The organism is Sporosarcina sp. YIM B06819, from assembly GCF_033485175.1.
GTDB lineage: Bacteria > Bacillota > Bacilli > Bacillales_A > Planococcaceae > Sporosarcina.
In genome coordinates this window covers 1-56,947 of sequence record NZ_JAWLIQ010000006.1, presented here as the reverse complement: position 1 = coordinate 56,947, position 56,947 = coordinate 1, and the positions used below count along the sequence as shown (strand labels likewise).

The following is a 56,947-nucleotide window of genomic DNA, read 5'->3' as shown; positions in this document are numbered from 1 at the left end:
GGTGAGGCATCGAACAGTGTCACATCACCTACCAAATAGCGGATGAAGGAAATAGCCGTAAATAACGTCACAAATAAAAAGACATAGCGAAAAACTTTACCGATTTTTAATAAACGGAATGCAGCTAATTTTTTTGGTTCATGGATAGCTGCTGTGAAAATTTGGTGAAACTTCATAATAAGTGACCTCCTCCGTCAAATAACATTCTATCATTATCATGACAAGGAGTGGTGAGTAGCAAATTCGACAGAATGATGACAATTTGTAACCCAATTGTTAAGGGAATGTAAAGATTTGCACGTTTCTATTTACAATCAGCAAGTATTATCAGCATAATAGGGTGCTATACATAAAGGATGATGGAGGTTGACTGCGTTATGGAGGTAAACTGGCAGGAAATGCTGTTCCAGTTTTTGGGCGGACTTGGAATATTCTTGTTCGCAATAAAGTACATGGGTGATGGTCTTCAAAAGACAGCGGGTGATCGACTTCGCGCAATTTTAGATCGCTTCACGACAAACCCGTTTATGGGCGTTCTTGTAGGTATTATCGTGACAGTGCTTATTCAATCGAGTTCCGGAACGACTGTCATTACAGTTGGGCTTGTCAGCGCAGGTTTTATGACGCTGCGTCAGGCAATCGGTGTAATTATGGGTGCCAATATTGGGACAACCGTGACGGCATTTATCATTGGGCTTGATGTCGGAGCGTATGCATTGCCAATTATGGCGGTAGGAGCATTTCTTATTTTCTTCATTAAGAAAAGTCAGGTTAAAAATATTGGGGAAGTCATTTTTGGCTTTGGTGGACTGTTCCTAGGACTCGAATTGATGAGCGGGGGAATGAAGCCGCTTAGGGAGTTAGATACGTTTACAGACTTAATGGTTTCAATGAGTGACCAACCGGTGCTAGGAGTAGTTGTAGGAACCATTTTTACGCTGATTGTCCAAAGTTCTAGTGCAACAGTCGGAATTTTACAGGGCCTTTATGCTGAAAATCTTGTTGATTTGAATGGGGCGTTGCCGATTTTGTTCGGTGATAACATCGGCACGACGATTACAGCTGTCCTCGCATCAATTGGTGCATCTATTGCGGCAAAACGGGCAGCGGCGGCACACGTTCTCTTCAATGTCATTGGAACAATCATCTTTATGTTCCTTCTAGTGCCGTTTACAGCCTATGTTGAATGGATATCGGGTATTTTAGCGCTTGAAAATAAAATGCAAATTGCATTTGCGCATGGTTCATTCAACGTTGCCAATACTATTATTCAATTCCCGTTAATCGGAGCGTGGGCATGGCTAGTAACCAAAGTTATCCCAGGTGAAGATGTGACCATTGAATATAAGCCTAAACATTTAGATAGGCATTTCATCGATCAATCACCTGCCGTTGCGATTGGACAAGCGAAAGAAGAAATTGTACGCATGGGTGAATTCGGGGTTCGGGGATTGCAAGAGTCTTTTGAATACTTGAAGACGGGCAATAAAAAGCATGCGGAAACTGCCTATCAGATTGAGGATGCTATTAATAATCTGGATCGTAAAATTACCGATTATTTGATTGAAATTTCGTCTGTGAGTATTTCGCCGCTTGAATCGGCGCGCCATGTCATGCTGATGGATTCAGTGCGTGATATTGAACGCATCGGGGATCATTTTGAAAACATTATCGAACTAATTGACTTCCGAGATGTTAACCGTGTCAAATTAACGGAGGATGCGATGGATGAGCTGTCAGAAATGTTTACCCTGACTATTGAAACGGTGCAAAAAGCCGTTGACTCGCTCAATCTGAATGATATGGAATTGGCGAGAACTGTTGCTGAAAAAGAAGATTTGATCGATAAAATGGAACGCAAACTTAGAAAAACACATATTTTACGACTGAATGAAGGTCGTTGTACCGCGCAATCAGGTATGGTGTTTGTTGATATCGTCTCGAACTTGGAGCGTATTGGTGACCATGCTGTGAATATTGCGGAAGCCATTTTAGGCAATCGAGGATGATGATAAGGGGATGAATCGATGGAATTGATAGGCTGGATTGTTGCAATCGTTATGTTCATCATTGCATTTGCTGGACTTGTGTATCCGGTTATTCCATCGGCTCTCTTTTTAGTAGGTGGATTTCTTCTTTATGGATGGATTCATACGTTTAATGGGATGAATATATTCTTTTGGATGATCCAAATATTGTTCGTTATATTGTTGTTTGGTGCGGACACGTTATCGAATTTGGTAGGGGTCAAGAAATTTGGCGGCTCGAAAGCGGGCATGTGGGGGAGTACAATCGGTCTGCTAGTTGGTCCATTTGTCATCCCGGTTGCTGGAATTTTGATAGGGCCTTTTTTGGGGGCTGTCATCGCGGAACTCATCGTCTCGCGCTCTGATGTCAAACAAGCGTTCAAAACGGGTGTAGGCTCTCTCGTTGGATTTTTTACATCAGTCGTGACAAAAGGCTTTGTGATGGTCGTGATGATTGCTATCTTTTTCTTCTTTGTTCGATAAAAGTTCACAAATAGTACATTTTATTTGAACGCATTTTACAATTTTGATAATGTTGAAGACGTAGGATAATTTTGAAACTCTCTAGGAGGAATAGACAATGGCTTACCAACTACCTGAACTTCCATATGCATACGATGCATTGGAACCACACTTTGACAAAGAAACGATGAACATTCACCACACTAAACACCATAATGCTTATGTAACGAACTTGAACAATGCACTTGCGGGGAACGAAGAACTTCTTAGCAAGTCAATTGAAGAATTAATTGCAAACCTTGACGCTGTTCCAGAGGCGGCACGTACTGCTGTCCGCAATAACGGTGGCGGTCACGCAAACCACTCACTATTCTGGGAGCAACTATCAGCTGATGGTGGTGGACAACCGACTGGTGCGCTTGCCGAAGCGATTGATAAAAAATTCGGTAGTTTTGATGCTTTCAAAGAAGAGTTCGCAAAAGCGGGCGCTACACGTTTTGGCTCAGGCTGGGCTTGGCTGTCATTGAACAATGGCGAGTTGGAAGTAACTTCTACGCCGAACCAAGATTCACCAATCATGGAAGGTAATACACCACTTCTTGGACTTGACGTTTGGGAGCATGCGTATTACCTACACTACCAAAACCGTCGTCCTGACTACATTGCAGCATTCTGGAGTGTTGTAAACTGGGACGTAGTTGCAAAACGTTTCGGTAAATAATTGATTGAAACGACTTCTTGAAGGAACAAAGCACGGACCTTGTACGTCAAGGTCTGTGCTTTTTCTTTTTGGGGTGTTATAATTCAACATGATTGGAGGTGCTGTATGAAAAAGCAAATGCGTAAAGCAGATCAAGCTAAAATACGCCAGAGAAAACATATCGCATTTCGCATGAACTTCCTCTTCTTTTCAATCTTCGTCCTTTTTTCTGTGCTCATTTTAAGGCTTGGCTATTTACAAATCGTCAAAGGAGAAGATTATAGTCTTGCGCTTGAGCGGACAGAAGAAATTGCAGTCAATACAAGCATACCTAGAGGTAGAATATTTGATCGTTTAGGAACTGTTCTGGTGGATAATGAACCACAAAATGCCATCACGTACACAAAAACGACTTCAACAAGTGCAAATGAAATGCATGATATAGCCAAGGAATTAGCTAGTTTGATTGAACAAGATACTAAAAGAGTGACAATCGGTGATAAAAGGGATTTTTGGATTTTGACGCATCCAGAGGAAGCAGAGGCGAAAGTTTCGAAGGAAGAACAAAAAGCTATTGCAGAAGATGGTTCACCATCGCGGACAGAAATTCAACGTAAGATTAATAGGCTGACTAGGGAGCGTGTGACAGAAGAGGAGATTAACTCCTTTACGGAAGAAGAGCTTGAAGTGCTTGCCATTTACAGAGAAATGATGTCTGGTTATGCATATTCTCCGCAAATCGTTAAAAGCGGAAATGTTACGGAAGAAGAGTTTGCGGCCGTCTCAGAACGACTAGGAGAATCACGACTACGAGGTGTCAATACGACAACGGATTGGAATCGTGTGAAAAAATCGACCAATGCCATTCTTGGTACTACGTCGACACCGATTGAAGGGATTCCTAATTCAAGTAAAGACTATTTTCTGGCTAGAGATTATGCAAGAAATGACCGTGTTGGAAAAAGTTATTTTGAGCAATATTATGAAGAGCTATTGAAAGGTCAAAAGACCATTGTGAAAAATATTAAAGATCGTAGCGGTCGAGTTGTCGAAACGAAAACAATCAAAGAAGGAGAGCCTGGCAAGGATCTTGTCTTGACGATTGATAGCGAGTTACAACTAGCGATTGAAGATATTGTAACCGCGAAATTATTGGAATTGAAAGCGGGGCCGAATGCACAGGAATTGGACAGAGCTTTCTTCGTCATGATGAATCCGAATAATGGGGAAATCCTATCGCTTGTGGGTAAACAAGTCGTCAAGAACAAGGATACAGGAAAATTCGAAATATTGGATTATGCGTATGGTACGTTTACTTCGTCTTATGAAGCTGGATCGACAGTGAAGATGGCGACGTTGCTTACTGGCTATCAGGAAGGGGCCGCGCATGTCGGTGAAGTGAAAATAGATGAATGGATGAAAATCGGTAATACCCCCAAAAAATCACTTTTCAATAAAGGCAATCAAAGAATTCCGACTAGTGACATTGAAGCTATTGGTAAATCTTCCAATGCTTATATGTTCAAAATCTCCATCGCCATGGCGAATGCTACCTACAGGTACGGTCAAGCAATGCGTATTGATAAAACGGCATTCGATACGTTTCGACAGACTTTTGCGTCCTTCGGTTTGGGGACGAAAACGGGTATTGATTTACCTGGTGAAGCGACGGGTTACCCTGGTAGAGAAACTAAATCGGGTCTTCTGTTAGACTTTTCAATCGGGCAGTATGATACGTATACCCCTCTCCAGCTAGCACAGTATGTATCTACAATTGCCAACGGTGGGTATCGCATTGCTCCAACCGTATTAAAAGAAATTCGCGAGCCTTCTGTCGATGGTGAGATTTTTGGGCCTTTAATTCAGGAAACAGGGGTTACGATTTTAAATCGCATTAATAATACAACTGCGGAGATTGAACAAGTGAAGCGTGGGATGCAATACGTGTATGGTCCAACAGGGACGGCAAGAAATATGTTTGCTGGCAAAGACTATGACGGGGCTGGGAAAACGGGAACAGCTCAAACATTTAGTGGTGGTCGTTCAACGATTAGTCTAGGTCATGTTGGTTTTGCTCCTTTTGACAATCCAGAAATCGCATACGCATATCTCATTCCGCATGTATCTACCAGTAGCACTCCACAGCTTGGTGCACAAAACGATGTCACTAAACAGGCTGTTGACAAGTATTTTGAATTAAAAGCGCAACGGGCTAAAGAAAATACGACTGCTGTTACACAGCCGATTAAACAAGCACCTGAACAACAAACAGATGAAACAAAAATAGGGAAGCCACAATAGTGGTCTCCCTATTTTTGTTTAACTGTTGTAATTTTTTTAGCGATAGTTTTGAAATCCATTGAAGAATCCAGTCGGTGTTCCCCAACTTGAATCTTTCTGGCCAGACCATTTTCAATAAGATAGGCTTCGAATGCAGCAGCATCTTGAATGATGCCTAAACCTTCCAATGACGAAGCGACGAAAGTGGCATTTGAACCGCGTTTAATCGTCAAAATGGGTATAGTAGTATCGTCTTCTGCTTTTTCATCAACCTTTGAATCCTTTGAAACATTTTTTTCGGTGGATGATGTGGTTTGAGCAATTGCCAATTCCTCTTTTGTTTTAGCAAGCACATCTCGAAGTTCAGCGACTTCATCTTGCAGTTGCTGCACTTCTGTGTTTGGGATATCCTTACTGTTATTTGTAAAATAAAGAATCCCGCCTGCAAGGATACAACCAATTCCTATGGTGCGCAACACATCACGCATCATACCATCACACCTTTCGAACGCAAGACAGTGATGATGTCCTCAGTTGAAAGGGAAGCACGTTTAGCAATCTCATTGACGGAATAGCCTTGGGAATGAAGTGATAGAATTTGATTGATAATGATATCATGAATTGGCTTTGCTTTGGGTTTAGCAAACGTTTTACTTTTGCTTGCTAGAGGAGTCGGGCGGGTTCCAATCATTAGTTCTTCTTCTACAACTTTCACTCTTTTTTTTAAGCTATTTGTTTCTTCGTGGAGACTGATGGATACTTTCTCCAAGTCTTCTGCGTATTTGTTGGAGAAGTTTCCGGCGAAAAATGAAGCGACTATACTTATAAGTCCAATAATAAGAAGGATTATCGGAATGTCCATTGTACCACTCCTTTGGTGAATCAATTTGTATCCATTCTACCATAGCCGACTCATTTAGGAAATTTCAATCTTTCCACTAGACAAATGAGAGTTATGTGGTACACTTGGTAAGTCGTATAAATCATGCTCATAATACATTTTATATTCCTGATGAGTGGGAGGGACAATAATGCGCGTAAATATTACACTTGCTTGCACAGAATGCGGTGAGCGCAACTATATTTCAAAGAAAAACAAGCGTAACAATCCGGAACGTCTTGAAATGAAAAAATACTGCTCACGTGAAAAGAAACAAACTTTGCACCGTGAAACGAAATAATTGCTCAGGCCAAAACCTTTATTGGTTTTGGTTTTTTCATTGCCGAACTATTGTGTTTTAGTGTGGGTGGGTGTCCTACAACTTACGTTTGTCCAAGTTACTGAACCGGAAGGGGAATTGTAATGACTAAAAAAGATGTGAGGAATCAAGTGCTAGATCTATTGAATAGTATGGATCGAGAACATCATAGCAAGATGTCTATGGCGATCATCAATAGGGTACTCTTATCAGATGAGTTCCTTCGTGCTGATATGATTGGCATCACACTTTCTCATTTCCCAGAAGTGGATACACGACCGCTTATTGAAGCAGCGTGGCGGGCTGGAAAGCGTATTGCGGTACCGAAATGCATACAAGCAACACGTGAGATGGATTTTCGAGTCATCACATCGTATACTCATTTAGAAACAGTCTATATGAACTTGTTAGAGCCGATTGTGGAAGAAACAGTTGCAGTTGAAAAAGAAGCCATTGATTTACAAATTGTACCGGGCGTTGTATTTTCAAACGAAGGATACAGAATTGGTTTTGGTGGAGGATATTACGATCGCTACTTAGCTGATTATAATGGACGGATGTTGTCACTAGCATTTGACTGCCAAATGAGTCAAGCGGTTCCTATTGAAGGGCATGATATTCCAGTCCATAAGATTGTTACTGTAGACCGTGTAATTAATTGTAAGGAAAATGAGGTTTGATCATGAAAGATTTTTTGGGGGTACTTCAGCTATTGAAACGCTTCGGCATCTATGTGTATACAGGTGATCGAAAAGTTGATATCGACATGGTACAGTCAGAAGTGAAAGATCTTTACGACAACGGCCTGCTGATGCAGGAAGATTATTTACAAGCGGTGCTCATCTTGCGAAATGAAGCATCGAAGCCATGAAAATAGAACAATTGTAATTATTTATTTTACTTTTTCTTATTTTATATGAAACTTTTTGTCGGTCACGCCGTCTATTATACAGTGCGGTTTAAATTCGTAGTAACTATACTGAAAGGGAGAGATGGAATGAAGAACATCGTATGGCCCAAACATTCCGTACTCATCATTGCAATAATCGCGACTTGGCTTACAACGTATTTCGGCTATTTAACAAGCTTCAATATGAAAATCGATAATCTAATGCAGGAATTTATTCTTTTTTTGAATCCACTTAGTTTCCTGTTATTTGTTTATGGCCTTGCGCTATTCATGAAGAGTACAAAAAGACGCAATATCTATTTAATGACAGTGAGTATAACAACCTCAATTATTATGTTCAGTAACGCAGTGTTTTATAGATTTTTTAGTGATTTCATTACATTGCCAGTGCTATTCCAAACAAGTAACTTTGGAGATTTGTCTTCCTCGGTAACGGCTAATCTACATTTGACGGATATCTTCTTTTTTACAGATGTGTTAATTGTTTACTTAGCGATTCGTTATATTCCGGAAGGTAAACGTAGTGAACAACGTGGGAAAATTGCGCGCAAGCTTTATTTTGTCGTAACAGCTACGGTGATGATGGTGAATCTTGGTCTTGCAGAAATGGAAAGGCCGCAATTGTTAACGCGTAGCTTTGACAGAGAGCTTCTTGTAAAAAATATTGGTACCTATAATTATCATATTTATGATTTGTTTATCCAATCCAAGTCACACGCACAACGTGCATTGGCAGATGGTAGTGAATTAGTAGAAGCAGGGAACTATATTAATGCTAATTATGCTGCACCAGATCCAGACATGTATGGAATTGCGAAAGGCCGCAATATTATTGCCATTTCCCTTGAATCATTACAGTCATTCGTGATTAACGAGGAAATGGATGGGCATGTTATTACACCATTTTTAAATGAATTAACAAAAGACCCAGATACATTTTATTTCACTGATTTTTATCAGCAGACGGGTCTAGGGAAAACGTCGGATTCAGAGTTTATTCTGGAAAATTCGTTGTATCCTCGAAATGGTAGTGCTGTATTTTTCACGCATAGTGGTAACAAATATCAATCTATGGCCGAGAAATTGGGCGAGGAAGGCTATTTCACAAACGTGATGCATGCCAATAATCGAAGCTTCTGGAACCGTGATATTATGTATAATGCGCTTGGAATCGATAAGTTTTACGATTTAGAAAGCTATGAAATCGGCGAAGGAGAGGCCGTTAACTGGGGAATGAAGGATATCCCATTTTTCAATCAATCCGTTGAATTGATGAAAGGCATGGAACAACCATTTTACTCAAGGTTGATCACATTAACGAATCACCATCCATTTGATTTGGATGAAGAAGATAAATTGATTCCAGAATATACTTCAAACTCCAATACGCTAAATAAATACTTTCAGACGGTAAGATATATGGATGAAGCGGTCAAAACCATCTTTGATGATTTGAAAAAGAGTGGTCTGTATGATAATTCCATCATCATCATGTATGGAGACCATTACGGTATTTCAGAGAATCATAACAAAGCAATGGGCATGTATTTGGATAAGGAAATTACGCCTTATGATAATGCGAAATTGCAACGAGTTCCTTTGTATATTCATATCCCTGGTTACGGCAAAGGGAAAACGATTGATGAAGTGGCAGGTCAAATTGACTTGAGACCGACGATGCTTCACTTGATGGGCATTGATACCAAAGACGATATGCAAATGGGTGCGGATATCTTTTCTCCGGATCATGAGTCGTTTGCTATTTTCCGTGACGGACGTTTTGTAACTGATAAAAATGTTTTCGCGCAGGATGTTTGTTACGATAGTGAAACGGGAGAAGAAACGGATCGAGCTGCTTGTGAACCGTTTATCGAACGAGCGTCGACTGAGCTGAACTATTCTGATATGATCATCAATGGAGATTTGCTTCGATTTAAAGACGAACAAGAACAAGAAAAATTTCCAGTGATGACCGGTCAACAGAAAGAATGATAAGGGTCTGCACGGAATTTTCCGTGCAGACTTTTTTACATATGAATTAGGAAATGGGGGTGGCATCGTGAAAAAAAGAGTGGTCACCTTGTGCGTAGCAGTTTTGCTCGTAACAGGTTGTACGGCGAAAACAGATGACAATGTAGAAAAAGCCCCAATAGACAATGAAACTGTTGAGCAGACGGAAGCGCCCGTTGAAGAAGTGATTAAAACGCTAGCTGTAGATCCTGCGAAATTCCATTTTATTGCGGATTGGCTGTCGGATACAAAGATTGTCTATGTTGAAAAAGATGAAGGTTTATATAAAGTGAACAGTTTTGACTTAGATACAGGTGAAACGGATACATTGTATGAAGAAAAATCGATGATCATCGATGTCCTCATCCACCCCTCAAAACAATATTTACTACTACATACGAGCGATAATTCAACCTCCGCAACGGTTAAAATGCTATCTACGGATGGGATTATACAGGATGAAATTGAAGTTGCTTCAACTGAATTGGGGATTGAGTGGAATGATTTAAATCCTTCGCTCATCCTTCTTACTGCATTTTATCAAGATTGGACATTTGATCTTTATCTGTATGACGGAGCGGAATCCGATTTAGTGCTTTTACCCATCGAAGATCCATTCCCGAAATGGTTTGGCGGGCAGCAGATTGCGGTTGGCTATGTAGAAGACCATCCATTAGATGGCGGTGAGATTCGGTTATTTAACCCGACAACAGAGCAGTGGGGGAACTTAGGTGTGGATGGAATTGTCTATTTCGATACGTATGAACATTCATTGTTGACGGTGAAAATGAATGAGGCGGGAGATGCACATTATATGTTGTCGGGATTAGATGGCATAGTGCAGTCAGAGTGGACATTACCTGCGGTTAGTAATTATTCAGAATGGGTAGTTCCTGAAGTGGAATGGGCTTCTGGCAATACTGTATTCCTCCGGGCGCCTATAACAGGTGGTCAATTGGATGAGTTATCCTCTCCGTTTCGTTTAATTCAGGTCAAGGAAGGACAACAGCAAGTGATCAATGAAGACATTGCAACAGGCTTCCTGCGCTGCTCTCCATCTGGCTTAGCTTGCATAACAGGTCCAACGGCAGAAACGATTATTGATATCCAAATGGCAGAAGAAAGAGTCTGGATAGACATTCTGAAATAAAATAAAAAAAGCGCCTAGTTTAGGCGCTTTTACTTTACTTATAGACCTGGTGGATACCCTTGGAAAGCGATTGTCGCGATTGTAAAGCCTCCAAAAACGACTGCAGCTCCAAGATTGAAGACAATACTTAACAAGTTACGTTCTTTGAACGCTTGGACTGTACCAACGACCGCTAAAATTGCGATAAGTCCGAAAATAACCATCAATAAGTTCATTGGGAAGACACTCCTTTCAATAGGAACTTCTGTCCAAATAGCGCACGCGCGTCGCGGGCTATGCAGAAGTCAACACATCTGTGTAAGTCCGAAATTAACAATACTCCTCTTCTATTGTACTGTTTATAATCAATTTTGTCGAGGCAAATTAGTGACGATTGTTTGAAATCGTATTTCATGTTGCGTAATATGAGTTGAAGGAGGTGGGGATATTGTTGAAAATAAGTACATATCCGTTAGGACCCATTCAAACAAATTGTTATATCGTTCGAGATGAGGCAGGGAATTGTCTGATTGTTGATCCGGGCGAAGAAAGTGCCCGTATGATTCGTAAAGTTGTTAGTCAAGAATTGACGCCCATTGCCATTCTGCTAACGCATGCTCATTTTGATCATATTGGAGCTGTTGATAGTATTCGAGATCGATTTGGTATTCCGGTTTATATTCATGAGGAGGAACGGGAGTGGTTGTCGGATCCGAAGTTAAACGGTTCGGCAAAATACCCAGGATTGCCAGCTGTGCACATTCGGAAGGCGGATCATGTGATTTCACAAGAAGGTGTGATGGAAGTCGGACCATTTTCGTTTGAAGTACGGCATACGCCTGGTCATTCCCCGGGGAGTGTCTCTTATATTTTTGAAGCGGCTCGTTTTGCGATTGTTGGAGATACGTTGTTCAAAAGAAGTGTGGGTAGAACCGACCTGCCGGGTGGAAATACGGGAATCTTACTCGATTCTATTCACAACAAGCTTCTGACGCTCGATGATGATTTCATTATCTATCCCGGGCATGATGCTTCAACAACGCCAGGAGATGAAAAAGATTCAAATCCTTTTTTGAATGGATTTTAATACGATGTAGCAACAATAAAACAAAAAAACAGCCCAACTAGTGGCTGTTTTTTTGTATGTACTTTTTAATGCATGCCTTGTACGTGAATGAATGTTGTATAATAGCTGAATCCAACCATGAAAACAGTTAGGTAAGCTCCAAAAATATACATGTACATACGTTCCGAAAGGTTCAAAAACCCAAGTAGTATGAAGAAAACTGTGCTCGCAACAAAAAGAAGCGCAGGAGTTAGCATATCTCCAACGAAAAACATAACCGCGAAAATACCTGTCCACCAGCCCATTAACTTAAACATATTATCCATGTGTGCGTCCCTCCTTAATAAAACAATACAATAAGCTCCTATTCATTATAAAGGATAACGACAGCGGATGTAAACTCCAATCGTTATTTCATTGTGACAAAGAAGTGTATGACAAACAAATTTTTTTGAAATATGAAATTTAGAGTCAAAAACAGGGGTGAAATTGAGATATGCCCTGTTTTTAGCAATACACAATTCGACTTTGAGGGAAAGTATTCCAATTTTTGCTCGCAAGTCGTATACTGTGTCGTAAGATGGGAGGAAGTTCTCCATCTCACAAGACGAAAAGTGGTCTTTCGTCTTCAACTTGAAGATAGAGGGGTGTTCAATGAGTAAAAATGATAATGTCGTCGAGCAGAAGAGTTTTCGGCTTCTAGAAACGGCTATCCAATATGAAGCAAGCGATATCCATCTTGTTCCGATGCGAGAAGGATACGATGTGTTATTCAAAAAGGATGCAAGGCTTGATCGGTCCGGGACATTACCCCCACAGTTAGCCGGCCGTATGATTTCATTTTACAAATTCCTTTCCTCACTTGATATTAGTGATAAACGCAAACCCCAAAGCGGTTCTTTTCATAAACAGATACAAGGAAATAATTATTCTTTCCGTGTTTCGACTATCCCATCCATACAAATGAAGGAAAGTGTGGTCATCCGTCTACAAAGGCATGACCGGATTGTTTCTCTTGATGAGTTATGTATTGAGAAAGAATGGTCGGATAAATTACGACATGCGGTTTCTGAACAACAAGGTCTCATATTATTGACCGGGCCGACCGGATGCGGTAAGACCACAACCATTTATTCGTTAAGTGCTCACTGCGTTAATCAGCTAGAGCGTCATGTCATTACTCTGGAGGATCCTGTTGAAAACAACCATTCACATTTGCTCCAAATTCAAGTCAATGAACAGTCAGGGATGACCTACTCTGCTGGTTTGAAGGCTATTCTGCGCCATTCCCCGGATGTTATTATGATTGGCGAAATCAGAGACTGCGAGACGGCGAAAACAGCTGTTCAAGCGGCATTAACTGGGCACTTAGTCCTGACTAGTGTCCACTCCAAAGACCCTGCAGGTTGTTTTTACAGAATGCTAGACTTTGGAATTTCTGCAGAAGAATTAAGGCAAACGATTATCTGTATTTCAGCTCAGCGTCTTATCCGAACAACTTCTGGAAAGATGGGTGCGGTATTCGAAATTATTGAAGGCGACACGCTCGACCGCATGACTGACTCCATCATGAAGGGGGACAGGGTAGTTGTTCCAGACAGACTTAAAATAGAATCACTCATTCGTAAATATGGTGCAACAAGCGTGATGCAAGATGGTTAAGTGGATAAAGAAGGCCTCGTTTCAGAAAGCAGGTCAGCTTCAAAATAGAGCGGCATTTCTTGATCGGCTGGCAGTTCTACTAACGGAAGGATACACATTTTATAATGGTATTATGCTGCTATTACCGCATCATATGAAGAAGTATGATACAGCGCTAGCAACCATAAATGATGATCTGAAAAAAGGGCTTGGCGTTACGCTTATATTAAGTCGCATTGGATTTTCAACAGGCATGCTTCTTCCTATCGCTATCGCCGAATTAGATGGGCGGCTTGCGTTGGCTTTGAAAGAAATGGCGGCTCGTTTGAGAAAAAAAGAACAGCAGCAAAGGAAGTTGAAAAACCTTTTGGCTTACCCAACTGTTCTATTTGTGTTTATCGGCGCGTTGTTGCTTGCTTTCCGGCGTTTTTTCTTACCTAACATGGAGGCGCTAGCCGTTTCTAGGAACAGTGAAACGACAGGTTTTGCATCTACCTTACCTTCCTTGGTAACTAAAATCCCTGATGTGGTGATAGGGATGGGATTCTTGTCTGCATTGTTAACGGTAACAGCTGTCATTGTTTATAAAAAGTTTGAGCCCAAAACTAAAGTTCGTGTCATGATGTCACTGCCTATTTTAGGAACTTTTTTTGCGATGTACAAGACACGGGATTTTTCGAGTGAAATAGGTAGCTTGTTACAATCAGGGCTTTCCATGCAAGATGCGCTTGATGTTTTGATTGATCAACATCTCGATATTGTATTAAGTGAAATAGCCAGTAGCGTGAAGGAGCTAGTTATTTTCGGGGAGTCCTTCCACATCGCTACAAACATGACAGCAGGTTTGACCGCTCAATTAGCGGCATTTGCTAAGCATGGAGAAGATAGCGGTCACCTCGCGAAAGAGCTATTAATTTACAGCGAGCATCTGAGTGAGTCGATCGATGACAAGTTAACTAAGGGTTTGGCTATGCTTCAGCCAATACTATTTAGTCTAATTGCCATCTGCATTTTAGCCGCTTACCTTGCTTTGTTATTGCCTGTTTACGGCATGATGGATAAATTATGAGGGGTGAAAGTGTGAGAAAATATATTGGAGAACAAGGTTTTACGTTGGTTGAAATGATGATTGTGTTGCTAATTATTTCAGTGCTCCTCTTAATTGCGATTCCTAATGTGACAAAACATTCCAAGTCAATTGATGAAAAGGGGTGTTCCGCTTATGTGAAAATGGTTGAAGGTCAGGTGGAGGCATTTAAAATGGATGAGAAACAGTTGCCCACCAGTCTAGCTGATTTGACGGCTAAGGAATATTTGCCTGAAAATCCACAGTGCCCTGATGGTAGACAGCTATCCATTAACCAGGAAGGAAAAGTGGAAGTAGTAGGCGGATCCACGGGGCCGTGAGACGATGGTGAAGCGGCATAAGGAAAGTGGTTTCACATTTCTTGAAATGCTTCTCGTCTTGTCTATTGTAACGCTTGTGACGGCCATTATTTTACCGATGGGTGATAAATGGATACGCACAGCTTCTGAGGAAGATGGACTTCAAGCATTTGTTGCAGCGATTCATAATTTACAGGCGTATTCGATGGCGAATCATGTCGTGACTAGATTAGACTTCAAAAATTCCGGTACAACGTACATCACATTAATTCCTGGAAAAAGTGAATTCACAAGAACTGTTTTTCCGAAAGGGATGAGGTTAGCAGATTCAAGTCCGATGAAAACAGTTGAATTTCATGCCAACGGAGATATTATAAAGTCTGGTACACTTACGCTCGAAACAAGTTCTGGATTGACCCAAATACGATTTCAATTTCAACGTGGGAGGATGATTATTTATGAATGAAGGAGGTTATTCATGGCCCGAGGCAATACTTACATTGGCCGTTGTTATGGTTATTTTTGGTACGCTACTTCCTTTGGCATCAACAATGACCACGAAGTTACAGATGAAAAAATTACAAATGTATGCGGCAGAAACGGCCCTTCAAGGGGCAATATATTTCAAAGCTTATGGTTGGCTGGAAGGTAATCGTCAAGAAAATGGGATAGATTTTGATTGGACGATTGAAGGGCAAGCTGTTTGTGTGCGCTATAAAATAGTGGATAAGGCTATTGAGAAATGTGTGAATCAATGAAGAAAATGGATGAATATGGCTATACGTTGTTGGAAAGCATCTTTCAACTTGTCATTATGACAGCTTTCATCCATCTTTTTCTGTTGTTTTTCTTTTGGAAAGCCCCGATTGAACAACAATACGTCGATTATTCATCTACGCAGTGGGAATTATTTACCGCTGAATTGCAGCAACTTCTTGCCGATGTGAGTGAAATACAGTTACTGAATGCGGGGAAAGTCGTCTACTTTCGAAATAGTCATGGAACGGTTGCTGTTGAACAAAGTGGCACGGTAATAAGAAAGCGGGTAAATGGTGATGGACATGTTCCGCTATTTACAGGGATACGTTCTGCTACGTTTACCTTCGATAGCGTGACATTAACCGCTGTTGTGACAATGACTGATGGCTCCGTTAAAGTAAGGAGGTTTGCAGTTGGCCGCTTTCCAAAATGAACGTGGTGCTATGCTTGCCGCGGCGATTATTTTATTATTTTTCGTCAGTCTCTTTCTTTTCACCCTCGTTTCGTGGCATGATAGTCTACAAAGAACTTATGATTCGCTTGAGACATTTTATGTCAATGAAACGAAGAAAACAATGAATCGGGGCGAATAGAACTATTCGCCCTGCCAAGTGGGTGATGGAATGAAGAAGGTGTATTTGATTGGCTATATGGGCTGTGGTAAAAGTGCGATTGGTAAACGCTTGAGCTTTGCGACAAAAATGCCTTATTACGATATGGATTCTGAAATCGTGAAGAAAATGGGCATGACCATACCAGAAATTTTTGAAACATATGGAGAAGAGCGATTTCGTGAACTTGAGACAGAATTTTTGAACACGTTCCGTGATGAGTTTTGTATCATCGCGACGGGTGGAGGCGTCCCAATGCGCAAAGAGAATCGGGAAATTATGCGTCGGACAGGCATTGTCTTTTTCCTCAATGCGCCGTTCCGAGATATCTGGAGACGAATTGCTTCGGATCGAAATCGTCCGATTGTTCAACGTTCAACGCGTTTGGATCTTGAAAAGCTATTCAATGAACGAAAACCCCATTATTTGCACACAGCCCATTTTAAAGTCGAAACAGAAAACCGCTCGCTACGTGATATTATGGATTACATCGCATTCCAAATCCGTAGGCTGAGGGGCGAACTCTAAAAAACGCGGAAATCATCTACTGATTTCCGTTTTTTTTACAATGAAGTTGCAGGAGTACAAAATTGAAGAAATTAAACACGAACGATTAATCGTTAAAAGTTATTTTTGTTCGGGAATTCAACTATCAATTAAAAACTATTGCGCTTACAGATATCAAATGTTAAGATATAAGGCGAAAGGGCATGATTGTCCGAATCTTATTCTTATTCATTTTCATTCAGCAAGCTGAATGAAGATGAAGCCTCCGGCGGATGTCATAGATTTTGAAAGGAATCAATGAAGGCAGTCTAAATTCGCGACGTCTAGAACGTGCCTTAATTTCTGCAAAGAACGCAGAAATACGGCAAATCGATCCCTTCGCTGTTCGATTCGCAACGACTGCATGACCTACATCCTGTCGGCCACAAGCTCGATTCAAAATCTAGACGCAATTACGCCGAGGCGTAATTGATACTAAAACCAATTGAATAACGCGAATGATTGTATGGGGAGAGCACGCACTGGCGTCGCCGAAGGAGCAAATAACAGCGGTTATGAATCTCTCAGGTAACAAGACTCATACATGACGCATCTCTGGAGAGTGCCGGGATTGATCGGCCACCAACGAAGAAAGCCGTAAGGTCAAACTTTCAGGTACAAGGACAGGGGTTCTCTTTTAAGGGGGACCTCTGTCTTTTTTTTCAGCGTTTGGCTTCAGCACACTATTCGTCATTCATCACCTAAGGAGGAATCAGTTATGGCAGATGCACTAAAACGTACTGCACTTTTTGACAGTTATGCAGCATACGGCGGAAAAACAATCGATTTTGGCGGTTGGGAACTACCTGTTCAATTTTCAAGCATTAAAAATGAACATGAAGCTGTACGGACAAAAGCGGGTTTGTTTGATGTTTCGCATATGGGCGAGGTTTTTGTTAGTGGGGCAGGAGCACTTGCCTACTTACAAAGATTAGTCACCAATGATGTGTCGAAATTAGCGGATGGTCAAGCTCAATATACGGCAATGTGCTACGAGGATGGCGGAACAATCGATGATCTTCTCATCTACAAACGTGGAGACAACGATTATCTACTCGTCGTCAATGCATCGAATATTGACAAAGATGTTGAGTGGATGAACAGCCATGCAACAGCGGATGTCGTCATTGAAGACAAATCATCTGAATATGGACTTCTTGCTTTGCAAGGACCTGTGGCGCAAGAAGTGCTGCAAAAATTAACGGATGAGCCACTAGCTGATATCAAGTTTTTCCGTTTTAAGGAAAATGTCAATGTCGCTGGTCATTCTGTTCTTGTGTCACGGACAGGCTATACAGGTGAAAACGGTTTTGAAATTTACGGTTCACCAGAGGCGATTGTTGCGCTTTGGCCAGCGATTCTTGAAGCTGGTGAAGCAGAAGGCGTGATTCCAGCTGGTTTGGGCGCACGTGATACACTTCGTTTCGAAGCAGGCTTGCCACTTTATGGTCAGGAGCTGTCAAAAGACATTTCACCACTTGAAACTGGTCTAGGTTTTGTTGTGAAATTGAATAAAGAACAGGATTTCCTCGGTAAAGCAGCACTTGCTGCACAAAAAGAAAACGGCGTACCTCGTAAATTGATCGGTATCGAAATGATTGACAAAGGTATTCCACGTACAGGTTACAAAGTGTTCTTGGGTGACGTGGAAATCGGTGAAGTGACGACGGGTACACAATCGCCAACGCTTAAAAAGAATATAGGCTTTGCTTTACTGAAAAGTGAGCATACTGCTGAAGGCACGGAAGTAGAAGTTGAAATCCGCAATAAACGTTTGAAAGCGGTCATTATTGCAACACCATTTTATAAACGCTAATCAAATGACATGATGAAAAGGGGCTAACTAGACATGAAGCATCGTTACCTTCCAATGACGGAAACCGATCGTGCTGAAATGATGCAGACAATCGGAATTACCTCAGTAGATGAACTATTTGCAGATATTCCTGAAAAAGTTCGTTTTAAAGGCGAATACAATATTAAAAAAGCAAAATCCGAGTCTTCATTGGCAAAAGAACTTGCACAAGTTGCAGCAAAAAATGCGGATGCGCGTACATATGCATCATTCCTTGGCGCAGGCGTCTATGATCATTTCAAGCCGATCATCGTTGACCACGTCATTTCACGTTCAGAGTTTTACACAGCTTACACGCCGTACCAACCAGAAATTTCACAAGGAGAGCTACAAGCTATTTTCGAATTCCAGACAATGATCTGTGAATTAACAGGGATGGATCTTGCAAACTCTTCGATGTATGACGGTGGAACGGCACTTGCAGAGGCAGGAAATCTTGCGGCAGGTCACACACGTCGTAAGAAACTTCTTGTGTCTGAGACAGTTCATCCAGAATCACGTGATGTTGTATTATCCTACGCATCGGGACAATCAATTGAAGTGGTAACAATTCCACAAAAAGATGGCGTAACGGATTTAGCGAAGCTAGAAGAATTGATCGATGAAAATACAGCGGCTGTTCTTGTACAATATCCAAACTTCTTCGGTCAAATCGAAGATATTCAAAAAATCGGTGACATTGCGCATGAAAAAGGCGGATTATTTGTTGTCTCCTCTAACCCACTTGCACTTGGGGTACTGACACCACCAGGTAAGCTTGGTGCTGATATTACGGTTGGTGATGCACAGCCATTCGGTATTCCAGAAGCTTTCGGTGGACCGCATTGTGGTTATTTCGCTGTTACGAAAAAGTTGATGCGTAAAGTTCCAGGACGTCTTGTTGGAGAAACGACAGACGATGAAGGACGTCGTGGCTATGTATTGACATTACAAGCGCGTGAGCAACATATTCGTCGCGATAAAGCGACATCTAATATTTGTTCAAACCAAGCGTTGAACGCACTTGCTGCATCTGTGGCGATGACTGCACTTGGTAAAATGGGCGCGCAGGAAATTGCCTACCAAAATATCGTTAAAACACGTTATGCTAAGGATGCATTTGAAAAAGCTGGTTTTGAAGTATTATTTGGCGGTGCTCATTTCAATGAAATCGTCGTTAACTGTAAAAAATCTGTCAAAGAAGTCAATGCACACCTCTTCACGAAAGGCATTCTCGGCGGTTATGACCTTGGTTTGACATATCCGGCATTTGCAAATCATGCATTGATTGCTGTGACTGAACAACGTACAAAAGAAGAAATCGATGCACTTGTGCAGGAAATGGAGGCCCTTCATGCATAAAGATAATCAGCCGTTAATTTTTGAACTGACGAAAGAAGGCCGAGTAGGCTACAGTCTTCCAGAACTAGATGTACCTGAACTGGACCTGTCAGATTTATTGCCAACAGGATTTGTTCGTGAACAAGCAGCGGAACTTCCAGAAGTGTCTGAGCTTGATATTATGCGCCATTACACGGCGTTGTCTAACCGTAACCACGGTGTAGACACTGGGTTTTACCCGCTTGGATCTTGTACGATGAAATACAATCCAAAAATTAATGAAATGGTTGCGCGTTTCCCAGGATTCGCCAACATTCACCCATTGCAAGATGAGTCGACTGTGCAAGGTGCGCTCGAAATTATTTATGATTTGCAAGAGCATCTTGTTGAAATTACAGGAATGGATGAAGTGACTCTTCAACCAGCTGCTGGCGCACACGGCGAATGGACAGCTTTGATGATGATTCGTGCCTTCCATGAAGCGAACGGTGATTTCAACCGTACAAAAGTACTTGTTCCAGACTCTGCACACGGAACAAACCCGGCATCAGCAACAGTTGCGGGCTTTGAGACGGTTACAGTGAAGTCGAATGAACACGGACTTGTTGACCTTGAAGACTTGAAACGTGTTGTTGGATCGGATACGGCAGCATTGATGCTGACAAATCCAAACACACTTGGACTTTTTGAGGAAGAAATTCTTGAAATGGCTGAAATCGTTCACGCTGTCGGCGGGAAATTGTACTATGACGGTGCTAACTTGAATGCGGTTATGTCCAAAGCGCGCCCTGGCGACATGGGCTTTGACGCGGTTCACTTGAACTTGCACAAAACATTCACAGGTCCTCACGGTGGTGGTGGTCCAGGTTCTGGTCCAGTTGGTGTCAAAGCTGACTTGGCTCCATTCTTGCCAAAACCAGTGCTTGTGAAAAAAGACGATGTCTATACATTTGAATACAATGTGCCACAATCGATTGGCCGCGTGAAGCCATTCTATGGTAACTTCGGTATTTATCTACGTGCGTACACATATATTCGTACTATGGGGCCAGATGGCTTGAAAGCTGTTACGGAATATGCAGTATTGAATGCGAACTATATGATGCGCCGACTCGAGCCTTACTTCGACCTGCCATATAATCGTCATTGTAAGCATGAATTTGTTCTTTCGGGTCGTCGCCAGAAGAAATTGGGCGTTCGTACGCTTGATATGGCGAAACGTCTGCTAGACTTTGGCTATCATCCGCCAACAATCTACTTCCCACTTAACGTTGAGGAAGGCATGATGATTGAGCCGACAGAAACAGAGTCGAAAGAAACACTTGATGCATTTTGTGATGCACTCATTCACATTGCAAAAGAAGTCGAGGAAAACCCTGAAATCGTTCAAAACGCGCCACATACGACGGTCATTAATCGTTTGGATGAAACGAAGGCGGCACGTCAACCTGTATTGCGTTATACAAAATAATAAATTACTTGAAAAAGCACAGCCTTGCGCTGTGCTTTTTTTGTGACGAAACGTACACAACTCATGTATGTTATTGTGATGAAAATCACATTGGATGTACTGAGTTCGTACTATGCTAAACATGTAGTTTCATTCAACGCAATATGACTAGGGGGGGCGTTTTAGATGATACCAGTCAATGAAGAAGTCAATTATGAAGTTAATCCGTTTATTGTAATATGGGAAGTGACGCGGGCTTGTGCGTTGAAATGCTTGCATTGTAGAGCAGAAGCGCAATATAAGGCGGATCCACGTCAATTATCATTTGATGAAGGAAAAAAACTAATTGATGACATTGCAGCCATGGATAATCCGCTGTTTGTTTTTACAGGTGGAGATCCATTGATGCGGCCAGATTTATTTGACCTCGCTAAGTATGCCATAGAGGAGAAGGGGTTCCCGGTTTCGATGACACCGAGTGCGACGCCAAAGGTAACGAAGGAAGCGATTCAGAAAGCAAAAGATGTTGGGTTATCGAGGTGGGCATTCAGTTTAGATGGCTCCAGCGCAGAAATTCATGATCATTTCCGCGGTACGAAAGGATCCTATGATAGGACGATGAAAGGCATTGAGTATTTAAAGGAATTAAATATCCCGATTCAAGTAAATACGACAATTTCAAAGTACAATCTTCATGATTTAGAAGCGATTGCTGAAAAAGTGAAAGAAATGGGGACAGTGCTGTGGAGTACATTCTTCTTGGTACCAACAGGACGCGGCATGGAGAAGGATATGATTAGCCCAGAGGAACATGAAGAAGTGATGAAATGGTTATATCAAATTCAACAAAAAATGCCTTATGGTGTGAAAACGACGGAAGCGCCTCATTATAGACGCGTGTTTCATCAGGAAAAACTGCGCTTAGGTGAAAGTGGAGTATCGAAGCGGTCGGATATATTGGGACGTGCACCGAAGTTTGTCAATGATGGAGACGGTTTTGTCTTTATCAGTCATACAGGCGATGTCTATCCAAGTGGTTTTTTACCAGTTGTTTGTGGCAATGTGCGTGAACAATCGTTGGCGGATATTTATCGGCATTCACCAGTTATGAAGCAATTGCGGGATAAGTCTTTGTTAAAAGGTAAGTGTGGCGTTTGTGAGTTTAAGCATATGTGTGGCGGTTCACGTGCGAGAGCTTACGCGATGACAGGAGATTACTTGGCAAGCGATCCTTCTTGTTCGTATATTCCTGAAGCGTTGCGCTAAACAATGCATCATTCTGAAAGGAGGAAATCCAATGAGGAAAATCATCATTGTTGGCGGTGGCATAACAGGGTTAAGTGCAGCGTTCTATGCAAAAAAATGGTTTGACGAACGACAAATTCCCGTTGAACTGACGCTCATAGAAAAAAGTGATACGTTGGGCGGTAAAATACGGACGTTGCATCGAGAGGGTTTTATCATTGAAAGAGGTCCGGAGTCTTTTTTAGCACGCAAAATGCCTATTATGACATTGGTCAAGGAATTAGGTCTTGAAGATGAATTGACGGCAACGAATCCGCAAGCAAGAACAAATTATATTGTACATAAAGGGAAGTTGCATAACATGCCACCTGGACTGATGCTAGGTATTCCGACAAAATTGACGCCGTTTATGAAAACGAAGCTTATATCACCAGCAGGAAAAATTCGGGCGGCAATGGATTTATGGTTACCTAAAAAGAAAGGAATGGAAGACGAATCATTGGGGAATTTCATCCAACGTCGTTTAGGGAAAGAAGTGTTGGATCATATTACTGAACCGTTGCTAGGGGGCATTTATGCGGGAGATACACATTCGTTAAGCTTACAGGCGACGTTTCCGCATTTTTCGGCAATGGAGAAAACGCACCGTAGTTTGATTGTAGGGATGCTGGCAAACAAGCAACAACCGGCTCCTGGCGTGGCAGGGGTGCCTGAAATTGTGCAAAAAAGTATGTTTTTAACATTTCGTAAAGGAATGATAACGCTAGTTGAACGATTGCAAGAACAATTACAGTCGGTTCAGCTACTCACCGGGCAAGGTGTACAAGAGATCCGACGTGATGGACAGGACTATGAGGTGTGCTTGGATAACGGACAACAGCTGCAAGCGGATGGACTTATAATGGCTTTGCCTACTCATCAAACGGCAAAATTATTAGCGAATCGTTCGTCGTTACACTGGTTGGAGAAAATCAACTATGTGTCTGTTGCGAATATTGCCCTTGCTTTTGATGCAAAAGATTTTACGTATCCATTAAACGGTTCCGGTTTCGTCATACCGCGCAAAGAAGGGCGTATGTTAACAGCTTGCACATGGAGTTCTTCTAAATGGTTGCACACGACACCGAACGGCAAAATATTATTGCGCTGTTATGTCGGACGTGGTGGAGCAGAGGAGTGGGTTCACTTATCTGATGAGCAATTGATAGCGGCTGTGTTAAAAGATTTGAAGGAGATGATGGGCATCCAAGCGAAGCCGTTATTTCATGAAATTACGCGACTTCAACAATCAATGCCACAGTATCCTGTGGGGCATGTAGAAGAGTTAAAGAAGATGAGAGCAGACCTTGCTGTTCGTACACCAGGCGTTTACCTCTGCGGGGCTGGTTATGAAGGCGTTGGGATTCCGGACTGTATTCAGCAAGGGAAAGAGGCCGCTCAGCAGCTAGTGGAGTATTTGGGAGGTAATCCGTTCAAATAACAATAAGGAGAGGCCGAGGGGCCTCTCCTTATTGTTATTTGCTTTTTACTTTACCCGTCCAAAGACGGAAGCCGCCTTGGAGATGGAATAACTGTCCGTAACCTTTTTTCTTTAAAAATAATGCTGCACGTGCGCTTTTTCCGCCATTTTGGTCGTACAAATACACAGGCTTGTCCGGACGAATTTCTTTAAAACGTTGACGGAACTGTGAGTATGGAATATTACGAGCACCCAAAATATGGCCTGCATCAAAATCTTTCGTCTCACGTACATCAATGAGCTGCGCTTTTCGATAACCCTCGATAAACTGATCTTGTGTTAAATTTGTAACGGCTTTACGAAGACGTAGCATCATGATGACCATGTATCCAATCAAAAGAACTGCAGCGACTCCTAAAATAATCAAATTCACAACAACTTACCCCTTTCTCTCTACCTTTCTATTATAAAGATTTGGTGGCACTAGTTCAATGGGAATGATAAAATGAAATTCGTTGTGAAGGGGGAATTCAGATGGAAAAAACGATTTGGCACTTCATTAATTCGGGGAAATGTAGCGCTTCGTTCAATATGGCACTCGATGAGGCATTGTTGGAATGGCATAGTAAAGGGGAAATTGGCCCAGTGCTGCGATTTTATGAATGGCAGCCTGCAACATTATCGATTGGTTATTTCCAAAATGTCGCTAGAGAAATTAATATGGATGCAGTGAACAAACATGGTCTCGGTTTTGTTAGACGTCCGACCGGTGGACGAGGTGTTCTGCACGAGCATGAACTTACATACAGCGTTATTGTATCCGAAAGCTATCCAGAGATGCCCGAAACGGTGACGGAAGCTTACCGAGTGATTTCAGGTGGACTGCTTGAAGGGTTCCGCAATTTAGGGCTAGATGCAGAGTTTTCGGTTCCGAAAACTACTAAGCAAACGAATGACTTGAAAAAGCCGAAAAGTGCTGTGTGCTTTGATGCGCCGAGCTGGTATGAACTGGTTGTTGAAGGAAAGAAAGTTGCGGGTAGCGCGCAGACGAGGCAAAAAGGTGTCATTTTACAGCACGGTGCCATACTTTTAAGTCTTGACGAAGATAAGCTTGTTTCATTATTCAACTTCGCATCGGAAGAGCAGCGTGAACGGATGCGTGCTAGTCTGCCGGAAAAAGCGATTGCAATCGATCGTCTTATGGATCGAACTGTGACAGTGGAAGAGTGTGTTGAGGCGTTTGCCAAAGGATTTGAAGATGCACTAGATATGCAACTAGAGCCGTTGGTATTAACTGCTGAGCAGCTTGAATTTGTAAGGGAAATTGAACAAAAAAAATATGCCAATCATGACTGGACGTTTAGAAAGTAACGTCTATAACTTTGGGGCTATCTTTTGTAATATAGCCAATTGAAATGGCGTGAATAAAGAGATTGACGAAAAATGTAAAAACAGCAAGATTGAAGATTTATTCAATATGTAGTAGATTAAAATGAAGAATCAATACAACATGTTGTATTGATTGGAGAAATATAAAAAGGAGGATGCTTGAATGGTCATCGTTTCAAAGCATCAAGAACCAATGTTAGACAAGGTGCAGCTGAATGCAGATATCGCGAAATTCCCGCAAGTGCATCCCATTACAGAAGATATGAAAATCGAACATAGCGGAGTATCTAGACTCGTTATGATCGACAGATACTCGTTTAAGGATACGGAAAAGAAAACACTTCAAGCTGGTGATTTTGTCGTTTTGACAGTAAAGGAAGATCCAAAGTTCCCTGCGCGTGGACTTGGATTTATCACGGCGATTGATGTTCAGAATGGCAAAGCCGATATTTGGATTGAAAAAGAATTCCGTTCGGCGATTGATAATCCGGAAGAACAAGAAAAGGGAATTATCACACGTCCAATCGACGTGATTGAGAAGCCGCTTGAAGTATTCTATGAGCAAATTGCGAAGCGTAATGCGACGGGGCTAGCATCTGTTGAAACTACGGAAGACAAGCGTCAGGAATCGTTTGGGCGTTTCTATGATCAGCTGTCCCAGTTGAACTTCATCCCAGCAGGACGTGTGCTGTATGGGGCTGGATCGGATACGGAAGTAACGTTCTTCAACTGTTATGTGATGCCGTTTGTAGCGGATTCCCGCGAAGGTATTTCAGATCATCGTAAACAAGTGATGGAGATTATGAGCCGAGGCGGCGGTGTTGGGACAAACGGTTCCACATTACGACCGCGCAACACATTAGCACGCGGCGTGAACGGCAAATCGTCGGGGTCAGTGTCATGGCTGGACGATATTGCGAAATTGACACATCTTGTGGAGCAAGGTGGATCAAGACGTGGTAAATCAGATTTGTGTGCCTCGTCTATAAATAAACCTCGTGAATTGCTGGAAACTCTTTAATGGCTTGTCAGCTACAACGTAACTGGAAACGGTAAGCGTGAATGCTTGAAAATGACAAGTGGATAAAGACAATCAGCAGCCAAGCTCCTGTGAAATGGAGAAGGTTCAACGGCCATCGAAAGCACGCTGAGTTAGCGGAAGCGAGTAGAGTAGGGGTTAAGCAACCCCGAAGCGCGAGGATACTCCTAGTGAGTATAAGATATGGTCTGAACGTCTAAGGTGACTTAGAGAGTTGATGTAGCGAATCAACGTAACAAATCGGCACAAATGATTATGTTGGCGGACTGGCACCCTGACATTTACGAATTTATCATCTCGAAAATGCAGAATCCCCGGATTCTTCGTTACCTTCTGGAACATACAGAAGACGAGCTGATAAAAAAACTTGCTAGTGAAAAACTGAAATTTAAACCGCTAACTGCTCAAGAAGAAGCGATGTATCAAGGCATTTTAAACTATCGGACAATCCCGGGTATGGGTGGCTTCAACGAGGCGATCATGCACGATGCTGAATCGAAATTACGCGATGGTGGGACATATTCCGTGCACAATATGGAATTCCTCACTGGCGCTAATATTTCTGTCACATTGACGGATGACTTCATGAAGGCTGTTGAACAGGATGCAGATTACGAGCTCAGGTTCCCAGCAGTTGAGAAATATTCACAAGAAGAAATGGTCACGTACAATGAAGAGTGGCATAAGGTTGGGGATGTTCGCGAATGGGAGCGTCAAGGATTCGCTGTACGCGTCTACCGGACTATCAAAGCACGCGCACTCTGGGATCTGATTAATATTTGTGCAACGTATTCCGCGGAGCCAGGTATTTTCTTCATCGACAATGCTAACAACGAAACAAATGCAAAAGCATACGGCCAGCAAGTCGTAGCAACAAACCCGTGTGGTGGACTTCGCCTCACGTTAAAAATTGCGGGATGAAGCGGGGAAGCTGAGAAATAGTATGATTAATTTAATGAAATCTTAATTTACGAGGCGCTTATGAAAACAAAAATATGTAAGAATTGTGGACTTTCTAAATCTGTTAATGAATTTGAAAAAAGGAAAGATAGCAGAGATGGTTATAGACAACAATGTAATACATGTAAAAAAATCCGTTCAACTTTTGCTAAAGCAAAGTGGGCTAAAGATGATCATATCTCCTTTTGGAGAGTTAGATCGTATAGTTTCAACAATGCAAAGGCGAGAAGAACAGGAATTGCAGCAAAAGTAATTCTTAATTCTAAACCGATTAATGGAATGGAGCTAAAATTACTTTACGATACAGATCCTTGTTGCTATTACTGTAGGGTATCTCTTGATAGAGAGAATATTGTTTTCGATCATAAGCAGCCACTGTCTAGAGAAGGAAAACATGAAATTAACAATATTGCTATTTCCTGTGAAGATTGTAATAATCTGAAGGGAATTAGAAATGAAACAGAATTTCATAACTTCCTTCTTGATTACGTAGGTCGATTTTTTAATTAATTATACTTGCCAATCCGAACCGAAGGCTAAAGGTAAAGCTTTAGTCAGGGGCAACGCATACCTGGTGATCCTGTTTTCGTTAGTTAGAAAACAGACTATAATCCAGGCACGAGACCGCAACACTGTACAACACAGTGAAAATGTATGCTGAACTTACAGAAAAACGAACTGTAAGAACTAGGGGATAAAAAGCCTTTAGGATAACAATTCATTGGAACAACCATTAGCACCCTATTCGGTTTGTAACCTTGCTGCTGTAAACCTTGCTGAATTTGCAGATAAAGAAACAAAAACGGTGAACTATGAAAAATTGAAGGAAACCGTACGGGTTGGTGTGCGCATGCAGGACAATGTTATCGATGCTACACCTTATTTCCTTGAAGATAATAAAGTACAAGCCCTCGGCGAACGTCGTGTTGGACTTGGTGTGATGGGTCTTGCTGACTTATTGATTTATTGTGAAAAAGAATACGGTTCAGTAGAGGGCAATGAACTCGTTGATCATGTATTTGAGACAATTGCCACAACGGCTTACCGTGAATCTGTCGAGCTTGCGAAAGAAAAAGGAAGTTTCCCGTTCCTTATCGGCAAAACAGACGAAGAAACGACAGCTTTGCGCAATGCATTTATTAATACAGGCTTTATGAAAAAAATGCCGGAAGATATCCGTCAATCGATTTTGGAATATGGAATTCGAAACTCTCATCTCCTAACTGTTGCGCCAACGGGATCCACTGGAACCATGGTTGGCGTCAGTACCGGCTTAGAACCTTATTTCTCTTTCACCTATTACCGCAGTGGACGCCTTGGGAAATTCATCGAGGTCAAAGCGGGCATCGTAGAGGAATATTTACAGCGAAATCCTGAAGCAGATCCGGACAACTTGCCGGAATGGTTTATTTCATCCATGAGCCTTGCACCTGAAGCTCATGCGGATGTTCAGTGTATCATTCAACGCTGGATTGACAGTTCGATTTCCAAGACGGTTAACGCACCACGTGGCTATACGGTCGAGCAGGTCGAAAGCGTCTATGAGCGTCTGTATAAAGGCGGAGCGAAGGGTGGTACTGTCTACGTAGATGGTAGTCGTGATTCGCAGGTGTTAACGCTGAAAGCTGAAGAAAACAACATGGAAACAAATTATGTAGAAGAAGTGATCGAACAGCCGAAAGTTGTGCTGGTCAACACAATTCAAGACTTGCGGTCAACCAACGTCACAATTGGCTCCGAAGTTGGCGATACATGTCCAGTTTGTCGTCAAGGAACCGTCGAAGAAATGGGCGGCTGTAACACTTGTACAAACTGTAATGCACAATTGAAATGCGGTTTATAAGTAATCAAAAAAACGGAAGGCACCTTAATGGGCGCCTTCCGTTTTATTAATTTACAGCAACCGTTTCAGCAGTGGAGTTTGTATCTGCCTTCGCAGTAACTTCCAATACTTCAACGCCATGCTCCTCAATTTCCAATAATTTTTCAAATGAGGCGATAGCCACTTCAACTTGTTTGTCATCGGGTTCTTTTGTCGTTAATAATTGTAGCCATAATCCTGGGTAGCCTAAATATTTCAACACAGGAATCGTACGCATCGCATTGGTTAGCTGCAATACTTCAAAGGAAATGCCAAGCACGACTGGAATCAGAAGAATCCGGTTGACAACACGTAACCAAAGTGGATCAGTCGGAACAAGGAAATAGATAAACATGCCTACGATCACTGTAAACAGTATGAAACTACTACCACAGCGAAAATGTAACCTAGATTGTGCTTGCACATTGGCAACTGTCAGCGGTAAATTATTCTCAAAGGCATTGATAACCTTATGTTCTGCTCCGTGGTATTGAAAGACTCTTTTAATGAGCGGAGTCAACGAAATTAGTGAAATATACGTCAATAATAAAATAAGTTTGAATAGACTTTCCAATAAGATTTGTGCAGGTTTCCCAGGTGCGATAAACTGCAACGCTTGCGCTAAGAAGACGGGAATGAGTGTGAAGACAAATTTTCCGAACAAAAACGACAACACGCCGACCGCGGCCACACCAAGCACCATAGCTATTTTAGACGTTTCTTCAGGCTGTTCTACTTCTTCCCCTGGCATAACATCATAACGCTCATGCGAAAATGTCAAATGACGAGAGCCAATCCCTGCCGATTCAATCAAGGCAACAATTCCTCGTACGAACGGAATTTTCTTTAATTTCATGCGCATCGTATTCTTTTCTTTCGGTAGATGATAATAATCGATTGAATCATCTTTGCGCCTGATGGCCGTCACGGTATGATCTTTACTGGCGAACATAACCCCTTCGACAAGCGCTTGACCTCCGTAAGTAGGAGCTTGTTGTTCTTTTCCCATCGTCATTCCCACACTTTCTTTCGTATCAACTGCAATCTATTTGTCCATTGTACTAAAAAACGGCCAGACACTCCACAATAGATGTTTAAAAAATAGAGAACCATCCGACACTTTGGGGAGGAGGGATTTCTATGATCAATAAAACTTTACTTTGGACTGCATTTTTTAGTGCTTTATTCACTGCATTGTCGCTTAAATTTTTGCATCTTTTCAATTTTATTAGCTGGTCGCCTGTTGGGTGGGTAAAAAAAGGGTCGTTGTTTGGATCGCCTCATATTGTCATCCAATGGGCGCTCTTTTTTATTATATTGACAGTCGTCTTCGCAATTATCTATTTTGCTGTGTCATTTACATCGTCTATTCCGCCATCCGTCACGTCACTGATCATTGCGATTATTGCTGTTTTTGCAATTGAATGGACAATCGGTTCACCTAAAACGCCATTCGATGCGATTAAGTCTGTGTCTATTCCATTTCTCGCAATCATCGCTATGGTTCTACGATTTATCACAGGAACGGCAGTTTTTATGAAGAAATTTTTAGCGGAAAGTGTGAAATGAGTTGCTAGACAACGACGATATGATAAAATGGGAAAGAAACGGTGAGGGGAATGGTGCTGGGTGAAAGTACTGATTCTGAATGGCCCTAATTTAAACAGGCTTGGAAAAAGAGAACCGGGTATTTATGGTGCAGAAACGTTGGAGGATATCGAGCGTAAACTGGACGTCTTTGCAGCACAACAGGGAGTGGAGCTAGCATTCTTCCAATCCAATGTGGAAGGTGCTTTAATCGACAAAATTCATGAAGCAGAAGATAGTGGCCTAGACGGGATTGTCTTCAACCCGGGTGCATTTACGCATTATAGTATTGCATTGCGTGATGCAGTTGCATCAATCCAAGTCCCTGTTATCGAAATTCATATTTCGAACATACATAGCCGAGAACCGTTCAGACAGACGTCAGTCATTGCGCCGGTCTGCGTTGGTCAGTTGTCTGGATTCGGCACAGATGGATACACACTTGCCATCCAAGCCTTACTCCTCCGTGGAAAAGGGGTATAAAATGATGAAACTAACAAATTTGCGTAAGTTGCTACAAGAGCAAGAAATCGATGCATTACTTGTTACAAATCCGTTCAATCGACGATATATGACAGGGTTTACTGGGTCAGCTGGACTGGCGTTAATCTCGTCTGACGATGCTGTTTTCATCACAGATTTCCGGTATACGGAACAAGCGGAAAAGGAAATTGAGGGCTTCCGTATTGTTCAACATACGACAACAATCATTGAAGAAGTTGCTACGCAAGCTGAACAAATGGGCCTTCAAACAATTGGTTTTGAAAAAGATGATTTGACATTTGGCCTATACGAGTTATACAATGCACAAGTTAAAGCTACATTAAAACCAGTTTCGGGTCTTATCGAGAAACTGCGTATGGTGAAAACGGAAGATGAGCTGGTGATTTTGCGCAAGGCTGCTCAAATCGCTGACAATGCATTCGCGCATATTTGCACATTCATTAAACCAGGCGTGACGGAACTCGAGGTATCTAATGAGTTAGAGTCCGCGATGCGTAAACAAGGGGCAACATCGTCATCGTTCTCGATTATCGTGGCATCTGGTCTACGCGGTGCGCTCCCGCATGGTGTAGCAACGGACAAAGTGATTGAATCGGGTGAACTTGTGACACTGGACTTTGGCGCATTGTATGAAGGCTATATTTCAGACATTACGCGTACAGTTGCTGTTGGGGAACCTTCAGACAAACTAAAAGAAATTTACGCAGTAACCCTCGCAGCACAAGAGCTGGCAGTAGAAAAGATTAAACCAGGCATGACAGGAATCGAAGCAGATGCCATTGCGCGCGATTACATCTCATCCAAAGGGTATGGTGAAGCCTTCGGTCATTCAACAGGACACGGTATCGGTTTAGAGGTGCATGAAGGGCCTGGGCTGTCCTTCCGTTCTGACACTGTCCTTGTACCAAATATGGCTGTCACGGTCGAGCCAGGAATCTATCTTCCAGGTATCGGTGGCGTACGTATTGAGGATGATATAGTTATGACGGAAGACGGCAATGTGCGTCTAACGCATTCACCAAAAGAACTACTTATCTTATAACGTCAACCAATTTAAGTTCAAGGATGACCTTATAAGGGCAACTACGGCTCTGCCGTCGCAGGCCTACAGGAAGTAGGTCATGCAGCCATTGCGACAGGAAGTCGCGATTTTTGGCTGCCTTCCTTTCGGATTCGGCAATCACCTAGTTTTCTAATAACTTAGTAAATGGAGGAATCATTATGATTTCAGTAAACGACTTTAAAACAGGATTAACAATCGAAGTAGACGGCGACATTTGGCGCGTAATGGAATTCCAACACGTTAAACCAGGTAAAGGTGCAGCGTTTGTTCGTTCAAAACTGCGTAATTTACGTTCTGGTAACGTTAATGAAAAAACATTCCGTGCAGGAGAAAAAGTAGCAAAAGCACAAATCGATAACAAACGTATGCAATATTTATATGCAAACGGTGACGACCATGTCTTCATGGACAATGAGTCTTATGAGCAAATCGAATTGCCTGGAAATCAAATCGAAGATGAACTAAAATTCTTGAAAGAAAACATGGAAGTGCATGTGATTCAATACAAGGAAGAAGTTCTAGGTGTTGAATTACCTGTAACAGTTATACTTGAAGTGGCAGCAACAGAGCCAGGTATTAAAGGTGATACGTCAAGTGGCGGTTCGAAACCAGCTACACTTGAAACAGGACTCATTGTTCAAGTACCATTTTTCGTCAACGTTGGCGATAAATTGATCATCAACACGACAGAATCTGAATACGTTTCACGCGCTTAATCATTACAATCAACAACATCCTGCAACCCAATTGGGCCGCGGGATGTTTTTTTTTTTTTTCATACGATGACGTTGTCGCACATAGGATAGGGCAATGGGGGGAGCACCAGATGGAATTGAGTGATTTACTACGTGTGGCAGGTATTGGGCTAGTGATCGGTTTACTGCATGTTTTTTTCGAACAGACCGGTAAAAAGGAATTTTCCTATTTCCTATTTTTCATCGCTTATATTTATATCACTGCGGAAATGCTACGGTTTCTTAAAATTTTCTTCACGGAAATCATGGAATTTTTCCAATGGTTGTCGATGTCAGTCTGATGTTGATATTACTGCAAACAATTGTCGTCTTTCTTATTTTGCTTGTCATCTCATTTGCCGTTCCGAAATTGCAGCCGCTGTTGTATACATCCATTTTCTTCTTTTTTTTATTGTATGTATTGACTACAATCGTCTTTCCATTTAGTAAATCATTTGCAAACATTTTCGAAGCGTTACCGGATCCATTTGCCAAGCTATTGATTGGCAGCGCCATTTTGTATTATATTTCTGAGCTAATCACAGGACATATGGCAGAGGCTGGTTATAGTTCCCTAGCAACACTGGCGAATTTCGCCGTGAAAATTGCCATTCTTAGCTTGTGGATGAAGCAAATAACACAACTAATCGAAATACTATCAACACTCATTATAAAATGATCGGATGAGACATCTATGATCTCCTTTATTGAAACGATACTTGGGACTGTATTATCCAGTTTCGTCATCGTAATTATTGCAACTTTCATAGCATTGTTGGTTGATTTTTTATTCCCTTCATTTGCAAAGTGGACGAGGATGATGATGATTTTCATTGTCATTGCGGTCGTCTTGCAACCCGCATTCGAACATCTTGCTCTGATTCGTGATATCGCGCATACCATTTCATCGATGTTCATTGGGGTTTATCCGATTATGACTGCCAGTATGATTGCGGCAGGCGGGGCATTCAGCATGCTCAATTTTCAGCCGGCGATGCTGCTGTTTGCCAATGGTGCCATTGTACTTGCGGAAAGCGTCCTCATCCCTTTATTGACCGCGGCGCTTATTTTTGATCTTGTCACGAGGATACTGCCGGCAGTTCCATTTTCCAAAATGGCGGATCTCATTCGGACAACCCTCCTTAGTTCTGTTTCAGCCGTCGTTGCCGCTTACTCCATCTTTATCACTGTGGGGGGCACGATGTCCTGGGCGCTATCGGGAATTGCTAGTGAGCCCATTAAAGAGTTAATCCGTCAAAATGTCCCGCTGATTGGTTCGTTCATGACCGAAAGTGTAGGGACAATTGGCCGCTATTCGTCGGGAGTTAGCGTTTTTGCGGGTGGGTGGTTTATTACAGCCATTTGGACGGTTGCACTTGTTCCCTCCATAAAAACGTTACTGACGGCTTTCTTTTATAGATGGACGGCTGCGCTCATCGAACCGTTCGCCAATGAAGATATCACCGGGATTTTGGATGATATCGGCAAAACATTATTTGTGTTATGTGCTGTTTCATTTCTGATTGCTTTCGCATTCATCTATACAGCACTTTTTTCAGTCATCCTGATCAAACTGATTACGACGATGAAATGAGGATTGAAAATGGCATCTTTTTAACAGGCGTTTTGTTAATAACACTATTATCTTCAACCATTCTATTGTTAGTTCCAAAAGAAACCGAAGGAGATTTTCTACCGATTATTAAGCTTGCAATGGGTATTTGGCTAATTCGTTCAATCTTCGTATTTTTTGGTCATAGCCTGTTATGACATTGCATAAAATGAATCATTGATGACAGGTCCTATACCGGCTCAATGAACGGAAATGGTGATGTTATGCAAAAAACAACGAGGAAAATTCATCCGATCCTTCTCGGGACACTCGTTATCCTGGTCATCATTGTCATTACTTCTACTGGTGGAAGTATCGGGGGGGAGAAGGGAAAGAAGGAGGAGAGCCGGGAATTCGTAGAACTGGAACAAGCATTGATGAAAGTGAAAGGGATTGGAGAAGTAGTATTGTATCCCCACTATGAAATTGAGGAGCCTACCAATCCATTAGGTGATTACTTTTCATCATCTGCAGCAACAGCAAAAAAAGGCAATGGGCTGCAAGGTGTACTTGTCGTTGTAGAAGGTGCAGAAGACTTCAAGGTTCGTAACCAGCTTTCAAAAATCTTGTCGACTGTCCTTCAATTGCCCGAACATCGTATCGTTATCGAAGAAATGGAGAAAAGGGGGATTACAAATGAGAACGAATAAAAGAACAGTGTGGTTTTTAACTTTACTTAGCCTAGTTGCGGTTATCTCAATCTATACCTTCAAGGAAAAACCAATGACTTTAGATGGCATCACGCTTTTTACGAAAGATCCGAAGGACCTGTCGACGCTGACAGAGAAATTGACTGACACTGAAAAAACGACCCCTGTTTTTGCGGAAGCCTATCTATTTGAAGAAATGCGGATGGAGGTCCGCAATGAACGAAGTAAGCTGGCAAGTCAATTAACGACTAAAATTGGATCTTCAGACTATACAGCTGCTCAAAAGAGTGATGCGCTTGACGAGATGGCCCAGTTGACTAAACGTAATTCTGCTGAAGCACTCATGGAATTGGAAATTAAAGCACTTGGCTATCCGGAAGCATTTGTACATTCAGAAGGCGGCTCAGTGAAGGTGAATGTCTTGGCAACAGAAGGACAGTCAAAAACATTGGCGGCTGAAATTATCCAACATGTGAAAACGAGCTGGGCAGATGCTGGAGAAGTTCAAGTTGTCTTTATGGGTGGTACAGAAGAATGATAAAAGTAGACGTGAAGGCCCTATTTTAGGGTCTTTTTTCTGTTTTTATGATGATTTCAATAACAATTCATCATTATCTATTTCAATATGGAGTGAAAACGTCTAAAATAGAGAGGAACGTAATAATTATGTAGTCAGGGGAATCGACCATGTTAAAAATTCAAGAAATTCGTGAAATTATTAAATTAATCGATCAATCTTCAATTGAAAAATTTACTTTTGAATCAAACGGAGAGAAAATTAAATTAGAAAAAGGAAATGGACAATCCGTTGGGACCCCAGCTGTTGTATCAGCACCAATTGTTCAGCAGGAAGTAGCTGTCGCACAACCAGTAGCAGTAGAAACGGTTGCGGTACCTGTGCAACAAGCACCTGTGGCAATTTCACAAGTGGAAGATTCATCTTTACACAAAGTGACTTCTCCGATGGTTGGGACATTTTATGCATCTTCTTCACCGGACGAACCAGCTTACGTACAGAATGGCGATAAAGTAAAGCCTGAATCGATCGTCTGTATCGTCGAAGCGATGAAACTTTTCAATGAAATTGAAGCAGAAGTTTCTGGGGAAATCGTGGAGATTCTCGTAAAAGACGGACAACTCGTTGAATACGGACAACCTCTCTTCCTCGTAAAGTCAAATTGAGGAGGACTGCCAAATGAAAAAAGTATTAATTGCCAACCGCGGTGAAATCGCCGTTCGTATTATTCGGGCTTGTAAAGAACTGGGCATAAAAACGGTTGCGGTTTATTCGGAAGCTGATCGTGAGGCTCTTCACGTCGAATTAGCGGATGAAGCTTATTGCATCGGACCGAAATTATCGAAGGACAGCTATTTGAACTTTTCGAATATCATTAGCATTGCCAAATTGACGGGTTGCGAAGGAATTCATCCCGGGTACGGTTTTCTAGCAGAAAATGCAAGTTTTGCGGAGCTGTGTGAAGAAGTTAACATTGAATTTATCGGACCAACTGCTGATGCCATTTCACGTATGGGAACGAAGGATGTTGCCCGTGAAACGATGCGTCAAGCAGGAGTCCCAATAGTGCCTGGTTCGACGGGCATTGTTGCGGATGAACATGAAGCACTTCAAATTGCACAAGAAATCGGTTTTCCAGTCATCATCAAAGCAACAGCTGGTGGCGGAGGAAAAGGGATTCGTGTCGCAAGGGATGAAGAAGAACTAAAAAGTGGCATTAAAATCACTCAAAAGGAAGCCGAGGCAGCATTTGGCAATCCGGGTGTCTATCTTGAGAAATTCATTGAAGTATTCCGTCATGTTGAAGTGCAAGTATTGGCTGATAAATTTGGGAATACGATTCATCTTGGAGAACGTGACTGCTCCATCCAACGCAGAATGCAGAAGCTCTTAGAAGAAGCGCCTTCACCGGCTTTGACGCCCGAACTGCGCCAAGCAATGGGAGAAGCAGCTGTGAAAGCAGCCGAGGCAGTGCAGTATCGCGGTGCTGGAACAGTTGAATTTATTTTTGATCATATCAATCAAAAGTTTTACTTCATGGAAATGAATACACGTATCCAAGTCGAGCATACGCTCACTGAAATGATTACGGGGATTGATTTAGTCCAACAGCAATTGAAAATTGCGTCGGGTGAAACACTTATCCATCGCCAAGAAGATATTACCCTTAATGGCTGGGCAATTGAATGTCGCATCAATGCTGAAAATCCTGCGAAAAACTTTATGCCATCGCCGGGGAAAGTAACGATGTACATTCCGCCAGGTGGATTTGGTGTGCGGGTCGACTCCGCTATGTATACAGGGTATTCCATTCCTCCGTTTTATGACTCAATGGTTGCTAAACTAATTGTGCATGCGGATACAAGGGAAGAAGCCGTCGCGAGGATGAAACGTGCATTGGATGAATTCATCATTGAAGGTGTCGATACGACAATCCCTTTCCATTCAAGATTAATGGATGATGCAGTCTTTAAGTCTGGGGATTTTGATACGAAGTTTTTGGAGAAATATTCAATTATGGACTAACAGGGAGGAGAACCGGAATGCCTGAAAAGACAATTCCATCATTCGTTGGCATGGCCCCATCGGGAGATGTCGAGCTTGGACGCGTCCAGCTTGCTCCAGAAGTTCTTGAAGTCATTATTGGCATCGCAACAACAGAAGTAAAAGGCGTGGCAAACACGAGAGGAAACTTTGCCACAGGTGTTGCTGAGAAATTCGGTAAAGTGGTGCACGGCAAAGGTGTCAAAACAGAGTGGTCCGAAGAAGGCTTAACGGTTGATGTTTTTTGTGTCGTCGATTATGGCTATTCGGTACCAACTGTCGCAACAGAAATTCAAAAGCAGATTCGCCATGCGGTTTTCCATATGACTTCACTTGAAACAAAAGAAGTAAATGTCCATATAACGGGAATCCAGTTCGAAGTGGGAACGGAAACGGTATGATCTGAAAGCATCGTCCTAATCGGATGATGCTTTTCAGCTTGTCTTGCTGTATACGGGCACCCTGTTTATGCTATGATAATGCCTTAGAGATACAGTAGTGGAGGAGAACAGTTATGAAACGACGAGAAGCAAGGGAAAAAGCGGTCCAAACGCTATTTCAACTTGATAATACAGAACTAACAATTGAAGAGGCCATCACATATATTGTCGATGAGCCAGCCAACGCATTTTATGAGCAACTTGTGCGTGGTACTATGCAACACCAGGAAAAAATTGATGAGACTTTAGTAGGGAAATTAGAACACTGGTCATTGGATCGTCTACCTAAAATTGAACGAACCGTTTTACGACTTGCCGTCTATGAACTATTGTTCAATGAAGAAGTGCCGCACCGAGTAGTGTTGAATGAAGCCATCGAACTTTGTAAAACGTTTGGCGATGAAAAATCGGGTCGTTTTGTCAATGGTGTGCTGTCGAAATTTGAAGAAAAATAATCGAAGCCGTTTGGAGGAGTTAAGATGACTGGGTCATTAATTGATGGAGTAGCAATCGGAAAAGAAATTAGAGAAGAAATTAAAGAAGGAGTAACTGCGCTAAAAGAAAAAGGATGCCAACCTGGTCTTGCGGTAATTCTTGTGGGTGACAACCAGGCCTCCCGTACATATGTAAAAAATAAACAGAAATCCACTTTGGAAGTTGGTATGAAGTCCGAACTGATTGAACTACCGGCGACTGTAACGGAAGAGGAGTTGCTGGCATGTGTCGCAAAATTGAACAATGACGAATCCATTAACGGTATCCTTGTTCAGCTACCTTTACCGAATCATATTGACGAAAATCTAGTCATTCGTGCAATTGCCCCTGCAAAAGACGTGGACGGATTCCATCCGGAAAACGTTGGTAAGATGATCATTGGGCAGCAAACATTTTTGTCTTGCACACCTTATGGCATTATCGAGTTACTTGAACGGACAGGCACTGAAATGAGCGGTAAGCATGCGGTTATCGTTGGGCGAAGCAATATTGTCGGCAAGCCAATGGGACAATTATTGTTGCAGCGTGACGCTACTGTGACTTATTGTCACTCCAAAACAAAAGACTTAGCTACATTCACCAAACAAGCGGATATTCTCATTGTTGCGATTGGCAGAGCTAAGTTCATCACAGGTGAACATGTGAAAGCAGGTGCCGTTGTCATTGATGTCGGTATGAACCGCGATGAAAATGGTAAGCTGTGTGGAGATGTTGATTTTGCAACAGCTAAAGAAGTTGCGTCTGCGATTACTCCTGTACCAGGCGGAGTAGGTCCAATGACAATTACGATGTTGTTGAAAAATACATTGCAAAGTGCAGAGCAAGCTTGCTCACAATCACTATAAAATACCGAATGGACGCTGTTTTTCATCAGAAAGACAGCGTTTCTATACGTCGGAAATCGGGAGGTAGGACTGTTGACCGGTAACCCCTACTTATCTGTACAAGCCTTATCCAAATATATTAAACGAAAATTCGATGCAGATCCGCATTTGCGCAATGTTTTTGTCAAAGGGGAGCTATCGAACGTTAAAAGCCATCCAAGTGGCCATATTTATTTCACGTTAAAAGATGATAAAAGTCGAATCCAGTCAGCAATGTTCCGTTCAAGCGCAGCACAGTTGAAATTCAGGCCGGAAAACGGTATGAATGTGCTCATTACGGGCGATGTGACTGTCTATGAAACAACTGGCAACTACCAATTGTATGTCCAGTCGATGCAGCCAGATGGTATTGGTGAATTGTATTTGGCTTTTGAACAGCTGAAAGAAAGCCTTGATAAGGAAGGTTTGTTCGATGCACGTTGGAAAAGTTCACTTCCTGCATTCCCACAGAAAATCGGTGTCGTGACGGCGCAATCGGGTGCGGCGATTCAAGATATTTGTTCAACGATTGCAAGGCGCTATCCATTAGCTGAAATCATTTTATTCCCAGCGGTCGTGCAAGGCGCACAAGCCGCTCCTTCTATCGTTCAATCCATTGAACAGGCTGAAGCACATGGCTCCATCGATGTCCTGATTGTGGGACGTGGGGGTGGCTCCATCGAGGATTTATGGGCATTCAATGAAGAAATCGTTGCACGTGCCATCTTTTCCTGCCGAATCCCGATTATTAGTGCGGTTGGACATGAAACGGACACGACGATTGCTGATTTTGTCTCGGATCGAAGAGCACCGACTCCGACGGCAGCTGCCGAAATGGCGGTTCCCGCTCGCGACGAGTTGTTTGAAAGGTTACTAGATCGAAAACGTGCCTTATATAACGCTTTATCCAATCAAATGAAGCATGAACGGAAACGTTTGATGACTTTACAAACTTCTTATCCATTACAATTTCCTGAACGACTTTATCGTCCGTTTACAGAAAAATTGATAGGGTTGGAAGGTAGATTGCAACGGAGTAGTCAGGCGATTACGAGTCAAAGAGCCTCTGAGCTCCAGAGATTGAGTAGTATGCTATCCACCTTTGCCCCTGAGCAGCGCATTAAGGAAGAACAACGCAATGTGACGTTGTTGACAGAACGTCTAACAAGGGCTGTTCAGCATGATGTCCGCATACGAAGTGAACGCTTCCAAGCATCCATTCGTATGTTGCAAGCACTGAATCCGCTGAATGTGATGGAACGCGGCTATTCAATCGTTTATCAGGATGGGGTAGTTGCCAATTCTGTTACATCTATGGAAGTTGGGAAAAGCATTCACATTAAGTTGCAAGATGGAACAGCGGAAGCACTGGTCCAATCGATTACAACGAATGACAGGGAGGAAAAGTAAGTGGGAAAAGAGCCAATCCGCTTTGAAGAAGCGATGCTACAATTAGAAGATGTTGTCCAGAAATTGGAGTCAGGGGATGTCCCGCTTGAGGATGCTATCACTTTATATAAACAAGGGATGGAACTGACTGCCTACTGTCACGGGAAATTACAGGATGCTGAAAAACAGCTGATTTCTATTATTGATAAAGACGGCAATGCATCACCATTTGATCCGACAAAAGGGACAGATCAACATGCATAACAACTTGCAACGATTCATCTTAAATTATCAACCTGAAATTGAAGACCAATTGAATCATATGCTTGCCATCGCAAATGTATCCGAAACATTGAAATCTTCGATGGCTTATTCGGTCAATGCCGGTGGAAAACGCATCCGGCCACTACTCGTTCTTGCCACGCTTGAAGATTTGGGCGTCAAATCGGCCGATGCCTTAACAGTTGCTTGTGCTGTTGAATTAATCCATACGTATTCCTTGATCCATGACGACCTGCCTTGTATGGATAATGATGATTACAGGCGCGGTAAATTGACGAATCATAAAGTCTACGGGGAAGGAGTAGCTGTTCTGGCAGGTGATGCATTGCAGGCGCTGGCATTTGAGTCATTGACAACTCTTCAAGATACATCGGCCGAGGATGCACTCCAGTTGATCCGTATGTTAGCAGGAGCCGCGGGCGCTGGTGGAATGGTCGGCGGTCAAATGCTCGACATCGAAGGGGAGACGAAACAATTGTCCTTGATGGAATTGGAAACCGTCCATCTTAATAAAACAGGGGCTTTGCTATCCTTTTCTATCGAGGCAGGTGCTATATTAGCTGGTCTTCATCAGGAAAAAACAGCGCACTTAAAGACTTTTGCATGGAATATTGGCCTTGCTTTTCAAATTCAAGATGATATTCTCGATATTACGTCTACAACGGAAGCACTAGGGAAGACTGCTGGTAGTGATATTAGCAGTGATAAGTCGACGTATCCATCGTTGCTCGGTCTTGAAGGCGCAAGGGAACGTTTGGCAGAACATCATCGACTGGCTGAACAGGCGCTAGCTTTTCTCGAAAAAGACGAGCCACTTCTCGGATTATTCGCAGATTACATCGTCAATCGTCAATCATGAGGGAACGAAATTGTTGTATGGAACGTCCTTATTGATATAATGAACTAAGGAAAATTTATGAAGGTGTGTGATAATGATGGATCTTACTGAAATTACCAGTCCATCTTTTCTTAAAAAACTCAACAAGGAACAGATGACAGAACTTGCCGAAGAAATTCGCAAGTTCCTGATTGGAAAATTATCTGTCACCGGTGGGCATATTGGACCGAATCTGGGTGTTGTCGAATTAACAATTATGCTTCATCGGTTATTTGACAGCCCAGCGGATAAAATTCTGTGGGATGTTGGACACCAGGCTTATGTCCATAAAATTCTCACGGGACGTGCGGGTGAGTTCGATTCGCTCAGACAATTCAAAGGCTTATGCGGCTTCCCTAAAATGAATGAAAGCGAGCATGATGTTTGGGAAACAGGTCATAGCTCCACTTCATTATCGGCAGCAATGGGAATGGCAGCGGCACGAGACATCAAGGGAGATTCAAATTATGTCATTCCAGTCATTGGTGATGGGGCGCTGACAGGTGGTATGGCATTGGAAGCGTTGAATCATATTGGTCATGAGAAAACGAATATGATTGTGATCTTGAACGACAATGAGATGTCGATTGCGCCAAACGTTGGGGCTCTCCACACAGTACTTGGGAAACTAAGAACAGCCGGCAAATACAATAATGCGAAGGATGAACTCGAATATATCCTGAGAAAAATTCCGGCAGTTGGCGGAAAAGTAGCGGCAGCGGCAGAACGTGTCAAGGACAGCTTAAAGTATCTACTTGTTTCAGGTATCTTTTTTGAAGAGCTAGGCTTTACGTACTTGGGTCCAGTTGACGGGCATGACTTCAATGAATTGGAACGCAATCTCCTGTATGCCAAGAAGATGGATGGACCAGTTCTGTTGCATGTAATCACCAAAAAAGGCAAGGGATACAGCCCGGCTGAAGACGATAAAATCGGTACTTGGCATGGCACAGGACCTTATAAGATTGACACAGGTGATTTTGTTAAATCTTCATCGGTTGCTCCTTCTTGGAGTGGACTGGTGGCTGAGACAGTGCGGACTATTGCGCGTGAGGATCAACGTGTGGTTGCCATTACGCCTGCTATGCCAGTCGGCTCTAAACTGGAATCGTTTGCGGCAGAATTCCCGAATCGTTTCTTTGATGTGGGCATAGCTGAACAACATGCAACAACGATGGCTGCTGGGCTTGCTACTCAGGGCATGAAACCATTTTTGGCGATTTATTCGACATTCCTTCAACGAGCGTATGATCAAATGCTCCACGATATTGCGCGGCAGAATTTAAATGTCTTTATTGGCATCGACCGCGCAGGACTCGTAGGCGCAGATGGTGAAACGCATCAAGGTGTCTTTGATATTGCCTTTTTAAGGCATATGCCGAATCTAGTCATTATGATGCCTAAGGACGAAAATGAAGGACAGCATATGGTCAAAACGGCCATTTATTATAACGGGGGTCCGATTGCAATGCGTTATCCGAGAGGAAACGGGCTCGGTGTACCGATGGATGAAAAACTTCAAGCGATTCCAATTGGTTCGTGGGAGGTTCTTCGCGAAGGAACTGATGCTGCTATTTTGACATTTGGCACAACGATACCAATGGCATTACAAGCAGCAGAAGCGTTGGCCGCACGAGGTATTCATGTGAAGGTTGTCAATGCTCGATTTATCAAACCACTGGATAGTCAATTGCTAAACGAATTGTTTGCAACGGGCATGCCGATTATGACGGTTGAAGAAGCAGTCCTTGCCGGCGGTTTCGGTAGCGCAGTCATTGAATATGCACATGATAGTGGTCAGGCCACTGTCCCAATCCGTCGAATGGGTATTCCTGATCAGTTTATTGAACATGGTAATGTTGATGAGCTACTAGCGGAAATTGGTATGACGGCAGGGCACCTCGTTGACAACGTACAGTTGTTTGTGAAGGAACTTGCAATGGAAAGGGAGCAAGTATGACAAATCGTATAGCAAAAGAGCGGGTCGATGTCTTGCTCGTCGCACGTGGACTTGTTGAAACACGAGAACAAGCTAAACGTTCGATTATGGCAGGAATCGTTTATTCCGCCGAAACAAGGCTCGATAAACCTGGAGAAAAAATTCCCGAGGATGCACCACTCACTGTTAAGGGCTCCACTTTGAAATATGTTAGCCGCGGGGGCTTGAAGCTTGAAAAAGCACTTGAGCAGTTTGAGGTAGATGTGACTGACAAAGTAGTGCTAGATATCGGCTCATCTACGGGTGGTTTTACAGATTGTGCCTTGCAAAATGGTGCAGTTCATTGCTACGCACTGGACGTTGGTTACAATCAGTTGGCCTGGAAAATACGTCAAGACCCTCGAGTAACAGTGATGGAAAGAACGAATTTTAGACATGCAACACCAGAAATTTTCACCGAAGGCGTCCCACAATTTGCAACGATTGACGTATCATTCATTTCTTTGACACTTATTTTACCTGCTTTAAAACATATTATTGCAGATGGAGGAGACGTTATTGCACTCGTCAAGCCTCAATTTGAAGCAGGTAAAGGAAAAGTAGGTAAAAAAGGTGTCGTTCGTGAAAAATCTGTTCACCTTGATGTGTTGAAAAAAATTGCAGAGGCATCCATACAAGAAGGATTTAGTCTGCGAAGTATGTCATTCTCTCCTGTAACGGGAGGGGAAGGGAATATCGAATTCCTTTTCCATTTAACAGCCGAAGACAACCCAACTACTCTTTTTGATGATGAGTCGTATGACAAGCTGATTGAAGAGGCCTACAAGGCATTGCAATAGCGCGCATTTATTTGCGCGTTTTTCTTGTTGTAGGAAAAATTCGATGGTAAAGTATAAAATAAGACATAACAAGTGTGTATGGGAGCGATATGTATGAATAAAGGGCATAGACATATTCGGATTCGGGATATTATCTCGAATTTTGAAGTAGAGACACAAGATCAGCTGGTAGATAGTTTAAAAGAAGCGGGAGTGGCGGTAACACAGGCGACTGTTTCGCGTGACATTAAAGAAATGCATCTTATCAAGGTTCCTTTACCAGACGGTCGCTATAAATACAGCCTTCCTGCCGTACATAGTTATAACACGGAGCAAAAACTTAATCGTATGCTAACTGATGCATTCGTCAGCATCGACGGAGCGGGTCATTTTATCATACTGAAAACGCTTCCTGGTAACGCACAGGCTGTTGGCTCTTTAATTGATCATCTTGGATGGGATGAAATGCTCGGAACGATTTGCGGCGATGACACATGCCTAATCATTTGTCGAGATGAATCACTGACAATGGTCGTCAAAGAAAAATTGCTTGCGATGCTTTGAGGAGAGAGGTGACTGTATTTGTTAAGTGAAATCTCTATAAAAAACTTTGCAATTATTGAAAACCTCGATATTACTTTTGACGAAGGTCTAACTGTCTTGACCGGGGAAACTGGCGCGGGGAAATCGATTATTATTGATGCGGTTCAGCTACTGGCAGGTGGCAGGGGATCGCAGGAATTTATCCGTCATGGTGCGATAAAGGCTGAATTAGAAGGATTGTTTACGATTGCAGATCCAGCACATCCAGTCATAGAGAAACTGACTGAGCTTGGTATTGATGTGGAAGAAGGCAGCATCATTTTACGACGCGATTTGAATGCAAATGGTAAAACGGTTTGCCGTGTCAATGGAAAACTCGTCACAATTGCAGTGTTGAGAGAAATTGGTTCTCAGTTAATTGACATACATGGGCAACATGAAAACCAAGAACTCATGCATGAAAGAAGTCATATCCATCTGTTAAATCATTTTGCTGGCGACAAACTGACGCGAGCGTCTGACAACTATGCAGATCTTTATGAACTGTATCGCAAACTGAAGCGTAAGCTCGAAACAGCCGATGACAATGAGCAACAAGTAGCGCAACGTATCGATTTGTATTCATTTCAACTAAAAGAAATTGATGCAGCTGCGCTTGTCATTGGGGAAGAGGATGAGCTAGAAGCTGAAAAGCAAAAGCTACAAAATTTTAATCGTCTTTATGAGCGTTTAAATACGGCTTATCTGTCTATCAGTGGAGATACGCATGCGCTGGATTGGCTTGGTTCGGCTATGAGTGATATTGAAGATGCGGCTTCTGTAGATAAAACCTTGGCGCAGCATGCAGAAACCGTTGCAGCGAGCTTTTATACATTGCAAGATACTGCACATGAACTAAAAAGTATACTGGATGATATGGAATTTGATCCAGCTCGACTAGAAGTAGTTGAAGATCGGCTGGCCCTTCATATTTCGCTGAAAAGGAAATATGGCAAAACAATTGAGGATATTTTACTATATCGTGATAAGATTGCGGAGGATCTCGACAATTTAGTCAGTCGGGATGAACGACTCGCAGCACAGCAAGAAAAAATGGCGCAATTGTTGAAGGACCTGGAAGTTGAAGCGGAGGAGTTGTCGATTATTCGACAAGCAGCAGCAGGTCAATTACAACAGGCAATTATGGAACAACTGCAACAATTACATATGGAAAAGGCATCATTTAAAGTAGAGATAATGCGTAAAGCGGCTGGTGTTTTTGATGCAAATGGTTATGATGATGTGGTGTTTCTCATCTCCACGAATGTCGGTGAACCATTGAAGCCTCTTGTTAAAGTGGCTTCAGGGGGAGAGCTTTCACGGATTATGTTGGCCCTCAAAACCATTTTTTCAAAACATCAAGGCATTACGTCGCTCATTTTTGATGAAGTCGATACGGGTGTGAGTGGACGAGTAGCCCAAGCGATTGCGGAGAAGATTGCCATGATTGCAACGCATTCCCAAGTATTGTGCATCTCTCATTTACCGCAAGTTGCGGCAATGGCAGATCATCATTGTCTCATTAAAAAAGAAGTGGAAGATGACAGGACGCGAACAGCAATCCATGATGTTATTGAGTCGGAACGAACGCAAGAGCTATCGAGAATGCTGTCGGGTGCTGAAATTACGCCACTGACATTGAAGCATGCTGAGGAATTACTGAACTTGGCAGAACAACGAAAAAAATCATTTCGCTAAAAGGGAAACGCGCATAGACCAGTATGCGTGTTTTTTTTTGCTTTATTTACCCTTTCATAAGATTCCCGAGAAAGGACATACCATTAGTATCTTAATTCGTGGGAGGTGAAGTATGGGATGGAGTAGACAGTTTAAGTTGGCCGTTTCGTTTTCTGTGCTGTTGCTTGTCATGCCATTCAATACGAATGCAGCATCTGCGCAAGAAGAATCGCTCATTCCAATGGGACACTCAATCGGTATTAAAATGGAGCTATCGGGTGTTTTCATCACAAATGATGTCATGATTAGTAAAGATCATTGGTTGAAGGCAGGTGATTTAATCGGACAAGTAGATGATGTCACAATTGGTACATTAACTGACTTCGAAACAGCATTGTCTACCCTGCGTGACAAAAAGGAAATCGTATTGCATGTATCCCAAAATGGGGACAAAATTCAGATCCAAGCAGATGGCGATGCGATGAAACGTCTCCTGCCATTCCTGAAGGATCGGACGGAAGGTACAGGAACCTTAACGTATGTCGATCCGGATAATGGAACTTATGGTGCACTGGGTCATCAGATCATCGATAGCGCATTAAAATCACCACCTTCTTTTAACAACGGTGCCATTTATCTGTCGGAAATTGGCCAGATTAAAAAAAGTGTACCAGGCGTTCCGGGTTATAAAATTTCAACAATTGTTGAAGATGAGGATTTTTTGGGGACGATTCGAACAAACGGTGTGTACGGTATTTTTGGAGCTTGGAATAGCGCTCATAAGAAAGTGTTAACTGAACCTCTAGAGATTATGCATCCTGAACAGCTCAAAGAAGATGTAGCGGAAATTTTTACCACGATTAAAGGAACAGAAGTTGAATCGTTTTCCATCCGAATTACAAAAGTTGAACAAGATCAGTTTCAATTTGTCTTGACAGATCCCAAATTATTGAAAGCGACAGGTGGGATTTTGCAGGGGATGAGCGGGAGTCCAGTCATCCAAAACGGTAAATTTGTAGGTGCTGTCACGCATATGTTTGTCGATGATCCAGAAAAAGGGGCAGGACTTTTCCTGGAAACGATGCGTAGTGGAGAAAAATGAAGAAGGGAAAAGGACCAACTTGAAATTTAAGTTGGTCCTTTTTTTTTGTCGTGGTAAACTATACATAAACGTTACGACAATTTTGGAGAAAACAATGGATTTGGTCGAAATTTAGGGAAACTATAAGTCTGAAGATTCATTTTCAATTTTTAAAAAAGGGTTGTCTAATTATTTGTCGAAAAATTCATCTATGCAATGTAAAAGCGGGTTGCTGTTTATTTTAAGAAAATTGATCGTATAAATGTACTGGAGGGAAATGGGAATGGAAAAACTAAAAATAGCGATTGCTGACGATAACAAGGAATTGGTGAAAACGATGGTGACTTATTTTGAAAGACATCCTGAAATCGATATCATCTGGACTGCAAATAACGGAAAAGTGTGTCTGTCGATGTTAGAAGAAAAAAAGCCTGACGTACTTTTACTTGATATCATTATGCCACATCTAGACGGAATTGCAGTACTTGAAACATTGAGTACTAATGTACAAATTGCCGATCTGCATATCATTATGCTCACTGCCTTTGGACAGGAAGATGTGATGACGCAAGCGGCTAGTCTTGGGGCTTCTTATTTCATGCTTAAACCTTTTGAATTTGAAAGGCTTGCGAACCAGATTTTCCAAGTGGCGGGCACAAGGAAGCCAATTGTCCCTATGGCTAAAGCTAAACCTGAAGTGGAATACGCACCAGGTACGGTTAGCCAAAAAGTACTCGATACGACAATCACGTCGATTATTAAAGAAATTGGTTTACCGGCTCATATTAAAGGCTATGCGTTCCTTCGGGAAGCCATTCAAATGGTCTATACAGACGTTGAGCTACTAGGTGCTGTGACAAAAGTGCTTTATCCGGAGATTGCCAAAAAGTATAATACAACATCATCCCGTGTGGAACGCGCCATTCGTCATGCGATTGAAGTCGCATGGAACCGAGGTAATTATGATGTTATCTCTAAAATGTTTGGTTACACTGTCCACCATCTAAAAAGCAAACCGACAAATTCAGAATTTATCGCGATGATAGCTGACAAGATTCGTTTGGAGCATATGGCGAGTTAATCACATATAATCAAATAGAAGAAATGCCTACTTATGACGAGAATTATGTTCATATAGTAGGCATTTTTTCTTATTCTGAATAAAAGCACAATAAACCAATCAATAATCTTCAAATGCATTATATAATAGGGGTAGATAGAAAGGGTGAATCTTCGGTGTTGATTCAAAATGATTATTTTGATCTTTTTGTACAAGAAGAGAAAGTAATAGTCCGTTCGAAAAAAAGTGGTTTTCCACTGAAGTCATTTGATGCCATTACAAAACAATTTCCCCGCTTAAAAATAACCTCGTTCATTGTGTTACGAAAAGCGCTTACTGAAACGGACGGAGAACATATTATTGGAAGTTGGCTACCTGACTTTGAATTATTTATTACGGCCGATAAAATGAAAGCACAACTCATAATCAATATGGCAACAGAGGAATTCGAAGACAACAAACAAGCTATTGTAGAGCAGGTCAATCAGACGCTTGACGCAGCCGGGATTATTCATGGTAGAAAGTCTATGGAAGATGTGACGTTCAAATCGGATGAGCCGTTGATTGTTGCCATAGGAACGGAGCCGGAGCAAGGAACAGACGCGATTATCACGTATATGGAAATTCCTGAGCGGAAACCTGTTATTCGTGAAGACGGCTCGGCGGACTATTATGAAATGAATTTCGTTACGCCTGTCAAAGAAGGCGATTGGTTAGGTGAAAAAATACCACCTCAAAAGGGGATTGACGGTCGGGATATCTACGGAAATGTCATTTCAGCTCAAAGAGGCAATGATGAAAAATTAGGCTATGATCGAAAAGCTATACATGAGGAAGAACAAGACGGAAAGATTGTGCTTCGTGCATTGCATGGGGGCGCATTGGAAAATACACATGGCATCTTAAGCGTTGGTAAACAACTAGTGATTAGTGGTGATGTGGGCCCTGAAACAGGATCGATTACATTTGACGGGTCTGTTGTGGTTTATGGAACCGTACTTGCAGGGTATTCAGTAAAAGCAACGGGTGATATTTCCATTGAAGGAAATGAAGGCGTGACCAATGCAAAGGAAATCCAATCATCGCAAGGGGATATTTACATAAAAGGTGGCGTTTTTGGCGGTGGACTAACAATCGTCGAAGCACGAGGCGAAATTTTTATTAAACATGCAAATAATTGCAAGTTGTACGCCAAAAATGTCCATACGGGCCTTTATTTATTCGGAACAGAAGTCATTGCCGAATGCGTATTTGTTGATAAAAACCAAGGGAGAATTATTGGTGGTCATATCGAAGCGTTGTTTCGTATTGAATGTGCGTATGCCGGCAATAATCACGAGCGAACGACATTACTTTATGCCAAAGGAATTGATAAGGATAGACTTTACAAAGAAATTCAGGAGATGGCACAAGATTTGAAAAATCGCCAAAGTATTTTGGATAAACTAGAGCAGCATTCTGTTCAATTTGAAAAAGTGGCGGTTGGGATTAGTGGTCCACAAGCAGAAGTTTATAGGAAAACAAAGGAAACAATTGAATCGAATCTAGTTGCTATTCAAGAACTCGATAAAGAAATCCAACTAAAAATGCATACTATTAAACAAGCTGTGCCTGCTCAAATTGAAGTAACGAAAGAGGCTTATCCTGGATCAGTCATCCAAATTGGTTCACGATCGACGACACTTCATGAGGCAAGGAAAGGTGTTTTTGAAGTCTTGGATGGTGTTTTGAATGTCTAAGCCTGCTGTTTTTGCACATCGTGGTGCGTCGGCTGTTCGCTTTGAAAATACGATGTCAGCTTTTGAGAAGGCGCTTATGCAAGGGGCGGATGGCATTGAATTGGATGTCCAAGTGACCGAAGATGGTGTACCCATTGTGATCCACGATGCCGACCTTGTAAGACTTGCGGGTGTTCACCGGACAATTGCAACGATGACGAGTGCAGAAGTAGCCGCTATACGGGTGGGTAAAAAATATGCTCGTATGGTAAATGGTCACCAGATTCCGACCTTGACAGAGGTTGCGATGTTTAGTGATAAGCATGGGTTAGCGCTCAATGTAGAATTGAAAGAGACTGTTTCCGAGCGTCCAGAATCTATCGAACGAATTGTTGATAGTGTGTCACACATGGAAAACCTTCATTTTTCCTCATTTGATTATCGCTTGCTTGAAAAAATAAAAGCTGTGGATGCAAGCATAGAAACAGCCTACCTAGTACGCAAAAATGGCGTGGATTGGGATCATCTTGAGCAGTATGCTTCGGCAGATGGTTTTCATTTACACAAGCGATTGTTGCAAGAACCTTATGTAAGTAAACTGATTCAATCAGGAAAAAAAATTAGGGTTTATGGCATGACGGGGCAAGAGACGATTGTGCTCGATCCACCACCGTATATTGCCGGCTGGATAACTGATTACCCAGACCGATTCTAGTTTTATTCAGCAGAACCATTGCTGAATAAAGCTAGAGCCTCCGGCGGATGTCACAGATTTTGAAGGGAGTTGGGGAAGGCAGTCTAAGTTCGCGACTTCCTGAAAGTGCCTTAATTTCTGCAAAGAACGCAGAAATACGGCAAATCGAACCCTTTGCTGTTCGATTCGCAACAAAGAGGGATGTAGTTCAATCCCCTTTCCACTGCATGACCTACAAGGAAGGATGCAGTTCAATCCTTCCCCCCTGTAGGCCTCAAGCTCAATTGAAAATCTGGACGCAAAAACGCCGTGGCGTTTTTGATTTCATAAGAAAAGGACCACGACGTTACATGCGTTATGGTCCTTTTCTTATTTTTTTGCAAATCGACCCTGTACACGCCCATTTTTTCGATCGCGACGTAGAAGGAAGCCAGCAAAAAATGCAAGTCCAGCCGCACAAAAGAGCAATCCGACGACAAATTGTAGCCAGATGAACGGGAAGGGTTTGAATAATATGCCGAAAATGGAATCCCGCATCAATTTTATACCACCGGCCGCAAAAAGACCGGGGATGAGTAGGACAATAAAAGCCGCTAAACGTGCCATCAGTAACAACTCCTTAACGCATCTAATTTTACCTTGTCAGTTTTTATTGTCAAGAAGAGAGCAATCGTGTATGATTAGTTTGTAATTGCAAAAGATTGCATGATTTAAAAGAGGAGAATGAATACCCTTGCAAAACGTTCTTATTGTCGGGGCGGGCACAGACGGATCTATAATACTGGACCTTCTCCAAAATTTAGAATTCATGAATGTTAGAGCAATCATCGATACTGATGAACATGCACCAGGAATCAATCAAGCAAAAAAACATGGCATTGCACACGGCACGGATTGGAGAAGTTATCTAACGGATGACTTGCATATCATTTTCGATGTAACCGGCAACAAAGCAGAGTTCGCTGAATTGTTAAAAGCGCGACCTGCCCATACTGTGCTGATACCTGGTTCTGTTGCCAATCTCCTTGTGAAGCTTCTTGAAGAGAATGGAACGTACATAAAACAGATTCATACAGAAATGTATAAGCAGCGGATGATCTTTGATTCCATTGAAGAAGGTATGATTGGCATTAATGACAATGGTACAATCGATTTTTTCAATAAAAGTGCTGCCCGCATGGTGGGCGTTTCGGTGGACAAGGCGATTGGCAGACTTATCACAGAAGTTATCCCGATGACTGAGCTCCCAAGAGTCTTCAAAGCAGGCAGAGCAGAATTGAATCGGGAATTGACTCTCGCCAATGGCTTGAAAATTGTGACATCCCGATATCCTTTACTAGATTCTGAAGGTAAAAGAGTTGGAGCTTTCGCAGTGTTCAAAGACATTAGCGAAGTGGTCGCACTCGCGGGAGAAATTACGGACCTCAACAAAGTAAAGACGATGCTGGAAGCAATTATCTATTCCAGTGATGATGCCATTTCAGTCGTCGATGATCACGGTAATGGCATTCTTGTCAATCCAGCCTATACGCGAATTACGGGTTTAACCGAAGATGAAATCATTGGTAAGCCTGCCAATGCTGATATCAATGAAGGCGAAAGTATTCATATGAGAGTGCTTCAGACGAAAAAACCCGTCCGAGGTGTTAATATGCGCATTGGTGAAAATAATCGTGAAGTGGTCGTCAATGTTGCACCGATTATCGTTGATCAGCAAATTAAGGGCAGTGTCGGGGTGATTCACGATATCACTGAGATGCGAAACTTGATGAAAGAACTTGACCGAGCACGAACGATTATCCGTAAATTGGAAGCTACATATACATTTGAGGATATTTTCGGTGGTTCATCGGATATTGAAATTTCGATTGAGCAGGCAAAATTGGCTGCCAAATCAGATGTTCCTGTCCTTCTGCGGGGCGAAACAGGAACGGGCAAAGAATTGTTTGCACACGCCATTCATAGCAGTAGCACACGACGGTTTCATAAGTTCATTCGTGTCAATTGCGCTACAATGAATCCGGTTACATTTGAGGCTGAATTATTTGGAGCGGATGGTGAATTGGAACGTGGGCAAGGAATTTTTGAGGAATCGGATCAGGGTACGTTGTTCTTAGATGAAGTCGCAGAACTTCCGCTTGCGTTACAAAAGAGATTGTTGGCCTATTTAACGAATGAGACGATTGGTAGCAATCCTACAGAGTTATCCGTTCGTATTATTACAGCAACGTCAAAAAACTTAGAAAAGGCTATGCATGAAGGGCTATTCAATGAAGAACTGTATTATGTTCTCAATCGGATTTCCATTCAAATTGCGCCGCTTAGATCTCGAACAAAGGATATCCCATTAATTGTTGGACATTTACTCGTGAAACTCAATCAGGAATTTGGCATGAACATTAAGACAATGACTGATGAAGCAGTGGAACGGCTTCAGCAATATGATTGGCCAGGAAATGTGCGGGAACTTGAAAATGTGCTGAGCCGGGCTATGATATTTATGGACCCTGGGGAAGCTGTCATTGGCTTAGATGATGTGGTTAAATCCTTTTCATCTAGGGAAGAGAAAGATGAGGAAACGTTTCTTCCGGAAAGAAGTACGCTTGCTTCCATCATGGATGATTACGAAAAAACGATCCTTGAAACAGCCCTTCGCGAAAATGATGGCAATAAATCGTTAACAGCCAATAGGCTAGGCATTTCACTTCGATCGCTGTACTATAAACTTGAAAAATTTAGCCTCGTCTAATGGCAACAGGGGGAAAGGAGGACAATACAATGGTTACACTCGATTCACTCGTCGTGAAGGCGGCAGCGAAGACAGGTCCGATTGTCTCTGTCGCGTCAGCAGCAGATTGGGAAGTTCTGGAGGCTGTTAGTAGCGCTATTGCAAAAGGAATTGCTTCGTTTTTGTTATTCGATGATGACAAGCGATTAAAGGAATTGATAGCAACTGATTTTCCGCATTTATTGGACAATGAAAATTGTAGTATTCACCATGCCACTGACGAAGTTGAAGCATCTAGCCTCGCGGTGAAAGCGGTTTCAAGCGGACGAGCACATGTTGTCATGAAAGGTAATGTGGCAACGTCTATCATTTTGAAGGCCGTACTGAATGGTGAATACGGCTTGCGGACAGGAAAAGTATTGTCACATGTCGCTGCATTTGAAGTACCGGGTTATGACCGTTTGTTATTTGTAACAGACGCGGCGATGAATATCGCGCCAGACCTTGCAGCGAAAGCGCAAATTATTCGTAACGCAGTAGCCACGGCACATGCATGTGGTGTCGAGCAGCCGATTGTCGCACCGCTCGCGGCTGTCGAGACGGTTAATCCAGCAATGGTGCCTACGACAGACGCAGCCTCGCTTGTTGTCATGAATAAGCGCGGACAAATCCCGGGCTGCATTGTCGATGGTCCACTCGCACTCGATAATGCAGTTTCTGAACAAGCGGCTGCGCAAAAAGGGATTACAGGAGACACAGCAGGAAAAGCTGATGTCCTAGTCGTCCCCAACATCGAAGCCGGCAATATTTTATACAAATCGCTGATGTATTTTGCCAATGCCAAAGTCGGCGCGATAATCCAAGGCGCCAAAGCACCTATTGTCCTAACATCAAGGGCTGACAGCGCCGAAAGCAAACTGTACTCATTAGCGCTAGCTATACTTGCAATAAAAAACTAAGAGACCCCTAGGAGGAATTACACAATGGAACTTTTTAACTATATGGAGAATCATGATTACGAACAATTAGTTATTTGCCAGGATAAAACATCAGGTTTGAAAGCGATTATCGCTATTCACGATACAACACTTGGACCAGCACTTGGTGGAACACGTATGTGGACCTATGCAAGTGAAGAAGAAGCCATTGAAGATGCACTGCGTCTCGCACGTGGGATGACATACAAAAATGCGGCAGCGGGCTTAAACCTTGGCGGCGGGAAAACAGTTATTATCGGTAACCCGAAAACAGACAAAAACGATGAAATGTTCCGTGCATTCGGACGCTTTATTGAAGGATTGAACGGTCGCTATATCACTGCAGAAGATGTGGGTACAACGGAAGCAGACATGGACTTAATTCACCTGGAAACGAATTATGTAACAGGTACTTCAGCGGGCGGCAATTCGGGCTCATCTGGTAATCCTTCACCTGTAACGGCTTACGGCATTTATCAAGGCATGAAGGCAGCAGCAAAAGAAGCATTTGGTACAGATTCACTAACAGGCAAAGTAGTCACTGTCCAAGGTGTTGGTAACGTTGCCTATGCACTTTGCGAATACTTGCATAAAGAAGGCGCGAAGCTAATTGTTACGGACATTAACGCAGAAGCGGTTCAACGTGTCGTCGACGCATTCGGCGCAACAGCAGTTGGTATCAATGACATCTACTCACAAGAAGCAGACATTTTCGCACCATGTGCACTCGGCGCTATCATTAACGACGAGACGATTCCACAGTTCAAAGTAAAAGTGATTGCAGGATCAGCCAATAACCAATTGAAAGAACCAGAACATGGCGACAAAATCCATGAAATGGGTATCGTATATGTACCGGATTACGTCATTAATGCGGGCGGCGTCATTAACGTTGCGGATGAACTGATTGGCTACAACCGTGAACGCGCATTGAAACGTGTAGAAGGTATTTACGGAACAGTCGAGAAAATCTTTGCTATCTCTAAGCGTGACAGTATCCCAACGTATGTAGCAGCGGACCGCCTGGCGGAAGAACGTATTGCACGCGTAGCAAAATCACGTAAACAATTTTTACAAGACGAAAAAAGCGTATTATCAAAACGTTAATTCATTATTAGACATATGAATCAATTTCATAATTACCTATTTCGATTAAAAAGGCGAACGATTATACGATTATGAATTTCAATATTCGTAAATGTGAAGTTCCACTTTTGTTGATTGGAGCGTAAGGCGGCGACTCCTGCGGGAACAGCACGGGCTGAAGACCCTTGGTGGAAGGCAGTCTAAAGACGCCGCGTCCTGCGGCAACG

Annotated in this window: 62 protein-coding genes, 3 pseudogenes and 1 riboswitch (1 of these 66 cut by a window edge); of the genes and pseudogenes, 57 read left to right on the top strand and 8 right to left on the bottom strand. The window is 42.4% G+C overall.

Annotated features, from left to right (window positions below; genetic code table 11):
* A protein-coding gene (locus R2B72_RS04255; RefSeq protein WP_318615036.1) for a DUF1189 family protein crosses the window boundary here: on the bottom strand, positions 1–176 show its beginning. Its footprint begins 328 nt before the window's first position; 176 of the gene's 504 nt are visible here — the first part of the coding sequence; it begins with the start codon at positions 174–176; its stop codon lies beyond the left edge, outside the window.
* 201 nt (positions 177–377) lie between these two features.
* Between R2B72_RS04255 and R2B72_RS04250 the strand changes: the two genes are divergently transcribed.
* The 4 genes from R2B72_RS04250 (at position 378) to R2B72_RS04235 (ending at position 5,490) form a co-directional block, all read left to right on the top strand.
* Positions 378–2,009, top strand: a complete 1,632-nt coding sequence (locus R2B72_RS04250) for a Na/Pi cotransporter family protein (RefSeq protein WP_318615035.1) — start codon at positions 378–380, stop codon at positions 2,007–2,009.
* An 18-nt stretch (positions 2,010–2,027) separates the two neighbouring features.
* Entirely contained in the window at positions 2,028–2,510 is a 483-nt protein-coding gene (locus tag R2B72_RS04245) for a DUF456 domain-containing protein (protein WP_318615033.1), read from the top strand.
* 97 nt (positions 2,511–2,607) lie between these two features.
* Complete coding sequence (locus R2B72_RS04240) at positions 2,608–3,210, top strand: superoxide dismutase (RefSeq protein WP_318615032.1); 603 nt, start codon at positions 2,608–2,610, stop codon at positions 3,208–3,210.
* 105 nt (positions 3,211–3,315) lie between these two features.
* Positions 3,316–5,490, top strand: coding sequence for a penicillin-binding protein 2 (locus R2B72_RS04235; RefSeq protein ID WP_318615030.1), 2,175 nt, complete (start codon positions 3,316–3,318; stop codon positions 5,488–5,490).
* 8 nt (positions 5,491–5,498) lie between these two features.
* On the opposite strand, the gene R2B72_RS04230 is transcribed toward R2B72_RS04235, so the two are convergent.
* Both R2B72_RS04230 and R2B72_RS04225 read right to left on the bottom strand, forming a co-directional pair.
* Complete coding sequence (locus R2B72_RS04230; RefSeq protein WP_318615027.1) at positions 5,499–5,960, bottom strand: hypothetical protein; 462 nt, start codon at positions 5,958–5,960, stop codon at positions 5,499–5,501.
* Positions 5,957–6,331, bottom strand: coding sequence for a hypothetical protein (locus R2B72_RS04225; protein WP_318615026.1), 375 nt, complete (start codon positions 6,329–6,331; stop codon positions 5,957–5,959). Before R2B72_RS04225 ends, R2B72_RS04230 begins: the two co-directional genes overlap by 4 nt.
* A 169-nt stretch (positions 6,332–6,500) precedes the next feature.
* Here R2B72_RS04225 and rpmG point away from each other — a divergent pair, with 169 nt between their 5' ends.
* From rpmG to R2B72_RS04200, 5 genes are all read left to right on the top strand, one after another.
* Positions 6,501–6,650 (top strand): 50S ribosomal protein L33, encoded by a 150-nt coding sequence (gene rpmG, locus R2B72_RS04220; RefSeq protein ID WP_067403526.1) that lies wholly within the window; start codon positions 6,501–6,503, stop codon positions 6,648–6,650.
* 122 nt (positions 6,651–6,772) lie between these two features.
* Positions 6,773–7,348 (top strand): 5-formyltetrahydrofolate cyclo-ligase, encoded by a 576-nt coding sequence (locus R2B72_RS04215; RefSeq protein WP_318615024.1) that lies wholly within the window; start codon positions 6,773–6,775, stop codon positions 7,346–7,348.
* 2 nt (positions 7,349–7,350) lie between these two features.
* Complete coding sequence (locus R2B72_RS04210; RefSeq protein ID WP_318615023.1) at positions 7,351–7,539, top strand: YqgQ family protein; 189 nt, start codon at positions 7,351–7,353, stop codon at positions 7,537–7,539.
* Positions 7,540–7,665: 126 nt separating this feature from the next.
* Positions 7,666–9,570: an LTA synthase family protein gene (locus tag R2B72_RS04205; protein ID WP_318615022.1), complete on the top strand. Its 1,905-nt coding sequence runs from the start codon at positions 7,666–7,668 to the stop codon at positions 9,568–9,570.
* 67 nt (positions 9,571–9,637) lie between these two features.
* On the top strand, positions 9,638–10,738 hold the full coding sequence (locus R2B72_RS04200) for a hypothetical protein (protein WP_318615021.1): 1,101 nt from the start codon (positions 9,638–9,640) through the stop codon (positions 10,736–10,738).
* A 38-nt stretch (positions 10,739–10,776) separates the two neighbouring features.
* Here the strand turns inward: R2B72_RS04200 and R2B72_RS04195 are convergent, their stop codons facing one another.
* Positions 10,777–10,953, bottom strand: coding sequence for a DUF2759 domain-containing protein (locus tag R2B72_RS04195; RefSeq protein WP_318615020.1), 177 nt, complete (start codon positions 10,951–10,953; stop codon positions 10,777–10,779).
* A gap of 212 nt (positions 10,954–11,165) precedes the next feature.
* Here R2B72_RS04195 and R2B72_RS04190 point away from each other — a divergent pair, with 212 nt between their 5' ends.
* Positions 11,166–11,804 (top strand): MBL fold metallo-hydrolase, encoded by a 639-nt coding sequence (locus R2B72_RS04190; protein WP_318615018.1) that lies wholly within the window; start codon positions 11,166–11,168, stop codon positions 11,802–11,804.
* A 65-nt stretch (positions 11,805–11,869) separates the two neighbouring features.
* Here R2B72_RS04190 and R2B72_RS04185 read toward each other — a convergent pair whose 3' ends face one another.
* Entirely contained in the window at positions 11,870–12,109 is a 240-nt protein-coding gene (locus R2B72_RS04185) for a DUF2626 domain-containing protein (protein WP_318615016.1), read from the bottom strand.
* A 328-nt stretch (positions 12,110–12,437) separates the two neighbouring features.
* Between R2B72_RS04185 and comGA the strand changes: the two genes are divergently transcribed.
* From comGA to hemY, 13 genes are all read left to right on the top strand, one after another.
* The gene (gene comGA, locus R2B72_RS04180; protein ID WP_318615014.1) at positions 12,438–13,445 is read left to right on the top strand and encodes a competence type IV pilus ATPase ComGA; all 1,008 of its coding nucleotides are present in this window, start codon (positions 12,438–12,440) and stop codon (positions 13,443–13,445) included.
* On the top strand, positions 13,438–14,493 hold the full coding sequence (comGB, locus tag R2B72_RS04175; protein ID WP_318615012.1) for a competence type IV pilus assembly protein ComGB: 1,056 nt from the start codon (positions 13,438–13,440) through the stop codon (positions 14,491–14,493). Before comGA ends, comGB begins: the two co-directional genes overlap by 8 nt.
* A gap of 11 nt (positions 14,494–14,504) precedes the next feature.
* Positions 14,505–14,831 carry a competence type IV pilus major pilin ComGC gene (gene comGC / locus R2B72_RS04170; protein WP_318615011.1) on the top strand — a complete coding sequence of 109 codons (327 nt, stop codon included), beginning with the start codon at positions 14,505–14,507 and terminating at the stop codon, positions 14,829–14,831.
* Positions 14,832–14,835: 4 nt separating this feature from the next.
* Positions 14,836–15,276 carry a prepilin-type N-terminal cleavage/methylation domain-containing protein gene (locus R2B72_RS04165; protein ID WP_318615010.1) on the top strand — a complete coding sequence of 147 codons (441 nt, stop codon included), beginning with the start codon at positions 14,836–14,838 and terminating at the stop codon, positions 15,274–15,276.
* Positions 15,269–15,568 (top strand): hypothetical protein, encoded by a 300-nt coding sequence (locus R2B72_RS04160; protein WP_318615009.1) that lies wholly within the window; start codon positions 15,269–15,271, stop codon positions 15,566–15,568. The genes R2B72_RS04165 and R2B72_RS04160 overlap by 8 nt, the downstream gene beginning before the upstream one ends.
* Positions 15,565–16,002, top strand: a complete 438-nt coding sequence (locus tag R2B72_RS04155; RefSeq protein ID WP_318615008.1) for a ComGF family competence protein — start codon at positions 15,565–15,567, stop codon at positions 16,000–16,002. The genes R2B72_RS04160 and R2B72_RS04155 overlap by 4 nt, the downstream gene beginning before the upstream one ends.
* Positions 15,983–16,162, top strand: a complete 180-nt coding sequence (locus R2B72_RS04150; RefSeq protein ID WP_318615007.1) for a hypothetical protein — start codon at positions 15,983–15,985, stop codon at positions 16,160–16,162. Before R2B72_RS04155 ends, R2B72_RS04150 begins: the two co-directional genes overlap by 20 nt.
* A 30-nt stretch (positions 16,163–16,192) precedes the next feature.
* A complete protein-coding gene (locus tag R2B72_RS04145) occupies positions 16,193–16,708 on the top strand; it encodes a shikimate kinase (RefSeq protein WP_318615006.1) in 516 nt (171 codons plus the stop codon).
* 476 nt (positions 16,709–17,184) lie between these two features.
* Positions 17,185–17,276: riboswitch (glycine riboswitch) on the top strand.
* A gap of 168 nt (positions 17,277–17,444) precedes the next feature.
* Positions 17,445–18,542: a glycine cleavage system aminomethyltransferase GcvT gene (gene gcvT / locus R2B72_RS04140; protein ID WP_318615005.1), complete on the top strand. Its 1,098-nt coding sequence runs from the start codon at positions 17,445–17,447 to the stop codon at positions 18,540–18,542.
* A gap of 33 nt (positions 18,543–18,575) precedes the next feature.
* On the top strand, positions 18,576–19,922 hold the full coding sequence (gene gcvPA / locus R2B72_RS04135) for an aminomethyl-transferring glycine dehydrogenase subunit GcvPA (protein ID WP_318615004.1): 1,347 nt from the start codon (positions 18,576–18,578) through the stop codon (positions 19,920–19,922).
* A complete protein-coding gene (gene gcvPB / locus R2B72_RS04130) occupies positions 19,915–21,372 on the top strand; it encodes an aminomethyl-transferring glycine dehydrogenase subunit GcvPB (protein WP_318615003.1) in 1,458 nt (485 codons plus the stop codon). Before gcvPA ends, gcvPB begins: the two co-directional genes overlap by 8 nt.
* Positions 21,373–21,537: 165 nt before the next feature.
* On the top strand, positions 21,538–22,617 hold the full coding sequence (locus R2B72_RS04125) for a TIGR04053 family radical SAM/SPASM domain-containing protein (RefSeq protein ID WP_318615002.1): 1,080 nt from the start codon (positions 21,538–21,540) through the stop codon (positions 22,615–22,617).
* Between the two features lie 31 nt (positions 22,618–22,648).
* Positions 22,649–24,076: a protoporphyrinogen oxidase gene (gene hemY, locus R2B72_RS04120; RefSeq protein WP_318615001.1), complete on the top strand. Its 1,428-nt coding sequence runs from the start codon at positions 22,649–22,651 to the stop codon at positions 24,074–24,076.
* Between the two features lie 34 nt (positions 24,077–24,110).
* Here the strand turns inward: hemY and R2B72_RS04115 are convergent, their stop codons facing one another.
* The gene (locus R2B72_RS04115; RefSeq protein ID WP_412177795.1) at positions 24,111–24,440 is read right to left on the bottom strand and encodes a rhodanese-like domain-containing protein; all 330 of its coding nucleotides are present in this window, start codon (positions 24,438–24,440) and stop codon (positions 24,111–24,113) included.
* A 149-nt stretch (positions 24,441–24,589) separates the two neighbouring features.
* Between R2B72_RS04115 and R2B72_RS04110 the strand changes: the two genes are divergently transcribed.
* The 5 genes and pseudogenes from R2B72_RS04110 to R2B72_RS04090 all read left to right on the top strand — a co-directional run.
* Complete coding sequence (locus R2B72_RS04110; RefSeq protein WP_318614999.1) at positions 24,590–25,426, top strand: biotin/lipoate A/B protein ligase family protein; 837 nt, start codon at positions 24,590–24,592, stop codon at positions 25,424–25,426.
* Between the two features lie 181 nt (positions 25,427–25,607).
* Positions 25,608–26,402 (top strand): annotated as a pseudogene (locus R2B72_RS04105) (ribonucleotide reductase N-terminal alpha domain-containing protein); the annotation flags it as partial.
* 324 nt (positions 26,403–26,726) lie between these two features.
* Positions 26,727–27,371, top strand: a pseudogene (locus R2B72_RS04100) (ribonucleotide-diphosphate reductase subunit alpha); the annotation flags it as partial.
* Positions 27,372–27,464: 93 nt separating this feature from the next.
* Positions 27,465–27,953 carry an HNH endonuclease gene (locus R2B72_RS04095; protein ID WP_318614998.1) on the top strand — a complete coding sequence of 163 codons (489 nt, stop codon included), beginning with the start codon at positions 27,465–27,467 and terminating at the stop codon, positions 27,951–27,953.
* Between the two features lie 214 nt (positions 27,954–28,167).
* Positions 28,168–29,286 (top strand): annotated as a pseudogene (locus tag R2B72_RS04090) (ribonucleotide-diphosphate reductase subunit alpha); the annotation flags it as partial.
* A 46-nt stretch (positions 29,287–29,332) separates the two neighbouring features.
* On the opposite strand, the gene R2B72_RS04085 reads toward R2B72_RS04090, so the two are convergent.
* Positions 29,333–30,313, bottom strand: a complete 981-nt coding sequence (locus R2B72_RS04085) for a DUF1385 domain-containing protein (RefSeq protein ID WP_318615263.1) — start codon at positions 30,311–30,313, stop codon at positions 29,333–29,335.
* Between the two features lie 131 nt (positions 30,314–30,444).
* On the opposite strand from R2B72_RS04085, the gene R2B72_RS04080 reads away from it, so the two are divergent.
* From R2B72_RS04080 to R2B72_RS03955, 26 genes are all read left to right on the top strand, one after another.
* A complete protein-coding gene (locus R2B72_RS04080) occupies positions 30,445–30,873 on the top strand; it encodes a hypothetical protein (protein WP_318614997.1) in 429 nt (142 codons plus the stop codon).
* Between the two features lie 60 nt (positions 30,874–30,933).
* Positions 30,934–31,374, top strand: a complete 441-nt coding sequence (aroQ, locus tag R2B72_RS04075) for a type II 3-dehydroquinate dehydratase (protein ID WP_318614995.1) — start codon at positions 30,934–30,936, stop codon at positions 31,372–31,374.
* A gap of 1 nt (position 31,375) precedes the next feature.
* Positions 31,376–32,437: a Xaa-Pro peptidase family protein gene (locus R2B72_RS04070; protein WP_318614993.1), complete on the top strand. Its 1,062-nt coding sequence runs from the start codon at positions 31,376–31,378 to the stop codon at positions 32,435–32,437.
* 179 nt (positions 32,438–32,616) lie between these two features.
* On the top strand, positions 32,617–33,174 hold the full coding sequence (gene efp, locus R2B72_RS04065) for an elongation factor P (protein ID WP_318614992.1): 558 nt from the start codon (positions 32,617–32,619) through the stop codon (positions 33,172–33,174).
* A 110-nt stretch (positions 33,175–33,284) separates the two neighbouring features.
* Positions 33,285–33,494 (top strand): hypothetical protein, encoded by a 210-nt coding sequence (locus R2B72_RS04060; RefSeq protein ID WP_203246941.1) that lies wholly within the window; start codon positions 33,285–33,287, stop codon positions 33,492–33,494.
* On the top strand, positions 33,473–33,871 hold the full coding sequence (locus R2B72_RS04055; RefSeq protein ID WP_318614991.1) for a SpoIIIAC/SpoIIIAD family protein: 399 nt from the start codon (positions 33,473–33,475) through the stop codon (positions 33,869–33,871). Before R2B72_RS04060 ends, R2B72_RS04055 begins: the two co-directional genes overlap by 22 nt.
* A 15-nt stretch (positions 33,872–33,886) precedes the next feature.
* A complete protein-coding gene (locus tag R2B72_RS04050; protein ID WP_318614989.1) occupies positions 33,887–34,786 on the top strand; it encodes a stage III sporulation protein AE in 900 nt (299 codons plus the stop codon).
* Positions 34,783–34,962 carry a hypothetical protein gene (locus R2B72_RS04045; protein WP_318614988.1) on the top strand — a complete coding sequence of 60 codons (180 nt, stop codon included), beginning with the start codon at positions 34,783–34,785 and terminating at the stop codon, positions 34,960–34,962. Before R2B72_RS04050 ends, R2B72_RS04045 begins: the two co-directional genes overlap by 4 nt.
* A 66-nt stretch (positions 34,963–35,028) precedes the next feature.
* Positions 35,029–35,454, top strand: coding sequence for a hypothetical protein (locus tag R2B72_RS04040; protein ID WP_318614987.1), 426 nt, complete (start codon positions 35,029–35,031; stop codon positions 35,452–35,454).
* Positions 35,441–35,992 (top strand): SpoIIIAH-like family protein, encoded by a 552-nt coding sequence (locus tag R2B72_RS04035; RefSeq protein ID WP_318614986.1) that lies wholly within the window; start codon positions 35,441–35,443, stop codon positions 35,990–35,992. Before R2B72_RS04040 ends, R2B72_RS04035 begins: the two co-directional genes overlap by 14 nt.
* Positions 35,993–36,141: 149 nt before the next feature.
* Positions 36,142–36,636: an acetyl-CoA carboxylase biotin carboxyl carrier protein gene (accB, locus tag R2B72_RS04030; RefSeq protein ID WP_318614985.1), complete on the top strand. Its 495-nt coding sequence runs from the start codon at positions 36,142–36,144 to the stop codon at positions 36,634–36,636.
* 13 nt (positions 36,637–36,649) lie between these two features.
* On the top strand, positions 36,650–37,996 hold the full coding sequence (gene accC / locus R2B72_RS04025) for an acetyl-CoA carboxylase biotin carboxylase subunit (protein WP_318614984.1): 1,347 nt from the start codon (positions 36,650–36,652) through the stop codon (positions 37,994–37,996).
* Between the two features lie 17 nt (positions 37,997–38,013).
* On the top strand, positions 38,014–38,415 hold the full coding sequence (locus R2B72_RS04020; RefSeq protein WP_318614983.1) for an Asp23/Gls24 family envelope stress response protein: 402 nt from the start codon (positions 38,014–38,016) through the stop codon (positions 38,413–38,415).
* 113 nt (positions 38,416–38,528) lie between these two features.
* Positions 38,529–38,909, top strand: coding sequence for a transcription antitermination factor NusB (gene nusB / locus R2B72_RS04015; RefSeq protein ID WP_318614982.1), 381 nt, complete (start codon positions 38,529–38,531; stop codon positions 38,907–38,909).
* A 24-nt stretch (positions 38,910–38,933) separates the two neighbouring features.
* Entirely contained in the window at positions 38,934–39,794 is an 861-nt protein-coding gene (folD, locus tag R2B72_RS04010) for a bifunctional methylenetetrahydrofolate dehydrogenase/methenyltetrahydrofolate cyclohydrolase FolD (RefSeq protein ID WP_318614981.1), read from the top strand.
* Positions 39,795–39,866: 72 nt separating this feature from the next.
* On the top strand, positions 39,867–41,222 hold the full coding sequence (gene xseA / locus R2B72_RS04005) for an exodeoxyribonuclease VII large subunit (protein WP_318614980.1): 1,356 nt from the start codon (positions 39,867–39,869) through the stop codon (positions 41,220–41,222).
* The gene (gene xseB, locus R2B72_RS04000) at positions 41,223–41,465 is read left to right on the top strand and encodes an exodeoxyribonuclease VII small subunit (RefSeq protein WP_318614979.1); all 243 of its coding nucleotides are present in this window, start codon (positions 41,223–41,225) and stop codon (positions 41,463–41,465) included.
* Entirely contained in the window at positions 41,458–42,342 is an 885-nt protein-coding gene (locus R2B72_RS03995; RefSeq protein WP_318614978.1) for a farnesyl diphosphate synthase, read from the top strand. Before xseB ends, R2B72_RS03995 begins: the two co-directional genes overlap by 8 nt.
* Before the next feature lie 76 nt (positions 42,343–42,418).
* Positions 42,419–44,320 carry a 1-deoxy-D-xylulose-5-phosphate synthase gene (dxs, locus tag R2B72_RS03990; protein WP_318615261.1) on the top strand — a complete coding sequence of 634 codons (1,902 nt, stop codon included), beginning with the start codon at positions 42,419–42,421 and terminating at the stop codon, positions 44,318–44,320.
* On the top strand, positions 44,317–45,138 hold the full coding sequence (locus R2B72_RS03985) for a TlyA family RNA methyltransferase (RefSeq protein WP_318614977.1): 822 nt from the start codon (positions 44,317–44,319) through the stop codon (positions 45,136–45,138). The genes dxs and R2B72_RS03985 overlap by 4 nt, the downstream gene beginning before the upstream one ends.
* A gap of 93 nt (positions 45,139–45,231) precedes the next feature.
* Positions 45,232–45,681, top strand: a complete 450-nt coding sequence (gene ahrC / locus R2B72_RS03980) for a transcriptional regulator AhrC/ArgR (protein ID WP_318614976.1) — start codon at positions 45,232–45,234, stop codon at positions 45,679–45,681.
* Positions 45,682–45,699: 18 nt separating this feature from the next.
* Entirely contained in the window at positions 45,700–47,397 is a 1,698-nt protein-coding gene (recN, locus tag R2B72_RS03975; RefSeq protein WP_318614975.1) for a DNA repair protein RecN, read from the top strand.
* A gap of 112 nt (positions 47,398–47,509) precedes the next feature.
* Complete coding sequence (locus R2B72_RS03970) at positions 47,510–48,478, top strand: SpoIVB peptidase S55 domain-containing protein (RefSeq protein WP_318614974.1); 969 nt, start codon at positions 47,510–47,512, stop codon at positions 48,476–48,478.
* A gap of 262 nt (positions 48,479–48,740) precedes the next feature.
* Positions 48,741–49,538 carry a sporulation transcription factor Spo0A gene (gene spo0A, locus R2B72_RS03965; RefSeq protein ID WP_318614973.1) on the top strand — a complete coding sequence of 266 codons (798 nt, stop codon included), beginning with the start codon at positions 48,741–48,743 and terminating at the stop codon, positions 49,536–49,538.
* 155 nt (positions 49,539–49,693) lie between these two features.
* Positions 49,694–51,256, top strand: a complete 1,563-nt coding sequence (locus tag R2B72_RS03960; RefSeq protein ID WP_318614972.1) for a FapA family protein — start codon at positions 49,694–49,696, stop codon at positions 51,254–51,256.
* Positions 51,249–51,950 carry a glycerophosphodiester phosphodiesterase gene (locus R2B72_RS03955; RefSeq protein ID WP_318614971.1) on the top strand — a complete coding sequence of 234 codons (702 nt, stop codon included), beginning with the start codon at positions 51,249–51,251 and terminating at the stop codon, positions 51,948–51,950. The genes R2B72_RS03960 and R2B72_RS03955 overlap by 8 nt, the downstream gene beginning before the upstream one ends.
* Positions 51,951–52,298: 348 nt before the next feature.
* Here the strand turns inward: R2B72_RS03955 and R2B72_RS03950 are convergent, their stop codons facing one another.
* Positions 52,299–52,535 carry a DUF2627 domain-containing protein gene (locus tag R2B72_RS03950; RefSeq protein WP_318614970.1) on the bottom strand — a complete coding sequence of 79 codons (237 nt, stop codon included), beginning with the start codon at positions 52,533–52,535 and terminating at the stop codon, positions 52,299–52,301.
* 127 nt (positions 52,536–52,662) lie between these two features.
* Between R2B72_RS03950 and R2B72_RS03945 the strand changes: the two genes are divergently transcribed.
* Genes R2B72_RS03945 through R2B72_RS03935 form a run of 3 tightly spaced genes read left to right on the top strand, consistent with a single transcriptional unit; the run spans position 52,663 to position 56,741 of the window.
* Complete coding sequence (locus R2B72_RS03945) at positions 52,663–54,678, top strand: sigma 54-interacting transcriptional regulator (protein WP_318614969.1); 2,016 nt, start codon at positions 52,663–52,665, stop codon at positions 54,676–54,678.
* A gap of 29 nt (positions 54,679–54,707) precedes the next feature.
* Complete coding sequence (yqiS, locus tag R2B72_RS03940) at positions 54,708–55,616, top strand: phosphate butyryltransferase (RefSeq protein ID WP_318614968.1); 909 nt, start codon at positions 54,708–54,710, stop codon at positions 55,614–55,616.
* 24 nt (positions 55,617–55,640) lie between these two features.
* Positions 55,641–56,741 (top strand): Glu/Leu/Phe/Val dehydrogenase, encoded by a 1,101-nt coding sequence (locus R2B72_RS03935; protein ID WP_318614967.1) that lies wholly within the window; start codon positions 55,641–55,643, stop codon positions 56,739–56,741.
* Positions 56,742–56,947 lie beyond the last annotated feature (206 nt).

What these genes read in the sequence shown, in the direction of transcription:
- R2B72_RS04250 (WP_318615035.1), top strand. Translation starts at nt 378, where the DNA reads ATGGAGGTAAACTGGCAGGAAATGCTGTTCCAGTTTTTGGGCGGACTT.
- R2B72_RS04245 (WP_318615033.1), top strand. Translation starts at nt 2,028, where the DNA reads ATGGAATTGATAGGCTGGATTGTTGCAATCGTTATGTTCATCATTGCA.
- R2B72_RS04240 (WP_318615032.1), top strand. Translation starts at nt 2,608, where the DNA reads ATGGCTTACCAACTACCTGAACTTCCATATGCATACGATGCATTGGAA.
- R2B72_RS04235 (WP_318615030.1), top strand. Translation starts at nt 3,316, where the DNA reads ATGAAAAAGCAAATGCGTAAAGCAGATCAAGCTAAAATACGCCAGAGA.
- R2B72_RS04230 (WP_318615027.1), bottom strand. Translation starts at nt 5,960, where the DNA reads ATGATGCGTGATGTGTTGCGCACCATAGGAATTGGTTGTATCCTTGCA.
- R2B72_RS04225 (WP_318615026.1), bottom strand. Translation starts at nt 6,331, where the DNA reads ATGGACATTCCGATAATCCTTCTTATTATTGGACTTATAAGTATAGTC.
- rpmG (WP_067403526.1), top strand. Translation starts at nt 6,501, where the DNA reads ATGCGCGTAAATATTACACTTGCTTGCACAGAATGCGGTGAGCGCAAC.
- R2B72_RS04215 (WP_318615024.1), top strand. Translation starts at nt 6,773, where the DNA reads ATGACTAAAAAAGATGTGAGGAATCAAGTGCTAGATCTATTGAATAGT.
- R2B72_RS04210 (WP_318615023.1), top strand. Translation starts at nt 7,351, where the DNA reads ATGAAAGATTTTTTGGGGGTACTTCAGCTATTGAAACGCTTCGGCATC.
- R2B72_RS04205 (WP_318615022.1), top strand. Translation starts at nt 7,666, where the DNA reads ATGAAGAACATCGTATGGCCCAAACATTCCGTACTCATCATTGCAATA.
- R2B72_RS04195 (WP_318615020.1), bottom strand. Translation starts at nt 10,953, where the DNA reads ATGAACTTATTGATGGTTATTTTCGGACTTATCGCAATTTTAGCGGTC.
- R2B72_RS04185 (WP_318615016.1), bottom strand. Translation starts at nt 12,109, where the DNA reads ATGGATAATATGTTTAAGTTAATGGGCTGGTGGACAGGTATTTTCGCG.
- comGA (WP_318615014.1), top strand. Translation starts at nt 12,438, where the DNA reads ATGAGTAAAAATGATAATGTCGTCGAGCAGAAGAGTTTTCGGCTTCTA.
- comGB (WP_318615012.1), top strand. Translation starts at nt 13,438, where the DNA reads ATGGTTAAGTGGATAAAGAAGGCCTCGTTTCAGAAAGCAGGTCAGCTT.
- R2B72_RS04165 (WP_318615010.1), top strand. Translation starts at nt 14,836, where the DNA reads ATGGTGAAGCGGCATAAGGAAAGTGGTTTCACATTTCTTGAAATGCTT.
- R2B72_RS04160 (WP_318615009.1), top strand. Translation starts at nt 15,269, where the DNA reads ATGAATGAAGGAGGTTATTCATGGCCCGAGGCAATACTTACATTGGCC.
- R2B72_RS04155 (WP_318615008.1), top strand. Translation starts at nt 15,565, where the DNA reads ATGAAGAAAATGGATGAATATGGCTATACGTTGTTGGAAAGCATCTTT.
- R2B72_RS04145 (WP_318615006.1), top strand. Translation starts at nt 16,193, where the DNA reads ATGAAGAAGGTGTATTTGATTGGCTATATGGGCTGTGGTAAAAGTGCG.
- gcvT (WP_318615005.1), top strand. Translation starts at nt 17,445, where the DNA reads ATGGCAGATGCACTAAAACGTACTGCACTTTTTGACAGTTATGCAGCA.
- gcvPA (WP_318615004.1), top strand. Translation starts at nt 18,576, where the DNA reads ATGAAGCATCGTTACCTTCCAATGACGGAAACCGATCGTGCTGAAATG.
- gcvPB (WP_318615003.1), top strand. Translation starts at nt 19,915, where the DNA reads ATGCATAAAGATAATCAGCCGTTAATTTTTGAACTGACGAAAGAAGGC.
- R2B72_RS04125 (WP_318615002.1), top strand. Translation starts at nt 21,538, where the DNA reads ATGATACCAGTCAATGAAGAAGTCAATTATGAAGTTAATCCGTTTATT.
- hemY (WP_318615001.1), top strand. Translation starts at nt 22,649, where the DNA reads ATGAGGAAAATCATCATTGTTGGCGGTGGCATAACAGGGTTAAGTGCA.
- R2B72_RS04115 (WP_412177795.1), bottom strand. Translation starts at nt 24,440, where the DNA reads ATGGTCATCATGATGCTACGTCTTCGTAAAGCCGTTACAAATTTAACA.
- R2B72_RS04110 (WP_318614999.1), top strand. Translation starts at nt 24,590, where the DNA reads ATGGAAAAAACGATTTGGCACTTCATTAATTCGGGGAAATGTAGCGCT.
- R2B72_RS04095 (WP_318614998.1), top strand. Translation starts at nt 27,465, where the DNA reads ATGAAAACAAAAATATGTAAGAATTGTGGACTTTCTAAATCTGTTAAT.
- R2B72_RS04085 (WP_318615263.1), bottom strand. Translation starts at nt 30,313, where the DNA reads ATGGGAAAAGAACAACAAGCTCCTACTTACGGAGGTCAAGCGCTTGTC.
- R2B72_RS04080 (WP_318614997.1), top strand. Translation starts at nt 30,445, where the DNA reads ATGATCAATAAAACTTTACTTTGGACTGCATTTTTTAGTGCTTTATTC.
- R2B72_RS04070 (WP_318614993.1), top strand. Translation starts at nt 31,376, where the DNA reads ATGATGAAACTAACAAATTTGCGTAAGTTGCTACAAGAGCAAGAAATC.
- efp (WP_318614992.1), top strand. Translation starts at nt 32,617, where the DNA reads ATGATTTCAGTAAACGACTTTAAAACAGGATTAACAATCGAAGTAGAC.
- R2B72_RS04060 (WP_203246941.1), top strand. Translation starts at nt 33,285, where the DNA reads ATGGAATTGAGTGATTTACTACGTGTGGCAGGTATTGGGCTAGTGATC.
- R2B72_RS04055 (WP_318614991.1), top strand. Translation starts at nt 33,473, where the DNA reads ATGGTTGTCGATGTCAGTCTGATGTTGATATTACTGCAAACAATTGTC.
- R2B72_RS04050 (WP_318614989.1), top strand. Translation starts at nt 33,887, where the DNA reads ATGATCTCCTTTATTGAAACGATACTTGGGACTGTATTATCCAGTTTC.
- R2B72_RS04045 (WP_318614988.1), top strand. Translation starts at nt 34,783, where the DNA reads ATGAGGATTGAAAATGGCATCTTTTTAACAGGCGTTTTGTTAATAACA.
- R2B72_RS04040 (WP_318614987.1), top strand. Translation starts at nt 35,029, where the DNA reads ATGCAAAAAACAACGAGGAAAATTCATCCGATCCTTCTCGGGACACTC.
- R2B72_RS04035 (WP_318614986.1), top strand. Translation starts at nt 35,441, where the DNA reads ATGAGAACGAATAAAAGAACAGTGTGGTTTTTAACTTTACTTAGCCTA.
- accB (WP_318614985.1), top strand. Translation starts at nt 36,142, where the DNA reads ATGTTAAAAATTCAAGAAATTCGTGAAATTATTAAATTAATCGATCAA.
- accC (WP_318614984.1), top strand. Translation starts at nt 36,650, where the DNA reads ATGAAAAAAGTATTAATTGCCAACCGCGGTGAAATCGCCGTTCGTATT.
- R2B72_RS04020 (WP_318614983.1), top strand. Translation starts at nt 38,014, where the DNA reads ATGCCTGAAAAGACAATTCCATCATTCGTTGGCATGGCCCCATCGGGA.
- nusB (WP_318614982.1), top strand. Translation starts at nt 38,529, where the DNA reads ATGAAACGACGAGAAGCAAGGGAAAAAGCGGTCCAAACGCTATTTCAA.
- folD (WP_318614981.1), top strand. Translation starts at nt 38,934, where the DNA reads ATGACTGGGTCATTAATTGATGGAGTAGCAATCGGAAAAGAAATTAGA.
- R2B72_RS03995 (WP_318614978.1), top strand. Translation starts at nt 41,458, where the DNA reads ATGCATAACAACTTGCAACGATTCATCTTAAATTATCAACCTGAAATT.
- dxs (WP_318615261.1), top strand. Translation starts at nt 42,419, where the DNA reads ATGGATCTTACTGAAATTACCAGTCCATCTTTTCTTAAAAAACTCAAC.
- R2B72_RS03985 (WP_318614977.1), top strand. Translation starts at nt 44,317, where the DNA reads ATGACAAATCGTATAGCAAAAGAGCGGGTCGATGTCTTGCTCGTCGCA.
- ahrC (WP_318614976.1), top strand. Translation starts at nt 45,232, where the DNA reads ATGAATAAAGGGCATAGACATATTCGGATTCGGGATATTATCTCGAAT.
- R2B72_RS03970 (WP_318614974.1), top strand. Translation starts at nt 47,510, where the DNA reads ATGGGATGGAGTAGACAGTTTAAGTTGGCCGTTTCGTTTTCTGTGCTG.
- spo0A (WP_318614973.1), top strand. Translation starts at nt 48,741, where the DNA reads ATGGAAAAACTAAAAATAGCGATTGCTGACGATAACAAGGAATTGGTG.
- R2B72_RS03955 (WP_318614971.1), top strand. Translation starts at nt 51,249, where the DNA reads ATGTCTAAGCCTGCTGTTTTTGCACATCGTGGTGCGTCGGCTGTTCGC.
- R2B72_RS03950 (WP_318614970.1), bottom strand. Translation starts at nt 52,535, where the DNA reads ATGGCACGTTTAGCGGCTTTTATTGTCCTACTCATCCCCGGTCTTTTT.
- yqiS (WP_318614968.1), top strand. Translation starts at nt 54,708, where the DNA reads ATGGTTACACTCGATTCACTCGTCGTGAAGGCGGCAGCGAAGACAGGT.
- R2B72_RS03935 (WP_318614967.1), top strand. Translation starts at nt 55,641, where the DNA reads ATGGAACTTTTTAACTATATGGAGAATCATGATTACGAACAATTAGTT.